Annotated in this window: 56 protein-coding genes (2 of these 56 running past the window's edge); 25 read left to right on the plus strand and 31 right to left on the minus strand. The window is 60.2% G+C overall.

Annotated features, from left to right (window positions below; all coding sequences use genetic code 11):
* Positions 1–54 carry the 5' end (the start) of a methyl-accepting chemotaxis protein gene (locus QO002_RS04545; RefSeq protein WP_307227120.1) on the minus strand. Its footprint begins 1953 nt before the window's first position, so the window shows 54 of its 2007 coding nt (coding positions 1–54); it begins with the start codon at positions 52–54; its stop codon lies beyond the left edge, outside the window.
* A gap of 412 nt (positions 55–466) precedes the next feature.
* On the opposite strand from QO002_RS04545, the gene rpmH reads away from it, so the two are divergent.
* The 6 genes from rpmH to QO002_RS04575 all read left to right on the plus strand — a co-directional run bounded on the left by rpmH (position 467) and on the right by QO002_RS04575 (position 5601).
* Positions 467–604 (plus strand): 50S ribosomal protein L34, encoded by a 138-nt coding sequence (gene rpmH, locus QO002_RS04550; protein ID WP_037104763.1) that lies wholly within the window; start codon positions 467–469, stop codon positions 602–604.
* Between the two features lie 125 nt (positions 605–729).
* Positions 730–1125: a ribonuclease P protein component gene (gene rnpA, locus QO002_RS04555; RefSeq protein WP_307227126.1), complete on the plus strand. Its 396-nt coding sequence runs from the start codon at positions 730–732 to the stop codon at positions 1123–1125.
* Positions 1115–2911, plus strand: coding sequence for a membrane protein insertase YidC (gene yidC, locus QO002_RS04560; RefSeq protein ID WP_307233152.1), 1797 nt, complete (start codon positions 1115–1117; stop codon positions 2909–2911). Before rnpA ends, yidC begins: the two co-directional genes overlap by 11 nt.
* Before the next feature lie 289 nt (positions 2912–3200).
* On the plus strand, positions 3201–4121 hold the full coding sequence (locus tag QO002_RS04565) for a DMT family transporter (RefSeq protein ID WP_307227128.1): 921 nt from the start codon (positions 3201–3203) through the stop codon (positions 4119–4121).
* Between the two features lie 147 nt (positions 4122–4268).
* Positions 4269–4922, plus strand: coding sequence for a ribosome biogenesis GTP-binding protein YihA/YsxC (yihA, locus tag QO002_RS04570; RefSeq protein WP_307227130.1), 654 nt, complete (start codon positions 4269–4271; stop codon positions 4920–4922).
* 133 nt (positions 4923–5055) lie between these two features.
* Positions 5056–5601: a DUF1269 domain-containing protein gene (locus QO002_RS04575; protein ID WP_307227132.1), complete on the plus strand. Its 546-nt coding sequence runs from the start codon at positions 5056–5058 to the stop codon at positions 5599–5601.
* A 38-nt stretch (positions 5602–5639) separates the two neighbouring features.
* On the opposite strand, the gene msrB is transcribed toward QO002_RS04575, so the two are convergent.
* The 4 genes from msrB to QO002_RS04595 form a co-directional block, all read right to left on the minus strand.
* Positions 5640–6128 (minus strand): peptide-methionine (R)-S-oxide reductase MsrB, encoded by a 489-nt coding sequence (gene msrB / locus QO002_RS04580; protein ID WP_307227134.1) that lies wholly within the window; start codon positions 6126–6128, stop codon positions 5640–5642.
* A gap of 251 nt (positions 6129–6379) precedes the next feature.
* Positions 6380–6937, minus strand: a complete 558-nt coding sequence (locus tag QO002_RS04585; RefSeq protein ID WP_307227136.1) for a fasciclin domain-containing protein — start codon at positions 6935–6937, stop codon at positions 6380–6382.
* A gap of 420 nt (positions 6938–7357) precedes the next feature.
* The gene (locus QO002_RS04590; protein ID WP_307227138.1) at positions 7358–8077 is read right to left on the minus strand and encodes an anti-sigma factor; all 720 of its coding nucleotides are present in this window, start codon (positions 8075–8077) and stop codon (positions 7358–7360) included.
* A complete protein-coding gene (locus tag QO002_RS04595; RefSeq protein ID WP_307227140.1) occupies positions 8074–8613 on the minus strand; it encodes a sigma-70 family RNA polymerase sigma factor in 540 nt (179 codons plus the stop codon). Before QO002_RS04595 ends, QO002_RS04590 begins: the two co-directional genes overlap by 4 nt.
* A gap of 182 nt (positions 8614–8795) precedes the next feature.
* On the opposite strand from QO002_RS04595, the gene argB reads away from it, so the two are divergent.
* Positions 8796–9683 (plus strand): acetylglutamate kinase, encoded by an 888-nt coding sequence (gene argB, locus QO002_RS04600; RefSeq protein ID WP_307227142.1) that lies wholly within the window; start codon positions 8796–8798, stop codon positions 9681–9683.
* Between the two features lie 59 nt (positions 9684–9742).
* Here the strand turns inward: argB and QO002_RS04605 are convergent, their stop codons facing one another.
* The 4 genes from QO002_RS04605 to QO002_RS04620 all read right to left on the minus strand — a co-directional run bounded on the left by QO002_RS04605 (position 9743) and on the right by QO002_RS04620 (position 12363).
* Positions 9743–10165 (minus strand): DUF1810 domain-containing protein, encoded by a 423-nt coding sequence (locus QO002_RS04605; protein ID WP_307227144.1) that lies wholly within the window; start codon positions 10163–10165, stop codon positions 9743–9745.
* A gap of 65 nt (positions 10166–10230) precedes the next feature.
* Positions 10231–11217: an aldo/keto reductase gene (locus QO002_RS04610; protein WP_307227147.1), complete on the minus strand. Its 987-nt coding sequence runs from the start codon at positions 11215–11217 to the stop codon at positions 10231–10233.
* An 81-nt stretch (positions 11218–11298) separates the two neighbouring features.
* On the minus strand, positions 11299–11886 hold the full coding sequence (locus QO002_RS04615) for an IMPACT family protein (protein ID WP_307227149.1): 588 nt from the start codon (positions 11884–11886) through the stop codon (positions 11299–11301).
* A 69-nt stretch (positions 11887–11955) separates the two neighbouring features.
* Entirely contained in the window at positions 11956–12363 is a 408-nt protein-coding gene (locus QO002_RS04620; RefSeq protein WP_307227151.1) for a MerR family DNA-binding protein, read from the minus strand.
* Between the two features lie 76 nt (positions 12364–12439).
* On the opposite strand from QO002_RS04620, the gene QO002_RS04625 reads away from it, so the two are divergent.
* A complete protein-coding gene (locus QO002_RS04625; protein WP_307227153.1) occupies positions 12440–13222 on the plus strand; it encodes a MauE/DoxX family redox-associated membrane protein in 783 nt (260 codons plus the stop codon).
* A gap of 189 nt (positions 13223–13411) precedes the next feature.
* Here the strand turns inward: QO002_RS04625 and putA are convergent, their stop codons facing one another.
* The 3 genes from putA to spdA form a co-directional block, all read right to left on the minus strand.
* Positions 13412–17101 carry a trifunctional transcriptional regulator/proline dehydrogenase/L-glutamate gamma-semialdehyde dehydrogenase gene (putA, locus tag QO002_RS04630; protein WP_307227155.1) on the minus strand — a complete coding sequence of 1230 codons (3690 nt, stop codon included), beginning with the start codon at positions 17099–17101 and terminating at the stop codon, positions 13412–13414.
* 152 nt (positions 17102–17253) lie between these two features.
* Positions 17254–17589, minus strand: coding sequence for a YkgJ family cysteine cluster protein (locus QO002_RS04635; protein WP_307227157.1), 336 nt, complete (start codon positions 17587–17589; stop codon positions 17254–17256).
* 57 nt (positions 17590–17646) lie between these two features.
* Positions 17647–18453 (minus strand): 2', 3'cyclic nucleotide phosphodiesterase SpdA, encoded by an 807-nt coding sequence (gene spdA / locus QO002_RS04640; RefSeq protein ID WP_307227159.1) that lies wholly within the window; start codon positions 18451–18453, stop codon positions 17647–17649.
* Between the two features lie 215 nt (positions 18454–18668).
* On the opposite strand from spdA, the gene QO002_RS04645 reads away from it, so the two are divergent.
* Positions 18669–19703 (plus strand): proline racemase family protein, encoded by a 1035-nt coding sequence (locus QO002_RS04645; RefSeq protein ID WP_307227161.1) that lies wholly within the window; start codon positions 18669–18671, stop codon positions 19701–19703.
* 13 nt (positions 19704–19716) lie between these two features.
* On the opposite strand, the gene QO002_RS04650 is transcribed toward QO002_RS04645, so the two are convergent.
* On the minus strand, positions 19717–20628 hold the full coding sequence (locus tag QO002_RS04650; RefSeq protein ID WP_307227164.1) for a tetratricopeptide repeat protein: 912 nt from the start codon (positions 20626–20628) through the stop codon (positions 19717–19719).
* Between the two features lie 168 nt (positions 20629–20796).
* Here QO002_RS04650 and QO002_RS04655 point away from each other — a divergent pair, with 168 nt between their 5' ends.
* Positions 20797–21435: a FecR family protein gene (locus QO002_RS04655; RefSeq protein WP_307227166.1), complete on the plus strand. Its 639-nt coding sequence runs from the start codon at positions 20797–20799 to the stop codon at positions 21433–21435.
* Positions 21436–21446: 11 nt separating this feature from the next.
* On the opposite strand, the gene QO002_RS04660 is transcribed toward QO002_RS04655, so the two are convergent.
* Positions 21447–23291 carry a CHASE2 domain-containing protein gene (locus tag QO002_RS04660; RefSeq protein WP_307233154.1) on the minus strand — a complete coding sequence of 615 codons (1845 nt, stop codon included), beginning with the start codon at positions 23289–23291 and terminating at the stop codon, positions 21447–21449.
* A gap of 12 nt (positions 23292–23303) precedes the next feature.
* A complete protein-coding gene (locus tag QO002_RS04665; RefSeq protein WP_307227168.1) occupies positions 23304–24008 on the minus strand; it encodes a Crp/Fnr family transcriptional regulator in 705 nt (234 codons plus the stop codon).
* A gap of 256 nt (positions 24009–24264) precedes the next feature.
* On the opposite strand from QO002_RS04665, the gene QO002_RS04670 reads away from it, so the two are divergent.
* Positions 24265–24648 (plus strand): DoxX family protein, encoded by a 384-nt coding sequence (locus QO002_RS04670; RefSeq protein WP_307227170.1) that lies wholly within the window; start codon positions 24265–24267, stop codon positions 24646–24648.
* 63 nt (positions 24649–24711) lie between these two features.
* On the opposite strand, the gene QO002_RS04675 is transcribed toward QO002_RS04670, so the two are convergent.
* Positions 24712–25140 carry an RbsD/FucU family protein gene (locus tag QO002_RS04675; RefSeq protein ID WP_307227172.1) on the minus strand — a complete coding sequence of 143 codons (429 nt, stop codon included), beginning with the start codon at positions 25138–25140 and terminating at the stop codon, positions 24712–24714.
* Positions 25140–26372: an ROK family transcriptional regulator gene (locus QO002_RS04680; protein ID WP_307227174.1), complete on the minus strand. Its 1233-nt coding sequence runs from the start codon at positions 26370–26372 to the stop codon at positions 25140–25142. The genes QO002_RS04675 and QO002_RS04680 overlap by 1 nt, the downstream gene beginning before the upstream one ends.
* A 399-nt stretch (positions 26373–26771) precedes the next feature.
* On the opposite strand from QO002_RS04680, the gene QO002_RS04685 reads away from it, so the two are divergent.
* From QO002_RS04685 to pyrC, 5 genes are all read left to right on the plus strand, one after another.
* The gene (locus QO002_RS04685; RefSeq protein ID WP_307227176.1) at positions 26772–27797 is read left to right on the plus strand and encodes a sugar ABC transporter substrate-binding protein; all 1026 of its coding nucleotides are present in this window, start codon (positions 26772–26774) and stop codon (positions 27795–27797) included.
* Between the two features lie 175 nt (positions 27798–27972).
* Positions 27973–29055: an ABC transporter permease gene (locus tag QO002_RS04690; RefSeq protein WP_307227178.1), complete on the plus strand. Its 1083-nt coding sequence runs from the start codon at positions 27973–27975 to the stop codon at positions 29053–29055.
* The gene (locus tag QO002_RS04695; RefSeq protein ID WP_307227181.1) at positions 29055–29834 is read left to right on the plus strand and encodes an ATP-binding cassette domain-containing protein; all 780 of its coding nucleotides are present in this window, start codon (positions 29055–29057) and stop codon (positions 29832–29834) included. The genes QO002_RS04690 and QO002_RS04695 overlap by 1 nt, the downstream gene beginning before the upstream one ends.
* A 16-nt stretch (positions 29835–29850) precedes the next feature.
* Positions 29851–30480 (plus strand): nucleoside triphosphate hydrolase, encoded by a 630-nt coding sequence (locus QO002_RS04700; protein WP_370878539.1) that lies wholly within the window; start codon positions 29851–29853, stop codon positions 30478–30480.
* Between the two features lie 148 nt (positions 30481–30628).
* Complete coding sequence (gene pyrC / locus QO002_RS04705; RefSeq protein WP_307227185.1) at positions 30629–31687, plus strand: dihydroorotase; 1059 nt, start codon at positions 30629–30631, stop codon at positions 31685–31687.
* Here pyrC and QO002_RS04710 read toward each other — a convergent pair.
* Positions 31684–31818, minus strand: a complete 135-nt coding sequence (locus QO002_RS04710; RefSeq protein WP_307227187.1) for a hypothetical protein — start codon at positions 31816–31818, stop codon at positions 31684–31686. The genes pyrC and QO002_RS04710 overlap by 4 nt on opposite strands.
* Positions 31819–31913: 95 nt before the next feature.
* Between QO002_RS04710 and QO002_RS04715 the strand changes: the two genes are divergently transcribed.
* The 4 genes from QO002_RS04715 (at position 31914) to QO002_RS04730 (ending at position 35496) form a co-directional block, all read left to right on the plus strand.
* A complete protein-coding gene (locus tag QO002_RS04715) occupies positions 31914–32492 on the plus strand; it encodes a glyoxalase superfamily protein (RefSeq protein WP_307233156.1) in 579 nt (192 codons plus the stop codon).
* A 103-nt stretch (positions 32493–32595) separates the two neighbouring features.
* Positions 32596–33294: an orotate phosphoribosyltransferase gene (locus QO002_RS04720; protein ID WP_307227189.1), complete on the plus strand. Its 699-nt coding sequence runs from the start codon at positions 32596–32598 to the stop codon at positions 33292–33294.
* A gap of 84 nt (positions 33295–33378) precedes the next feature.
* A complete protein-coding gene (locus tag QO002_RS04725) occupies positions 33379–34305 on the plus strand; it encodes a carbohydrate kinase family protein (protein ID WP_307227191.1) in 927 nt (308 codons plus the stop codon).
* 144 nt (positions 34306–34449) lie between these two features.
* The gene (locus QO002_RS04730) at positions 34450–35496 is read left to right on the plus strand and encodes a glycosyltransferase family 4 protein (RefSeq protein ID WP_307227193.1); all 1047 of its coding nucleotides are present in this window, start codon (positions 34450–34452) and stop codon (positions 35494–35496) included.
* A 167-nt stretch (positions 35497–35663) separates the two neighbouring features.
* Here the strand turns inward: QO002_RS04730 and pgi are convergent, their stop codons facing one another.
* Entirely contained in the window at positions 35664–37289 is a 1626-nt protein-coding gene (gene pgi, locus QO002_RS04735) for a glucose-6-phosphate isomerase (RefSeq protein WP_307227195.1), read from the minus strand.
* 116 nt (positions 37290–37405) lie between these two features.
* Entirely contained in the window at positions 37406–39106 is a 1701-nt protein-coding gene (locus QO002_RS04740; protein ID WP_307227197.1) for a long-chain-fatty-acid--CoA ligase, read from the minus strand.
* Positions 39107–39515: 409 nt separating this feature from the next.
* On the opposite strand from QO002_RS04740, the gene QO002_RS04745 reads away from it, so the two are divergent.
* The 3 genes from QO002_RS04745 to apaG all read left to right on the plus strand — a co-directional run bounded on the left by QO002_RS04745 (position 39516) and on the right by apaG (position 42622).
* Positions 39516–40739 carry an MFS transporter gene (locus QO002_RS04745; protein WP_307227199.1) on the plus strand — a complete coding sequence of 408 codons (1224 nt, stop codon included), beginning with the start codon at positions 39516–39518 and terminating at the stop codon, positions 40737–40739.
* Positions 40740–40928: 189 nt separating this feature from the next.
* Positions 40929–42086, plus strand: coding sequence for an AI-2E family transporter (locus QO002_RS04750; RefSeq protein WP_307227202.1), 1158 nt, complete (start codon positions 40929–40931; stop codon positions 42084–42086).
* Between the two features lie 143 nt (positions 42087–42229).
* Positions 42230–42622: a Co2+/Mg2+ efflux facilitator ApaG/CorD gene (gene apaG, locus QO002_RS04755; RefSeq protein WP_307227204.1), complete on the plus strand. Its 393-nt coding sequence runs from the start codon at positions 42230–42232 to the stop codon at positions 42620–42622.
* 141 nt (positions 42623–42763) lie between these two features.
* Here the strand turns inward: apaG and QO002_RS04760 are convergent, their stop codons facing one another.
* From QO002_RS04760 to QO002_RS04770, 3 genes are all read right to left on the minus strand, one after another.
* Positions 42764–43753 carry an Hsp33 family molecular chaperone gene (locus QO002_RS04760; protein WP_307227205.1) on the minus strand — a complete coding sequence of 330 codons (990 nt, stop codon included), beginning with the start codon at positions 43751–43753 and terminating at the stop codon, positions 42764–42766.
* Positions 43754–44123: 370 nt separating this feature from the next.
* A complete protein-coding gene (argF, locus tag QO002_RS04765; RefSeq protein ID WP_307227207.1) occupies positions 44124–45041 on the minus strand; it encodes an ornithine carbamoyltransferase in 918 nt (305 codons plus the stop codon).
* 46 nt (positions 45042–45087) lie between these two features.
* The gene (locus QO002_RS04770) at positions 45088–46287 is read right to left on the minus strand and encodes an aspartate aminotransferase family protein (protein ID WP_307227210.1); all 1200 of its coding nucleotides are present in this window, start codon (positions 46285–46287) and stop codon (positions 45088–45090) included.
* 412 nt (positions 46288–46699) lie between these two features.
* On the opposite strand from QO002_RS04770, the gene QO002_RS04775 reads away from it, so the two are divergent.
* On the plus strand, positions 46700–47233 hold the full coding sequence (locus QO002_RS04775) for a GcrA family cell cycle regulator (RefSeq protein ID WP_307227212.1): 534 nt from the start codon (positions 46700–46702) through the stop codon (positions 47231–47233).
* Here the strand turns inward: QO002_RS04775 and QO002_RS04780 are convergent.
* Positions 47197–47754, minus strand: coding sequence for a GNAT family N-acetyltransferase (locus tag QO002_RS04780; protein ID WP_307227213.1), 558 nt, complete (start codon positions 47752–47754; stop codon positions 47197–47199). The genes QO002_RS04775 and QO002_RS04780 overlap by 37 nt on opposite strands.
* 3 nt (positions 47755–47757) lie before the next feature.
* Entirely contained in the window at positions 47758–48195 is a 438-nt protein-coding gene (locus tag QO002_RS04785) for a rhodanese-like domain-containing protein (protein WP_307227216.1), read from the minus strand.
* Between the two features lie 58 nt (positions 48196–48253).
* Here QO002_RS04785 and ftrA point away from each other — a divergent pair, with 58 nt between their 5' ends.
* Positions 48254–49285: a transcriptional regulator FtrA gene (gene ftrA, locus QO002_RS04790; RefSeq protein WP_307227218.1), complete on the plus strand. Its 1032-nt coding sequence runs from the start codon at positions 48254–48256 to the stop codon at positions 49283–49285.
* Here ftrA and phoB read toward each other — a convergent pair whose 3' ends face one another.
* The 6 genes from phoB to QO002_RS04820 form a co-directional block, all read right to left on the minus strand.
* The gene (phoB, locus tag QO002_RS04795; protein ID WP_307227220.1) at positions 49286–49969 is read right to left on the minus strand and encodes a phosphate regulon transcriptional regulator PhoB; all 684 of its coding nucleotides are present in this window, start codon (positions 49967–49969) and stop codon (positions 49286–49288) included.
* Positions 49970–50072: 103 nt separating this feature from the next.
* Positions 50073–50786, minus strand: a complete 714-nt coding sequence (phoU, locus tag QO002_RS04800; protein WP_307227222.1) for a phosphate signaling complex protein PhoU — start codon at positions 50784–50786, stop codon at positions 50073–50075.
* Between the two features lie 73 nt (positions 50787–50859).
* Positions 50860–51675 carry a phosphate ABC transporter ATP-binding protein PstB gene (gene pstB / locus QO002_RS04805; RefSeq protein ID WP_307227224.1) on the minus strand — a complete coding sequence of 272 codons (816 nt, stop codon included), beginning with the start codon at positions 51673–51675 and terminating at the stop codon, positions 50860–50862.
* A 12-nt stretch (positions 51676–51687) separates the two neighbouring features.
* Complete coding sequence (gene pstA, locus QO002_RS04810; RefSeq protein ID WP_307227227.1) at positions 51688–53010, minus strand: phosphate ABC transporter permease PstA; 1323 nt, start codon at positions 53008–53010, stop codon at positions 51688–51690.
* A complete protein-coding gene (gene pstC / locus QO002_RS04815; protein ID WP_307227229.1) occupies positions 53007–54491 on the minus strand; it encodes a phosphate ABC transporter permease subunit PstC in 1485 nt (494 codons plus the stop codon). Before pstC ends, pstA begins: the two co-directional genes overlap by 4 nt.
* Positions 54492–54590: 99 nt before the next feature.
* Positions 54591–55220, minus strand: the 3' portion of a protein-coding gene (locus QO002_RS04820) for a substrate-binding domain-containing protein (RefSeq protein WP_307227231.1). Its footprint extends 405 nt past the window's final position; only the last 630 of its 1035 coding nucleotides appear in the window; its start codon lies off the right edge, out of view; its stop codon occupies positions 54591–54593.

A 55220-nucleotide genomic window follows, 5' to 3' on the forward strand; every position in this document is an offset into this window, starting at 1 on the left:
GGTGATCATGCTCATGATGCCGACGATCAAATAAATCTTGCCACGAATTTTCATAATACAGGGTCCTCAATGATGAATGTGACCCTCAAGTTGCTGCTCACGGCTCACACATGACGAGACCCTAGGTCGGCCGTGGTTAACGAACGTTTTCAAGCATATGGGGCATTCTAGGGATTGGTCGTTAATCAAATCTTGACGAGATTCCGATAGCTCATTCAGGATTTTCAATCCAGAATTGCAAAGTGTATTAATACCCGCTCATATTCGGTGGTGGCCTTTCCGCGCCAAAACACCGCGAGACGTGCATTTCCTGCTGTTGCGATTGACTTGCGCGCGGGTTTGCTCTTATAAGCCGCCCACGTCTGGACAAGTCCTCTTGCCCTTGTGGCTAGCCCATGTCCTGACCAAAACGCTCCTTGCTAAGAAGCAAACCCAAGAAGGGCCGCACACCGCGGTATTAAAATAAATGACGAAGCGTACCTATCAACCGTCCAAGCTTGTTCGCAAGCGCCGTCACGGCTTCCGTGCACGTATCGCCACCAAGGGTGGCCGCAAGGTTATCGTTGCCCGTCGGGCACGCGGCCGTAAGCGTCTGTCGGCCTAAGGCCTGCGGCGCATGAGCGTCCTCCGTTTCCTCGGACCGGGATACGCCATGCGCGGCTTTTCGGCAGCCTGTCTCGTCAGCCCTTGCGGGTCAAAGGCGGGCGTCGAATTAAAGAGCGTTGGCGCATGACGTCTAACGACCACAAGACAACTGCCGGGCGGCTGAAAACCCGCCCGCAGTTCCTCAAAGTCCGCGAAGGCGAAAAGCGCAAAGGTCCGCTGTTCCTTCTCGAAGTTCTGGATCGCCAGGAGCCGGAGAGCGCACCGCGCGTCGGTTTTACGGTGACCAAGAAACACGGCAATGCCGTTGAGCGCAACCGGATGCGCCGCCGCCTGAAAGAGGCCGTGCGACTTTCCGCCGGATTTGCAATGAAGCCCGGACACGACTATGTGATTGTCGCCAGACGCGAGCTTTTGACTGCCCCTTTCGAGCGGCTGACGAAGGGGCTCTGCGACCGCATCGAAAGCAAGCAGAATAATTACGGCCGCCGACCGGCTCCAGGAAAGAATGATGGAAAATAACCGCAACTACTTCGTGGCGATCGCCCTATCCGTGGTGATCCTCATCGCCTGGCAATTCCTCTACATCAATCCCAAGATGGAGAAGGAACGGGTCGCCGCCGAGCAGGCCGAGCTGGCCAAGCCCCAGGCAACGACGCCAGCCGCAGGGCAGGGCGCCGCGAACACCGCGCTTCCGGGTGCTAACGGTGCAGCCGTGCCGGGTACGGGCGAAAGCCGCGACCAGTCGCTTGCCAAGTCGGCTCGCGTTACCATTGATACCCCGGCACTCAGCGGTTCCATCAACCTGACGGGCGCGCGTTTCGATGACCTTAAGCTCAAGGATTACCATGAGACGGTCGATGACAAGAGCCCGATCATCACGCTTCTGAGCCCTGCCGAAACCAAGGATGGCTACTTTACGGAAGTTGGCTATGTGGGCAACGATGCCTCCGGCTCAGCGCCCGGTCCGCAGACGGTCTGGACGCTGAAGGAAGGCAAGGAACTCACCCAGTCCACGCCGGTCACGCTTTCCTATACCAATGAAAAGGGCGTCGTTTTCGACCGCACCATCTCGGTCGACGAGCACTATATGTTCCAGGTGGCCGACAAGATCACCAACGGCACGGCAGCACCGGTGTCACTGTCCGGCTATGGTCGCGTCACCCGCTTCTCGAAGCCGGCGACCCCGAGTGTCTACGTTCTGCATGAAGGTTTCATCGGCGTGCTGGGCGAGCACGGCCTGCAGGAAGTCAAATACGCCAAGGTCGAGAACGATGCACCGGTAGAGCCCGGCAAGGCAACCACCGGCTGGCTCGGCATAACCGACAAGTATTGGGCAACCGCAATCGTGCCGCCGCAGGCGACACCGTATGAAGCGCGCTATTCGCACTTCACCGACGGCCGCGAGCGCTTCCAGTCCGACTACAAGCAGGACCCGATCACGGTCGCAGCCGGCCAGAGCGTCGATGTGAAGAACCTCATCTTCGCCGGCGCCAAGCAGGTGCCGCTGATCTCCAGCTACGAGACGTCCTTGAACATTCCGCAATTCGACCTGTTGATCGACTGGGGCTGGTTCTACTTCATCACCAAGCCGATGTTCAAACTGATGGATTTCTTCTTCCATTTCTTTGGTAACTTCGGCGTGGCGATCCTGCTCACCACCATCGTCGTCAAGGCACTCTTCTTCCCGCTCGCCAGCAAGCAGTACGCGTCCATGGCGAACATGAAGAAGGTTCAGCCGAAGATGGAAGAGCTGAAGAAGAAGTTCGGCGATGACCGCATGGGCCTGCAGCAGGCGATGATGCAGCTCTACAAGGACGAGAAGATCAACCCGGTTGCCGGTTGCTGGCCGATCCTGTTCCAGATCCCGGTGTTCTTCGCGCTCTACAAGGTGATCTACGTCACAATCGAAATGCGGCATGCACCGTTCTTCGGCTGGATCCAGGACCTGTCCGCGCCGGATCCGACCTCGCTCTTCAACCTGTTCGGTCTTATCCCGATCGAATTGCCGCACATGCTGATGATCGGCGTATGGCCGCTGATCATGGGTGTTACCATGTTCCTACAGATGCGCATGAACCCGACGCCGCCGGATCCGACCCAGGCGATGCTGTTCACCTGGATGCCGCTGGTCTTCACCTTCATGCTGGCGAGCTTTCCGGCCGGTCTGGTCATCTACTGGGCCTGGAACAACACACTGTCGATCACCCAGCAGGCGATCATCATGAAGCGCCACGGCGTGAAGATCGAACTGTTCGACAATATAAAGGGACTGTTCGGCAAGAAACCGAAACAACCGGCCGAATAGGCCGCTCTCTTGAGAAAAGTTTCAAAGCCCCGGTAACCCCGGGGCTTTTTGCTGTGCGGACGAAATTGCGACGGCTCTATGTCGTCGCCGCCGTCGCCTTGGAGGCAAATGCAGTTTAGAGTTTGTCAGGGAAAAGTGGAAACCGGTTTTCCCGAAAAGACAAACGGAAACAAAAGAATCTAGAGGATGTCTGGTTCAATCTGAACCAGACATCCTCTAAGAAAGATTCTGAGGGAGGACTTGCGCTTTGTGGCGGAGATCGTTGCCCGTATCCAAAGCGGGTAGCACCATGTCATCCACTCCTTTGCAAGCGCCGGCAGAGCCGTCCCTCAGCCAGACCCAGGGCATATTCCTTGTTCTGATGTCCGCGGTCGTCTGGAGCTTCGGCGGTACGCTTGCGCGTTTTCTCGATATTGAGGATGTCTGGACCGTCGTCTTCTGGCGGTCGCTTTTCGCCGCATTGTTTCTCTTAGGGTTTATGCTCACGCGCGACGGGATCGCAGGAACCGGCAGGCTCTTTCGGGGCATGGGGTTGCCGGGCATTGCCGTCGGCGCCTGTTTTGCAACGGCCTCGGTAAGTTTCATCATCGCGCTTGGTTACACCACGGTCGCCAATATCATGCTCCTTCAGGCCGGCGTGCCGTTGATTGCCGCCCTGATCGGCTGGATCGTTTATCGCGAAGGGGTTGCGGTTTCGACATGGATCGCAATTGGTGCAGTCATTTGCGGCGTGTTGATCATGGTCTCGGATTCGCTGACCGGGGCGGTCTCGCCGATCGGCGATGCGCTCGCCCTGCTGATCGCTTTCGCCTTCGCATTTGCAACGGTCATCACCCGAAAATATGCCCATGTGCGCATGACGCCTGCGGTCCTCCTGGGCACGATCATTGCCGGCACGCTTGCGGCATCCCAGACGACGGGGTTTGCCGTCACCCTGCCGCAGCTGGGCATTCTGATCGTGTTCGGCGCCTTCAACTTCGGACTGGGTCTTGCCCTGTTCGTGACCGGCGCACGTTTCGTGCCGTCTGCCCTGGCGGCACTCTTCGGGACGGCGGAAACGGTGCTTGCGCCGCTCTGGGTGGCGCTGATCCATGGTGAAATTCCGAGCCCCAACACCATCATTGGCGGGTCGGTGGTGTTGCTGGCACTCTTGTCCTACCTCACGGTCGAGCTGCTGCGGCAGCAGCGTCTGGCGCGTCGGACCGCCTGAGACTACGGTTCAAGGCTTGCCCGACAGGCGTGAGATGGCCCGTCGGTCTTGACAAGGCCGGCCAAAACCGCAAAGCCGCTAGGATTATGGCAAGCCGTGCCCTGTGCTGGGCATTGATTGTGCCCGCCGCTTCAAAAGGATGACGTTATGACCGACAGAAAAGCCAAGGACGACAAGCCGCTTTTTGGCCGCCCCTGGATTTTCATCCGCGGCGTGCCGTCGATGAATTTCCTTCCCCCGGAAGGGCCGCCGGAGATTGCCTTTGCCGGCCGCTCCAATGTCGGCAAGTCGTCGCTGATCAATGCGCTGGTTGCCCACAAAGGCCTTGCACGCACTTCCAACACGCCCGGCCGTACGCAGGAACTCAACTACTTCGTGCCGGATGGCTTCTCCGGAGAGGCCGACGACCTGCCGCCGATGGCACTGGTCGATATGCCCGGCTACGGCTATGCGCAGGCTCCGAAGGAGAATGTAGACGCCTGGACGAAGCTGGTCTTCGACTATCTGCGGGGCCGCGCGACCCTGAAACGCGTCTATGTGCTGATCGATAGCCGCCACGGCATCAAGAAGAATGATGATGAAGTGCTGTCGCTGCTCGACAAGGCGGCGATCTCCTACCAGATCGTGCTGACCAAGACCGACAAGATCAAGGACCCTGCGGTTCCCAAGCTCATGGCCGAGACGCTGGAGAAGATCAAGAAGCATCCGGCGGCTTTCCCGGAAGTGCTCGCAACCTCTTCTGAAAAGGCATCCGGCCTGGACGAACTCCGCCGCGCCATTGAGGTTGCAATCACACAGTAGGAAACTTGACGCGCTGCCGTGGCAAATTTACGCTCTCTGGCCGCTGTCACTACCCTGACATGAAATCTGCCCTAGTTACCCGTTGCTGCATGGCGAGCAAGTCCTGCAGACACCGAGGGATAAGGAGAACATCATGTCGGACTTGATCGTCATTGGTTTCGATAGCACCGAGGAGGCGGACCGCGTCCTTCTCAAGCTGCACAGCCTGAAGAAGGAATATCTGATAGACCTCGAGGACGCAGTTGTCGTCGTGCGCGATGAGGCCGGCAAGGTCCATCTGAAGCAGAGCCTCAATCTGACGGCGGTTGGCGCCACGTCCGGCCTTCTTTCCGGCTCGCTTTGGGGCGGCCTCGTCGGGTTACTGTTCCTCAATCCGCTGGCAGGCTTTGCCATCGGCGGTGCAATCGGGGCAGGGGCGGGTGCGCTGTCCGGTTCGCTTGCCGACTACGGCATCGACGACAACTTCATCAAGTCTCTGGGTGAGACGATCCCGAACAATTCCTCCGCCCTTTTCGTTCTGGTCCGCAAGGTGCAGCCGGAAAAGGTCATGGCCGAATTCGAGGGCCTGAAGGGACGCGTGCTGAAGACATCGCTTTCACCCGATCAGGAACAGAAGCTTCAGGCGGCCCTTTCGGGTGCTGCCCCAGCCGCTACCACTCCTCAGCCGGGCGCGCTCTGATCTCTTCAAGATCACGCCCATCTTCGCTTGCCGGTGCCTTACGATGAGGTGCCGGCGGCAAAGGTCATGGAAAGCCCGTTGATGCAATGGCGCTTGCCGGTCGGCGGCGGGCCATCGTCGAACACGTGGCCGAGATGGCCGCCGCAGCGGCGGCAGTGACATTCCGTCCGTACCATGCCGAATGTCGTATCTTCGCGAAGCCCGACGGCATTTGGCATAGCTTCCCAGAAGCTGGGCCAGCCCGTGCCGCTGTCATATTTGGTTTCGGATGAATAGAGCGGCAGTTCGCAGCCGGCGCAATGAAACGTTCCCTTGCGCTTCTCGGTGTTCAGGGTGCTGGTGAACGGGCGTTCCGTGTCCTCGTGCCTGAGGATCTGATATTGCTCGTCAGTCAGCATAGCCTTCCATTCGGCGTCCGTATGCGTGACTTCAAACGGTTCTTCGGCCGACCAGGCTGGTGGCGACCTGAATGCCGCCAATGCAACGGCGCCAACACTTGAAAGAAGGAAAATACGGCGGCTGGGCATCAGTTCTCTCCCCATGGATCATGACCTCATATTAGCGCCGGGCCAACGTCTCGGCAAAGCACATGGTCGTCAATGGCGCGTGATGCCGCCGGCCTGTCCGGAGATAAAATGCGCATGGCCCCAACCTTTTCGGGTTGAAGCCATGCGCGGGTCGGCAAGGAGCCCGACCCTGAACCCTTTAGAGATTTTTTTGGTTGCGTTTGTCTTTTCGGGAAAACCGGTTCTCACTTTTCCCTGACAAACTCTAAGGCTTAGCTCTTCGGCAGAAGAACCTTGTCGATGACATGGATGACACCGTTCGACTGCTTGACGTCGGCGATGGTGACTGTCGCGACACCGCCGGTCTCATCGGTCAGCGTGATCTTGCCGCCCTCGGATTTGGCTTTCAGAATGCAGCCGCCCACGGTCTTGACGTCATGAGTGCCGCCATCGTCCATCACCATCTTGTCGATGGCATCAGACATGGCGTTGGCCGCAACGACGTGGCAGGTCAGAACCTTGGTCAGCTGATCCTTGTTTTCAGGCTTCAACAGCGTATCGACCGTACCGGCCGGAAGTGCCTCGAAGGCTTCGTTGGTCGGTGCAAAGACTGTGAACGGACCGGCGCCGGAAAGTGTGTCGACAAGGCCTGCGGCCTTGACGGCTGCGACCAGCGTCGTGTGGTCCTTGGAATTGACAGCGTTCTCGACGATCGTCTTGTTCTCATACATCGGAGCGCCGCCAACCATCGGGTTTTCGGCATGGGCAGCAAGCGCGCTGACAGCGAGGATCGAAGCAACCGCGGTCGTACGCAGCAGGGACTTAAACATTGGCATTCTCTCCATTGATCTCTTTAGGCCAATAACGGCCTTCTCCCGTTTCAAGGTTGTCGTTCTCTGCGCAGAGGACAAAGGATGTACGGGAGGGAGTGGGAAAGAGTTTCAGGGTCTGATGAAGGAAATGTGGCGGGATTGGCGGTTGTGCTTGTGGAAGGCGGGAAATGTTAGCCGCGAACTCCCTCTTCTCCCCAGCGGGAAGAAGTGCCGAGCGGATGCGAGGTGATTAGGGGGTGTCTCCGCTTGTTCAGAGCCAGCCGCCCCCCCTCCATCCGGCGCTACGCGCCACCTTCTCCCCGCTGGGGAGCAGAGGGAGCCAGCCACACCTTCTCGACAAATACTTTCGCTCGCGGAGAAGGCGCGCGTGACGATTTTCGCCGCCTTTGCTAGATGCAGATTGTACGGACTCTCCGATTAGCGAAGATGCGTCTTCCCGGCTGCAACGACCGCGCCTGTCGGGGCGCCTGTCGCCGAGCCGCCAACGGGTTCCAGGCTGACCGCGAGCGTTACGCCGGCACCCAGCTTTTGGGCCATCTCCGGCGCGATGGAAATCTCGCCCTCGCCGGACTGCGGCAGGACGCCGAGCGACTTTGGTGCGCTGCCATCCTCGATCATCCAGACTTCGAGCGAGCGAGGCTCCGGCTGGTTGGCGGCAACAGGGGTTATCGTCAGCTTCCCATGGGTAGGGTCATAACTTGCGAAGAGGGCGACGGCGTTACCCTCGCTGGAAAGTTCCGCAAGGATCGGGGCTGCAGTGGGGGGCTGTGGCGCGGTAAAGGTAACGCTTTCCAGCACCGCGATCGCGGCAAGCCCTGCAAGCGCGAGACCCGTCAGCACCCGCCAGAAGGCGAGCGAATTCCAGAGCCCGCTGGTCTCCGTCGGGGCCGGTTGATCGAAGAGGCGACGCTCGATGGTCGCATAGACCTTGGGCCGCGGCGTTACCGCTTCATAGGCGTTGTCGAAGGAGGAGAGGTTGGTCTGCCAGCGATTAACCATGGCGGCAAAGTTGCTGTCGAGCACTATGCGCGCTTCAACCTTCCTGCGATCATCGGTCGACAGGACGCCGAGCACATACTCGCCCGCGATGACTTCGTCACGTTGTGAATCACCACGCTTCGGGGTCTGTGTGCTCATCTCTCCATGCACTCTTTCAGTTTCAAGAGGCTGCGGCGCAGCCACGTTCGCATCGTGTTCAGCGGAATATTGAACTGTTCCGCCAGTTCCTGGTAGCTGTGGCCGTCGATATAGGCCTTGCGCACGGCATCGGCTCTGTCTGTCTCCAGCTCGCGCATGCAATTGTCGATCCGCCTGCCTTCTCCACTCATCATCGCCGAGTGTTCTGGATCAGGTGATGGATCGGCCAGATCATAAGCATCATCGATCGTGTTGGCCACTGGCTTTCGCGCCCTGAGGACATCGATTGCATGGTTACGGGCAATTGCGGCGAGCCAGCCTGCAGGGTGGGTTTCGGTTGCGGCATAATTCCCGGCCTTCTGCCAGATCTTGATGTAGACGTCCTGCAATGCCTCTTCCGCTTCTGCCCTATCGCGCAAGATACGAAGGCAGATGCCAAAGAGTTTCGAGCTTGTGCCACGGTAGAGCGCCGAAAACGCCTGACGATCCCTCAGCGAAACACGTTGAAGCAGGGTAGCCGTGTCGTCTGTAGCCATCAACAGTTCACCTTGCCTCCCGAAATGCGTCGAATCATGCCAAGCAGGGACATGGAGAACGCTGAACCAGCTTGCCCTGTTTCTTGCCGGCCGTCACTACGGCGTTATCTTCGCGACGGATCATTCCCTCGGCGAAAAACTTGCGCTACACAGCATCCGGCATTTTTTGAAGGTTCCTCCCCATGACCGCATCCGAAAGCGAAACCCAGGCACGTCTTCTTGCGCAGGCGCTGCCCTATATGCAGCGTTATGAAAACAAGACGATCGTCGTGAAATATGGTGGCCATGCCATGGGCGATCCCGAGCTCGGCAAGGCATTTGCCGCTGATATCGCGCTTTTGAAGCAATCAGGGGTCAACCCGATCGTCGTGCATGGCGGCGGCCCGCAGATCGGCGCGATGCTGACCAAGATGGGGATAGAATCGAAATTCGAAGGTGGCCTGCGCGTCACCGACGCCAAGACCGTCGAGATCGTCGAAATGGTTCTGGCCGGCTCCATCAACAAGGAGATCGTCGCGCTCATCAACCAGACCGGCGAATGGGCAATTGGGCTCTGCGGCAAGGACGGCAACATGGTCTTCGCCGAAAAGGCCAAGAAGACCATTGTCGATCCCGACAGCAATATCGAGCGTGTGCTCGATCTCGGCTTCGTCGGCGAAGTGGTCGAAGTCGACCGCACGCTGCTCGATCTCCTGGCCCGCTCGGAGATGATCCCGGTCATCGCTCCGGTTGCTCCGGGCCGCGACGGCGCGACCTACAATATCAATGCCGATACCTTCGCCGGCGCGATCGCCGGTGCGCTGAATGCCACGCGTCTCCTGTTCCTGACGGATGTTCCCGGCGTTCTCAACAAGCAGGGCGAACTGATCAAGGAGCTTTCGGTGGCCGAAGCTCGCGCCTTGATCAAGGATGGCACGATCTCCGGCGGCATGATCCCCAAGGTGGAAACCTGCATCGAGGCGATTGATGCCGGTGTGCAGGGCGTCGTCATCCTGAACGGCAAGACCGCCCATTCCGTGCTGCTCGAAATCTTCACCGAGCACGGCGCCGGCACGCTGATCGTTCCCTGATACGAGCCTGCCCGGTGACAAGTGATCGCCGGGCACGCCTCTCTCGCTACGGCATTTTCTCAGCGTTCTGCTGCAAGCCGATCAAGCGTCGCCGAGTCTTCGCTGTCGAAGAAGCGTTCGATGGCGGTGCCAAAAATACTCTCTTGCGGCGCGGCGATTGCAAAAAGTGTCATGGACGAGCGAAACTTCATATCATCTGGCGAACCAAAGATCTCATGTGCCGAGCGGCCGCTGGTGGCGCAGACCGCCTCTGTGCATTCCCTCAGCCGTTGGCCGAGCAACGGATGAGACAGGTAGGCTTTGGCCTCCTCCAGGCCCGAGATCGCGTAACGTTGTGCCATCGATGAATGGCCGAGGCCGGCGATCTGCGGGAAGATGAACCACATCCAGTGCGTTGTCTTGTGGCCGGCGCGCAGCTCGCCCAGTGCGGCATCGTAGACCGGCGCCTGGGCATCGACGAAGCATTGAAGATTGTCCTGCATGGTCTCCTCCTGCCGCGCTGACACCGATCGTCAACGCAGCAGAAGGCGATCGGTTCAGCTCGATATTACCACTTCTGGTGAACGTGTGCCTTGATCAGGCGCTGGTAAACATCGGCAAGCGCCTGCATGGTTTCCGGCGGAAGAGCGGCGATGTCGCTGGCGGCGGCATTGCCCCTGGCCTGAGTCTCGTTGCGCGCACCGGGGATGACGGCGGAGACGGCCTTGCTCTGCAAGATCCAGGCAAGTGCGAACTGCGCCATGGTTACGCCTTCCTGCACCAGCGGGCGGACCTGCTCGACGGCTTCGAGCGCGAGATCGAACGGCACGCCGGCAAAGGTCTCGCCGACATCGAAGAACTCACCATGACGGTTAAACTTGCGGTGGTCGTCATCCGCGAACTTGGTCTCGGAAGTGATCTTGCCCGAAAGCAGTCCGGAGGCGAGCGGCACGCGCACGATGACGCCGACATTCTTCTTGATGGCTTCTTCGAAGAAAAGGTCCTGCGGCCGCTGGCGGAAGATGTTGTAGATGATCTGGATCGTCGCGACACCCGGATATTCGACGGCCTTCAGCGCTTCCTCGACACGCTCGACGGAAACGCCATAGGCGCGGATCTTGCCCTTGGTGACGAGATCATCCAGCGCGCCGAACATTTCAGGGCGGTAGTAGACATCGGTCGGCGGGCAGTGGAGTTGCACCAGATCGAGTGTCTCGACATCGAGATTGCTGAGGCTTCGATCGATGAAAGCTTCGATGTTGGCGCCGGTATAGCCATCCGCTACATGCGGGTTCAGCCGGCGGCCGGCCTTGGTGGCAACGAAAGGCTTGTCTCCGCTGCGCTCCTTCAGCACTGAGGCAATGATCTTTTCCGAGCGGCCGTCGCCATAGACGTCAGCGGTATCGATGAGGGTGACGCCGGCATCGAGAGCGGCGTTGAGCGCCCGCTTGCCGTCTTCCTCGGAAACATCACCCCAGGCGCCGCCGATCTGCCAGGCACCGAAGCCGATTTCGGAAATGGTCGCGCCCGTGCGGCCAAGCGTTCTTGTTTTCATGATGGGGTCCTCGCCTATGCTGTTGAAATATCGCTTCTCTTTAGCCGGCGTTTCTAAGCCGATTATGACAGAGGCGAAAGCCTATTCGTCGTCGAAACGCATCGTGGCGCGACCGCGGGTGAGATCGCGCACCAAGGTTCGGGCCACCTCCCGCAATGGCTTCGGCATCTGCACCTCAAGGATTGCGCCAGTGCCGGTGAAATTCTCTTCGAAAATCGTCACGCTGTTTGAAAACAGCCGTGCCTTGACGATCGCGAGGTCGGAGAAATCGCAGGTGATCTTCGCGCCGTCAGTCTCGATGACCTCGGTTTTTTCGGCAGCGCGCAGGCCCATGGCCGCGGTGCCGCCATAGGCGCGGATAAGCCCGCCGCTTCCCAGAAGTATGCCGCCGAACCAGCGGATGACGACGACGGCGACATGATCCAGTCCCTGGCCGTCGATGGCCTGCAGAATTGGCTTGCCGGCGGTGCCGCTCGGCTCGCCGTCATCATTGAAACGATAGATCTGGCCGATGCGGTAGGCCCAGCAATTGTGGTTGGCGGCCGGGTCGGAATGGGCGGCGATGAAGTCCTTCGCCTCCTGTTCATCGGCCACAGGGCCATAGATCGCAATGAAGCGGCTCTTTTTGATGTCCTGGCTGAAGGTCTCGGTGGTGCGAAGGGTAAACATGCTAGATTGGGATTTCCGTGTTGCGCCCGGTGTAGCCGATCACGAGCTGGTATGCCACGGCAATCGCCATCAGCCGCCGTCGAAAGCCGTCAGGATCGGGCAGGGTCCAGATGTGCCGGCGCCGCAATCATGGGCAAGCCGATGCAGAGACTTTCGCGCGGCCTGCAACTCGGCAATCTTCTGATCCAGCGCCTCAATGCGCTGGTTGGCGAGTTGGCGGGCGCGTGCCCTGTCCTCGCTGGCATCAAGTTCGATAAGCTCACCGATCTGTTCCAGGGTAAAACCTGCGGCCTGAGCCGAGCGGATGAAGCGCAGGCGGCGTACATCGTCCTCGCCATAACGGCGAACGTTGCCGCGCAGCCCACCGCCGGCTCCGCGCTCCGGCAGTCCGATAAGACCGCGTCGCTGATAGTAACGCACCGTTTCGACACCCACGCCGCCCTCGCGCGCAAGCCCGGCAATTGTTATGTCCGACATCCTTGACTCCGTACTATGGTACGGAACCTATATAGGGTGCAGTCACGCCATACCCAACCCACTGAAAGATTGCATCATGTCGAATGCCGTAAGCCGCCAGAGTTCAAGTCGCAAGGCCGTTCTCTACCGCATGGTGATGTCAACTCACATCTGCCCCTATGGGCTGAAGGCGAAGGATCTTCTGGAGCGCGAGGGCTACGAGGTCGAGGACCGTTGGCTGAAGACGCGCGAGGAAACCGATGCCTTCAAGGCGGAGCATGACGTCAAGACGACGCCGCAGACCTTTATCGACGGCAAGCGCATTGGTGGCTACGACGATACCAGGCGCTTTTTAGGTAAGACCGTTCGCGATCCGAAAGCCGTAACTTACCGTCCCGTTCTTGCTGTTTTCGCTATAGCGGCGTTGATGGCGCTGGCAGCAAGTTATGCGAACTTTGGAACGGTGCTGACGATCCGGTCCGGCGAGTGGTTCATTGCCTTCAGCATGGCAATCCTCGCGATGCTGAAGCTGCAGGATATCGAAAGCTTCTCGACGATGTTCCTGAACTACGACCTGCTGGCCAAGCGCTTCGTCCGCTACGGTTACATCTATCCTTTCGCGGAGGCCGGCGCCGGCATCCTGATGATTGCAGGTGCACTGAACTGGATTTCGATCCCCGTCGCGCTGTTCATCGGCACGATCGGGGCCATCTCGGTGTTCAAGGCTGTTTACATCGACAAGCGCGAATTGAAATGCGCCTGTGTCGGTGGCGGCAGCAACGTGCCGCTCGGTTTTGTGTCGTTGACGGAAAACCTGATGATGATCGCCATGGCGATCTGGATGCTGTTCATGTCCGCATCCATGGGACACATGGGTTAACTGGCCAAATGGCGCCCCACTCTCTGTCATCATCCTCGGCATTGAGCCGGAGATCCATGGTATTCTCGTCGAATGGTGAGGCTGATGGATGGCCGGGTCAAAGCCCGACCATGACGGAGGGGAGTCTCGTGGGCGTAGGGATGCTCTGAAGACGCCGCGCCTTGGGTGCGGCGTCTTCGCTTCAAGTCATTAGCCGATCGACATCAGGCTCGCATTGCCGCCGGCGGCAGCCGTGTTGATGCTGGTGGAGACCTCTTCCAGCAGCCAGTTGAGGCAGTAGGCGTCCGGGTTCTTGTCCAGCTCGGCCGAGGTTGCGGCCTGCACCAGAACCAGCGGGCCGGGAAGCCCTGCGATCTCCTTGTTGACGGCAACGATGCGCTCCGCATCGCCTTCGACCAGAGCGCCGGCAAACGGACCATCCGCCTTCCACTCTTTCGACCAGGATACGCGAGCGGAAACCGACGCCGGCAGGCCGGATAGCTTTTCCTGAAGGCCGGAAGCCGCATCGACCACGACCGTGTTGCCGGTCGCAAGCGCGGCGGCCAGTTGGCGATACAGACCCGTCTCTGTCTGCGGCACCGAAAGGATGCGGCCGCGCGGGTGGAGTGCGTAGAGATTGCTTTCCCCGACCGGGCCGGCAAGCTCGCTGGCAAGCCCAAGCGCCGAGATGCTGCCGGTTTCGCGGGTCGCCGAAGCCTCGTTCTTCAGGCTCTTGCCATCCAACCACTTGGCGAAGTCGAGCAGTGCCGGATCCTTGTGCACGGAGCTATGCTGCGGCGGCACCGGCGGGGTCTGGACAAGGCGGCCGAGATAGAGTGGGCCGCCCGCCTTCGGGCCGGTGCCGGAAAGGCCGCGGCCGCCGAAGGGCTGTACGCCGACGACGGCGCCGATGATGTTGCGGTTGACGTAGAGATTGCCGGCCTTCACCCGAGACGTGACATGGGCGATCGTCTCATCGAGGCGCGTGTGCAGGCCGAAGGTCAGGCCGTAGCCGGTGGCGTTGACGTCATCGATCAGCCGGTCGAGGTCGTCGCGCTGGTAGCGCAGCACATGCAGGACCGGGCCGAAGACTTCGCGCTTCAGGTCGGAGAGCTGCTTGAGCTCGATGATCGTCGGGGCAACGAAGGTGCCCTTGTCTGCGGTTTCGCCGGGGGCGATCCGCTCGATCTTCGCGCCGATGCCGCGCATCGTCTCGACATGCTTTTCGATGATGCCCTGGGCTTCGGATGTGATGACCGGGCCGACATCGACGGACAGGCGATCGGTGCGGCCAATCTCCAGCTCGTGCAGCGCGCCCTTAAGCATGGCCAGCACGCGGTCGGCGACGTCTTCCTGCAGGCAGAGCACGCGCAGAGCCGAGCAGCGCTGGCCGGCGCTGTCGAAGGCCGACGCGATGACATCGCCGACGACCTGTTCGGCCAGCGCCGAGCTGTCGACGATCATGGCGTTCTGGCCGCCGGTTTCGGCAATCAGCGGGATCGGCTTGCCGATCTTGGACAAGCGGCCGGCAAGCTGCGCCTGGATGAGCCGCGCGACCTCGGTTGAGCCGGTGAACATCACGCCGGCAATGCCGTCGGAGCCGACAAGCGCCGCGCCGATGCGGCCGTCGCCTGGCAGAAGCTGCAGCACATCGCCGGGAATACCGGCTTCATGGAGGATGCGCACGCCTTCGGCGGCGATCAGTGGCGTTTCCTCGGCCGGCTTTGCCAGCACGGGATTGCCGGCAACCAATGCCGCCGCAATCTGGCCGGCGAAGATGGCGAGCGGGAAGTTCCACGGGCTGATGCAGACGATCGGGCCGAGCGGCGCGTGGGCAGGACCGAGCGTGCGGCTTGCCTGTTCGGCGTAGTAGCGCAGGAAGTCGATGGCTTCGCGCACTTCAGCGATGGCGTTTGGCAGAGACTTGCCGGCTTCGCGGATGATGAGGCCGAGAAGCGAGGGCATGCGCTCCTGCATCAGGTCGGCGGCGCGCGCGAGGCGGCTGGCCCGCTCCGCAGGGGAGACCTTGGCCCATTCGTTGGCGGCGGCCGTCGCAACCGAGACTGCCTTGCCGACATCCACCTCGCGGGTTTCCGCGACGGTGCCGACACGATCACCGAGATCGCCGGGGTTCAGCACCGGCCGGCTGTCGCCGTCCATCGCCTTGCCGCCGATGAGCGGTGCCGCCTGCCAGTCGATCTTCGTCGTGGCCGCCAGCGCGTCGTCGAGCATCGCAAGCGTGGTTTCGTTCGAGAGGTCGAAACCTCCAGAGTTCGGCCGCCCGGCATAAAGCGCTTCAGGCAGCTTGATCTTGTCGTGCTGGGCGCCGGGAACGGGCATGGCACGAACGATGTCAACCGGGTCGGCGATGAGCTCGTCGATCGAGACGGCCGCATCGGCGATGCGGTTGACGAAGGAGGAGTTTGCGCCGTTTTCGAGCAGGCGGCGAACCAGATAGGCAAGCAGCGTCTCGTGGGTGCCGACCGGGGCATAGATGCGGGCCGGGCGGTCGAGCTTGTCCTTGCCGACGACCTCGTCATAGAGCGGCTCGCCCATGCCATGAAGGCACTGGAACTCGTAGTCGCCGACTTTGAATTCGGGGCCGGCCAGTTCATAGATCGTGGCCAGCGACTGGGCGTTGTGGGTGGCGAACTGCGGGAAGATCACGTCGCGGGCGGCAAGCAGCTTCCTGGCGCAGGCGATGTAGGAGACGTCCGTATAGATCTTGCGGGTGTAGACCGGGAAACCTTCGAGGCCGTCGAGCTGGGCGCGCTTGATCTCGGCATCCCAATAGGCGCCCTTCACAAGGCGCACCATCATGCGGTGGCCGGAGCGGCGGGCGAGATCGATGATGAAATCGAGCACGAAGGGGCAGCGCTTACCGTAGGCCTGTACGACGAAGCCGACACCGTTCCAGCCAGACAGATCGGGATCGAGGCGCAGCGCTTCGAGCAGGTCGAGCGACAGCTCCAGCCGGTCAGCTTCCTCGGCGTCGATGTTGAGGCCGATGTCGTAGCCCTTGGCGATCAGCGCCAGCGCCTTCACCTTCGGCAAGAGTTCGCCCATGACGCGAGCGACTTGTGCGCGGGTGTAGCGGGGATGCAGCGCCGAAAGCTTGATGGAGATGCCGGGGCCTTCATAGATGCCACGGCCGGCCGAGGCCTTGCCGATGGCATGGATGGCGTTCTCGTAATCGGCATAGTAGCGCTTGGCGTCTGCTGCCGTGGTCGCGGCCTCACCGAGCATGTCGTAGGAATAACGGAAGCCGCGGGCTTCGAGCGGGCGAGAGCGCTTCAGTGCTTCCTCGATGGTTTCGCCGGTGACGAACTGCTCGCCCATCATGCGCATCGCCATATCGACGCCGCGGCGGATGACAGGTTCGCCGGCGCGGGCGATGAGGCGGGTCAGCGCGGCCGAAAGGCTGCGGTCGTTGACGGTGGAAGTGAGCTTGCCGGTAACGACGAGGCCCCAGGTCGCGGCATTGACGAACAGCGACTTGCCGCCGCCGATATGGGACTTCCAGTCACCTTCAGAGATCTTGTCGCGGATAAGGGCGTCGCGCGTGGCGGTGTCGGGGATGCGCAGCAGCGCCTCGGCAAGGCACATCAGCGCCACACCTTCCTGGCTCGACAGCGAATATTCCTGCACGAGCCCCTCGACACCCGTGCCCTTGTGCTTGCCCCGCAACGCCGTGATCAGGGCGCGGGCGGTGTTCTTGGCGCGGTTGCGGATATCGTCCGGCAGCGTGGCCTGATCGAGCAGAGCAGGTACGGCTTCGGTCTCGGGGAGGCGGTAAGCGGCGGTAATTGCCTGACGCAGTGGCGTCGGTGCCGAGATCGGCGGCGCGAAATTGGCAAAGGGGTGTACGATTTCGTTTGCGATCGGTTGCGGCTGGCTCATCGGTCATCCCCTTCAAGGCGCTCTGCGGCATCTTTGTTATCAGGCGCGAAAATACGACTGCTTCTTCCGTATATCCATACGGTCAAATCAATGAGATGTAGATATTATCACTATTTCGTTTCACGATATCCGCATTTCATGCGGCGTATCGATTATGGCGCCGAAGAATGATGGAAGGCGCCAGCAGCCAGAATATCGCGGTGCCGGTGGCGAGCCATAAGACATTCGTCATCGCCGGGCATGCAGGTTCGACAGACAATCGGGCGAACGGTATAGATGCGACAGCCGACATGGATGCCGAGCTTTCCCTCCAAAGCCTCGCAGCGATCGTTCGAACAGCGCATGCCGCCGAGATCTTCGGAGACATATTCCGTCGGGATACGTTCGATTTCCGCATCTGTTTCCAGCGAAAAGCGTGGCCAATCGGCGGAATAGGCGCAACACGCGCCGCAGCTCTGGCAGTCAAAGGTTTCTGATAATGTAGTCATGCGCCAAGGCTACCATGATCGCATGCCGGGAGAAACCACCTGCACAGACGGAGTGGCTCAAGCCACTTCCGCTTCGTGCTTGGCGATCTCGTAGTCCTCGGTATGAACAAGGATGCCGGTATCGGTCATGACCGCAATGCCATAGGCGGCGGGTTCGTCCACGGAAAGAGAGGCATCCGGCGCCTCGAAAGGCATAGGCTGCTGGTGGCAGGGGCTTTTGAACACCGAGAATGGAATACCTCGACTGGAGCCGGAGATGGTGCGATGCACATGGCCGGCGAAGATGTGCAGTACATTACCGTACCGCTTTACCAGATCGTAGAACTCGACCTCGTTGGTGAGGCGGATCAGGTCCATGCCGGTAAAGCCCGTCGCATGCGGCGGATGGTGCATGAAAAGCAGCACGGGCTTGTCGCCAGCCGTTTCCAGCTGCGTTTCCAGCCACGCCATCCGCTTCTCGCAGAGCAGGCCCGCATGGCTGTTGGGATAATCGTAGGGCGGGGCAAACAGCGTATCGAGCAGCACGGCGCGACAGTCGTCGAAATCGATGACACGCTGCACGAAACCGTTTTCATCGGTCACTGCATTGGTGAAGACTTCGAGGAAAATTTCGCGCCGGTCGTGATTGCCGATGGTGATGGCAAGCGGCGGTACGAGCTTGTCCAACTCCGCCTTCAACCGCACATAGGAAGACTTGTCCGCCCAATGAGCAAGATCACCCATGACGATCACCCGGTCGGCATCCGCGTGATAGCGATTGACATGTGCGATGCCTGCGGAAAGGCGCTTTGCGGGATCAAGCCCGATGATGGTCTCGCCTTCGGGAACCATGTGCAAGTCTGTGAAAAGGATGAGCTTTGTCATGGCGGGAACCTCGAATGCGTGGATAATCGGAAAGGACGCCACGGCAGCGGACGGGTCAAGAACAATAATTGGGGTGAAGTCACAGGCTTGGAGAGAGGGGCTTTTGCGCAACAGGAAATCCTGGGGCGCACCCGTAGGCAAGCCCGTTTTCCTGCGATATCACCAGTGCCGACACGGATTCGGCTGTTGCCGACGAAAGCATCAGGAGTATCGCCATGAGATGGAAACGCACGATCCAGCTGATGGATGTTCATGCCGAGGGAGAAATCGGCAAGGTGGCGATCGGCGGCGTGCCAAAAATCCCCGGCAACACCATCGCCGAGCAGCTCAACTACATCAACACGGTCGATGACAGCCTGCGCCGCTTTCTCTGCCTTGAGCCGCGGGCAAGCTCGATTGGCTCCGTCAACCTGCTGGTCCCACCGAAGCGGCCGGAAGCAGATGCCGGCTTCATTATCCTGCAGGCCGATCAGGCCCATGCGATGTCCGGTTCCAACTCGATCTGCGTGACGACGGCCCTGCTCGAATCCGGCATGATCGAGATGAAGGAACCCGAGACCATCGTCATGCTCGATACGGCCGCCGGTCTCGTCAAGGCGACGGCGACCTGCAAGGACGGACGTTGCGAGCGGGTGACGCTGACCATGACGCCGTCCTTCGTGCAGGAACTTGATGTCGAGCTGGATACCCCGGACTGGGGCCGTATCAAGCTCGATCTCTGCTATGGCGGCATCTTCTATGCACTGGTCGACGTTGGCCAGATCGGCACGACGATTGACAAGGCCAATGCCCGCACGCTGGTCGAGGCCGGCATGAAAATCAAGGAAATGGTCAATCGCACTATGTCCGTTGTGCATCCGGAAATTCCCGAGATCAGCGGTGTTGCCTATGTCATGTTCCGCGATACGGAGGCCGATGGCGTGGTGCGCACCTGCACGACCATGTGGCCGGGACGCGTCGATCGCTCGCCCTGCGGCACGGGCAGCTCGGCGAACCTTGCGACCTTGCATGCCCGAGGGCTCGCCAAGGTGGGCGACGTCTTCACGTCGCGCTCGATCATCGGTTCGGAATTCAAGGTCGGCCTGCAGGCGGTGACAGAGGTTGCCGGCCGGCCGGCGATCATCCCGACCATCTCCGGCCGCGGCTGGACCTTCGGCCTGCATCAGGTGGCGCTCGATCCCTTCGATCCGCTTGCCGAAGGTTTTGCGCTGACCGACACCTGGGGTCCGGAAGCCGGCAACATCCGCTAAGCGACGAGAGCGCTTACTTCAGGCGAGCGGTCTTTTGCAGGACTGGAGCCGAGGCCCCATCGGCTGCAATGGCTGATGTAACGGTGTCGTCGATCATGGCGACATCCGTTGTATCGGCGGGCTGGGCTTGAAGCGAAGCAACTGCAAATTCATCGCCGGCAATCGCTGCCTTGGTCAGCAATTCGCGTGCTGCCGACAGGTCGCGCTGCACACCTTCGCCGGTTCGCAGCATCAGCGCCAGATTGACCATGGCGTCGATATTGCCGCGGTCGGCGGCGATACGATAAAGTTTTGCGGCCTTGGCGTTGTCCTCCCGCACCAGCTTGCCCTCATCCAGCATGACGGCGAGATTGAACGCCGCAATATCGTCCTTTGCCAGAGATGCACGCTCGAACCACTGGATTGCCATGGGGGCATCAACCTTCGTGCCCACCCCGTCGCGATAGGCAACGCCGAGATTATAGGCTGCAAGGATATTGCCCGTGGCGGCCGCTTTTTCGAACAGGGTGAAAGCGGCTTCATGGTTGCCATTCTCGTCCAGCATTACGCCATAGTTCACCATTGCGATCGCATGTCCTTCTTCGGACGCCGCTTTGAGCATCGCCATGGCCTGGCTGCGCTGTCCGGCTTTGTAAAGCACGCGGGCAAGCTGGAAGGTCTGCCTCGGTTCGGCGCCTTGCTTGTAAGCTTCGCGGCATGCGGAAAGCGCGACGCCGATGCGGATATCTTCAGTCGCAACGGGCCGAAAGCTGAAGTTGCGTTGCAGGTCGTATTCGCTGCCCGCCTCTGCGTCGCACTGTTCTGCAGGCAGCATTGCTGCTGCCCGCGCAGACGGGACGGTGATCGCGGCAAGCGAAAGCGCGCTGACGAGGCCGAGCAGCAGCGCATTGATAAGAGAAATGTGTTTTTTGGAAACCTTTTTCATGGCGCTCTCCCTTGAGTTCGTGGCACCTTAGGCCGCCACGGTCCCTGCACCTGTTACGCCGGAAACAGCCACAAGCGCCGCGAAAGAGGACAAGCAACGGAGACCGGACGTCGCCTTCGGCATGAAAGCCGATGGGGAAATATCCCTCAACGCATGAAGGAGTTGAGAATGACGGGGATTCATCGCAGCCACTGGCCGATCGGCCGCCGCACCTTCATCGCCGGTTGCGCCATTGCAGCAGGCGGATTGTTCGCCCTTCCAACGCGCGCCGGAACGGTGATCGGAACTGCATCCGACATTCGTGGCGTGGTAAAGCGCAAGCGCCAGCAGTCAAACGAGGGTTTGGCCACCGGTGCCGAGATCATGGAAAAAGATCTGGTGGCAACAGGCGCAGATGGCTTTGCTGACCTGAAGCTTGAAGGCGACACGCGCATTCTTCTCGGAAACCAGAGCGAGTTGCTTCTCGACAGCTTCATCGCCAATCAAGGCGGAACACTGGAGTTGGGCATGGGGCAGATGGTCTTCGACAGGCCAGAAGGTCTGCCGAAAGTCGATCTCGCTCTTCGTACGACCTTCGGCATGATCGGCGTGCGCGGCACCAAGTTCTTCTGCGGCCCAAGTCGTGGCGTTTTCGGGGTTTTCGTGGAGCATGGGCAGGTCGCCGTCGAAGGCGGCGGCGTCACCCAATTGGTTGGGCCGGGCGAGGGCGTGGAGATCGCGCATCCAGGCGAAGCGCCAAACAAGCCGGTGCTCTGGAAAGAGCCCCGCATTGTGGAAGCCTACGCAAGCGTTGGGCTCAAGAGGTAAGTATTGACTTACTAATTGGTGGTGAAGAGCTCCATTTCGCCGAAACCACGGATTTCATGCATGCCGAGTGAGCGGAGCGGCCGGCCGCTCTCGGCGCAAGCCTGCGGGCCGATGCAGATCGCCGTGCCGAGAAACTTGTTGGCCTCCTGAAGACGGGCCGCAAGGTTGATGGCGTCGCCATGGGCCGTATAGTCCAGTTTTCCGCCGGCTCCCACTTCCCCGAGTACCGCGATGCCGGTTTCGATGCCGATGCGGGTGCGGCCGAAGTCGTATTCGACAAATCCGGCACGGGTTCGCATCTCTTCGGTCAGCACATGAATGGCCTCGGCGCAGTCGATCGCCTTGTTGACGTGGTCCTCCAGATCTTCCGGCGCATTGAAAAAGGCATGCACCGCATCGCCGACGACCTTGTCCACCATGCCGCCATGGATGGCGACCATCGCATTGACCTCGGCGTAATAGGTATCCAGCAGGGTGACGAGATCGCGCGGCGAGAGCTTGTGGGTCAGGGTCGAGAAGCCCTCGATATCGGTGAAGAGTGCCGTGACCGGCCGCTCTTCGCTGGCGGCGGGGTTGTCGTCGGGATTGTCGATATAGCGCTCCACCACCGACTGGGGGAGGTACTGGGAAAACTTGGCGCGCGCGGTCGATTCCGAACGCCGCACGCGGGCAAACTGCAGGGTGCTCGTAACCGCAAGCACGACAAGAAGGGCAAGGCTGACGCCCGGCGCGTCGAAGAGCAGGGCATCGAGGCGGTAGAGCAGCGTGGCCGCGGCGATCGTCGACATGACGGCCAGCAGGCCGAGGATTGCGGCAGTGACCGGTCTCAGCCGGGTGGCGATCAGGGCGATGAGAAGGCCGCCGAAGAGCGCGATGGCGGCCTCAAGCAGCGGCAACCGCGCATCGCGGTGGGGAATGAAGCCGGTCAGCGCGGCATTGGCAATATCGGCATGGATCTGCACGGATGGTTCCAGCGGCATCGATGCCGTGGATCGCAGGCCACCGAGATTGGGAAGACCACTTCCAATCAGCACGATCTTGCCCGCAAGCCGCTCCTCGCCGACGCTTCCGCTCAGCACGTCGCCGGCAGAAACAGTGCGCTCCCCGATACGCGCTGCGGAGGCGGCGGCAAAGCGCATCGAGCCGTTGTCATCAAATTGAAGCAGCTTCGTTTCGAGGCGCAGCCAGGGCGGGTCTCCGCCCAGGATCGGCATGTCGTTGCCGATGCCGAGGCGTGCGGCCTCGAGTCCGAAGGCCGGATAGGCATCGTTGCCGAGGATTGAATAGGCCTGCACCCGGCGAATACGGGCGTCCGCATCGCCGACAAGAAATGCGGCGGCGGCGGAGCGGGCCGACGCCTGGAGAAAGCCGCAGGACGTTTCCGCACCATCAATGAACCAGAACTCGGGAATCGCGATCGGTCGGCGCACCGCAACGGGTGGGACAGGAGAGGGGCGTTCCCTCATGCTGTCGGCAATGAGAAAGCCGAGGATCGTCGGGACCTTGGCGATCGCTTCCGCCAGGGCCTTGTTGGCCGGGTCATCCGCCACGCAGTCGCCGCTGAAAACGAAATCGACACCAACCACCTTCGCCTTCGCTTCAGCAGCCTTGGCGATGAGACGGGCCGTATCCGCCCGGCTCCAGGACTTGTCATCCGTGGCCAGTTGCGACTTCCGATCGACATCGATGACAACGATATCGCTGGAAGCCGGGCCGGAGACCCATTGGGTGACGCCGTCGAAGAATTGTTCGCGCTGGGTTATCAAGAGATCGCGGCCGAAGGAAAAAAGCAGGGCGGCGGAAAGCACGCTCGCGGCGATGCCGGCATAGACGGGCTTTATCCGGGAGAGCCGCATGCTTTTCAAGGATTATTCCTCATCGGGTTCGGCAATCCGTTGCAGGCGATCCACATGGCATTCGATGACGCCCTCATGCCGTTTGATGGCGTGGCTCTCCTCAAGCGCAAGAATAGCCCTGTTCACCTTAGGCCGGCTGGCGCCGAGAATACCGGCAATATCCGACTGGCTGAGCGTCAGGCGCAGATTGGCGATTTCCGGCAGCTCGTTGCCATGGATCTGGCGCAGTGTGGCGAGGAAGAAGCGGGCGACGCGTGCGTTGAGATCGTAGAGCGCAATGGTTTCCAGCCGCTCCGTGGTGTCGCGCAGCAGCGTGCAGAGGTACCGCATGATGGCCTCGGCGGCCGCCGGACGATGGGTGATGAACTCCATGAAGGCCTTCTTGCTGATGACATAGCCTTCCGTCGCAGTGATCGCCGTCGCGTCCGCCGAGCGCGGCTGGTCGTCCAGAACAGCCATTTCCCCGAAAAGCGCGCCGCCTTCAATATGCCGCAGCAGCAGCTCGCGACCCTGCGGTGTGATCAGGGAAAGCTTGATGCGACCGGAAACGACAGCAATCATATAGTTGCCCTCGTCACCGCGCTGGAAGATCACGGTGCCCGCCAGCCATTTTCGATGTGCGGCAAGTAAAGCCAGCGATGCGATCGTATCCTTGTCGAATTCCTCGAAGATCGGAAAGGAACGCCAGAAGGCGGGGCTCTTGTTGATCTCACTCATGCAAATTCCTCGTGCGGGCGACCGTTGACTTTACAATATTTTCCATAGTCTTTTCCCGTTGCAACAGGAAATGAAGGAAAGCAAGCTTTCAGGTCACGCTATGGGCCGTCGTTCTCCAAGTACACCAATTCACGTTGACAACCTCGGTCAATCGTTTTCAATTCGTGAACAATCTGTCTTCGGGCAGCCGGCTGGAAGAATTTGGGATTGCTGATAAATCTAGCGTCACAACGAACCCCACCGGAGACATGACCCAATGCAGCAGAGCCCAATTGTCCTCGTCGGACGCATCCTTCTTTCGATCATCTTCATCCTCGCCGGCTTCGGCAAGATCACCGCACTCGGCGGCACCGCCGGCTATTTCGCCAGCATGGGTCTTCCTGCGCCGATGATCACGACGGTCGTCGTCGCCCTTGTTGAGCTTCTCGGCGGCATCGCCATCCTCGTCGGCTTCCAGACCCGCATCGCTGCCTACATCCTGGCGCTGTTCTGTGTTGCGACCGCTTTCATCGCTCACTTCAACTTTGCAGACCAGATGCAGCTGATCAACTTCCAGAAGAACCTCGCAATGGCTGGCGGTTTCCTGGTTCTGGCAGCTTTCGGCGCCGGTTCGCTGTCGATCGACGCCCGCCGCGCCTGATCCAAAGCCGATGAAAACCATAAATCCCGCTGAGCAATCGGCGGGATTTATGTTTGTATTTTCTTACGGATAAATCACGCCTTTGCGCAAAATGACATTGCCGTAAAGCCGCGCTTCGCTCGTTTGCACCACGGTATGGGCGGCGCGAACGCGGGGGTAAAAATCAGTGCCGAGAAGCGGCGTCACCTTCTGACCCGGCTCGTGGCGGGCGCAGCAGGCAACGATCTCCTGATGGACGGGATTGAGGGCCTCGAGATCCTGCTTGACGGTCGCCCGGAAAATGGCGGCAGGCACGAAGTCATCGATCGGCAGCACGCTCAGGATCGCGTCAAGAACCGGGATCAGCGGATGGCCGTCAAGCCGGATGAGGCGGCGGCCATGTTCTTCGCCCGGGTAGTTCCCATCCACCAGCGCGATTTCGTCGCCGTGGCCCATGGCCCTCAAAGTGGCCAGAAGCTGTGGGCTCAAAAGCGGGTTCAGTCCCTTGAGCATCAGGCGGTCTCCTTGAAAAGCACATTGGTGTCGGTGAGATAACGCGCAAAGAGTGGCAAGCTGGCGCCGCCGATAGCGCGGGCGTGAGGACCGACGGCGCCTTCGATGATCTCCGGCAGGAACACGCCTTCGAGGTCAAGGTCCTGCGCAGCCTTGCGCGTAGCGGCAACAAGGCGTTCGCGGACCCAGCCGGGAAATCCGCCGTCGATCACGGCGGCTCCGAAATCGACGATCGAGACAGCCGAGACGATCGCCTGCGCCAGAGCGGCGGCCGTCTGCTGTATCCAGCTTTCCAGCGGTTCACCGAAATCGATCCACTCGTCGGCCGCATACCACAGAGGTTTAGGATCGATGCCAGCATCTCGAAGCATGTTCTCAAGCACGAAGATCGAGGCGATCTTCAAAAGCTGCTGCGGCTTGCCGTTCCTGTCGGAGACCTGAAGCGGGCCGACAGCGCCCGCGGTGCCTGTCCTGCCGGAAAACAGCGAGGAATTGAGAACAATGCCGCCGCCGATGAAGGAACCGATGTAGAAATAGACGAAATCCGGATAGCTCGAACCGACACCGAAGACGAGTTCGGCGCCGCAGGCGCTGGTGGCGTCGTTTTGCATGAAAACAGGGTGGTGGGTACGTGCAGCGACTTGCTTTTGCAGATCGTAGCCGCGCCAGGCGTCCATTTTCTCCTTCGGGGCGCCGGTTTCTTCAGCCCAGTTCCAGAGTTGGAACGGGGTGGCGATGCCGACGCCTGCAATGCGCTGACGCTGCTCATCCGTCAGCATTTTTTCCAGTTTCTGCATGCCCTCCGTGATGGAGGTCAGCAAATCATTTGGCATGGGATAGGCATATGCCCGATGCAAATGCAGACGGATATTGCCGACGAAATCCATCAGGACCAGGTCCGCGCTGCGTCTGCCGATCTTGACGCCATAGGAGTAAACAGCCTCGGGATTGAGACGCATCGGGATGGATGGCTGGCCGACGCGCCCGCGCACGGGTTCGCCACGAATGAGAAGGCCTTCCTTCTCTAAAGCGCGCATGATCACCGTTACCGTCTGGGCAGAAAGGCCGGATCGTCTTGCAATATCGGCCTTCGACAGACTGCCGTGCAGACGCACGAGTGACATCACGAGACGTTCATTATAGGCGCGGACTCGTGTCAGGTTTGCCCCGCCGCCGGGGTCTATGACCTCGGGCGCCGGCACTGCAGCGCCCGCTTCGGCTGGTAATGTCATGCCCTTGTCTCCTCCGTCGGCATTGTTCGTCCCCGCTCTTTGGGCGGGTTCATGCTCCTGCGACGTGCTGCGACTATATCGGTGCCGCAAGCGCGTGCGATCCCGTAGGTCGGTATAACCGCTACGTATGCCCAGGAAAATTTGACATCCGGCATTCGCCGGCCCTGGCCCTTCCTCCCTGTCCAGCCAACTGCATCAAATGCGAGCCGAATGCACAATTTTCGCGCAGAGAATGGCACATATTTTTAATAATTCAATTTGATTTATTTATTGACAGGGTCGAAAATTAGATGTTTCTTGCTCGCCGGGAGCGTCGTTGGAGGGCAGAGGAGTGCCGTTCTCGATGCGGCCTGACGTGCCGGCTTGCCGGGACTGTTTTTCATCCTTGGGAGGATATTCATGAAGAAGACTATTGTTTCCGCCGCTCTCGGCGCGCTGGCGCTTGGCGTCGTATTTTCTGCCCCTGCGCAGGCAGCCGACGTTTCGGCCTGCCTGATCACCAAGACGGAGTCCAACCCGTTCTTCGTCAAGATGAAGGAAGGCGCGACTGCAAAGGCCCAGGAACTGGGTGTTACGCTCAAGGCCTATGCCGGCAAGGCGGAAGGCGACAATGAAAGCCAGGTCGCGGCGATCGAAACCTGCATTGCCGATGGCGCAAAGGGCATCCTGCTCGTTGCCACCGATACCAAGGCCATCGTTCCGACAGTAAAGAAGGCAAGAGACGCCGGGCTTGTCGTCATTGCCCTGGACACGCAGCTCGACCCGCCGGAATCCGCGGATGCGACATTCGCGACCGACAATTTTCTGGCCGGTACCTTGATCGGCAAATGGGCGGCCGGGACACTCGGCGACAAGGCGAAGGATGCCAAAATCGGGCTTCTCGACATCAATGCGTCGCAGCCATCCGTGGACGTCCAGCGTGACCAGGGCTTCCTTACAGGCTTCGGCATTGATGTGAAGGACGTCAAGAAGAACGGCGATGAGGATGATCCACGCATCGTCGGCAATGAATATTCCAACGCCAGCGAAGAAGGCGCCCGAACTGCCGTTGAAAACCTGCTTCAGAAGGATTCCGATCTGAACGTGGTCTACACCATCAACGAACCTGCCGCAGCAGGTGCCTATGAAGCCTTGAAGGCCGTTGGCAAGGAAAAGGACGTGCTGATCGTCTCCGTCGACGGCGGCTGCCCCGGTGTTAAAAACGTGGCTGAAGGCGTCATTGGCGCGACATCGCAGCAGTATCCGCTGATGATGGCCGCTCTCGGCGTCGAGGCGATCAAGAAGTTCGCCGACACAGGTGAATTGCCCAAGCCGACCGAAGGTAAGAACTTTTTCGATACCGGCGTTTCATTGGTGACCGACAAGCCTGTGGCTGGTGTTGAATCGATCGATACCAAAACCGGCACGGATAAGTGCTGGGGCTGATGCGATAGAGATGTCCGATTGGACGGATTGGGAAAGGCGGCAAACTGCCGCCTTTCTATGCAGTGGCAACATCATGTCGTACTGTGCTGAAAACAGTCCTCTTTAAGGGACGGGATCAATCCAGCACGTGTACGGCACGCCAACTGCCAGCATTGGATAAAGGGGAGGACGTTTCATGAGCAAACAAAGTACCACCGTTAAGCTATCCTCGGACTTCGAGACGGTCCTTGCGGATAGTTCCAGCCAAGTGGCTTCATTCGATACGAATGAAAAATCATTGATGATGAAATTCCAGCATTTTCTGCATTCCAGTCCGGCGATGGTGCCGTTGATCGTGCTGATAATGTCCATCATCTTCTTCGGTGCTTTGGTTGGCGGCAAATTTTTCTCCGCTTTCGCTCTGACCCTCATTTTGCAGCAGGTCGCGATTACCGGGATTGTCGGGCTGGCGCAGACTTTGGTGGTCCTGACGGCCGGCATCGATCTGTCCGTTGGAGCGATCATGGTGCTGTCATCGGTCATCATGGGTCAGTTCACGATGCGATACGGGATCCCGGCCCCCGTTTCCATTTTGTGCGGCATAGGGTTCGGCGGTTTGATGGGAGCGCTGAACGGCTTCCTCGTCGCAAAAATCAAGCTGCCGCCCTTCATCGTCACGCTCGGAACGTGGCAGATCTATTCCGCAACGGTTTATATCTACGGCAACAACGAAACAATTCGCAGCCAGGACATCGAGGCTGCATCGCCGCTGTTTCAGCTTCTCGGCCATTCCTTCAGGATCGGCAGTGCTGTGTTTACCTACGGCGTTGTCCTGCTGCTGATCATGGCAGCCGTGCTATGGTACATTCTTTCGAAAACGGCATGGGGTCGGCATGTCTACGCGGTGGGCGACGATCCTGAAGCCGCGAAGCTCGCCGGCGTCAGCGTCACCAAGATGCTTATCAGTGTCTATCTCTTCGCCGGGGTCATTTGCGGGATTGCCGGATGGGCTCTCATCGGGCGTGTCGGCTCCATCAGCCCGCAGTCGGGACAGTTTGCCAACATCGAATCCATCACCGCCGTGGTGATCGGCGGAACGTCGCTTTTCGGCGGGCGCGGATCGATCCTCGGCACGATTTTCGGTGCCATGACGGTCGGCGTATTCGCCCTTGGACTGCGGTTGTGGGGGACTGATCCGCAATGGACCTTCCTGACTGTCGGCGTGCTCATCATCTCGGCTGTCGCGGTCGATCAGTGGATCAGAAAGGTAGCGGGTTAATGGCAAACGAACCCATCATCTCAGCGCGTGGTCTGGTCAAGCGCTACGGGCGGGTCACCGCCCTCGATAACGCGGATTTCGATCTCTACAAGGGCGAAATTCTGGCGGTTATCGGTGACAACGGTGCCGGAAAATCCTCGCTCATCAAGGCGATCTCCGGAGCCATACACCCCGACGAAGGAGAGATCAGGCTCGACGGTCAGATCGTCAACTTCCGCTCGCCGATCGAAGCCCGGAAGGCAGGGATCGAAACCGTCTATCAAAACCTGGCGCTGTCGCCGGCACTGTCGATTTCCGACAATATGTTTCTTGGACGGGAAATCCGCAAACCGGGTCCGCTGGGCAGCATCTTTCGGATGCTCGATCATGCGGCGATGGACAAGATTTCCCGCGACAAGCTGTCCGAACTCGGCCTGATGACCATTCAAAACATCAATCAGGCGGTGGAAACGCTTTCCGGCGGTCAACGTCAGGGGGTGGCGGTGGCGCGTGCCGCAGCCTTTGGCTCGAAGGTCATCATCCTGGACGAACCAACGGCAGCGCTCGGCGTCAAGGAATCGCGAAAGGTTCTGGAACTGATCCTCGACGTGCGCCGACGTGGCCTGCCGATCGTGCTTATTTCGCACAACATGCCGCATGTGTTCGAGGTTGCCGATCGCATCCATATCCACCGGCTCGGCAAGCGGCTCTGCGTCATCAATCCGAAGGACTACACAATGTCGGATGCCGTCGCCTTCATGACGGGCGCCAAGGTGCCACCGGAGGCTATGGCTGCATGAGGGTTGCCGCATGAGCATGACGCCGGCTGGCATCGCCGATCGCATTCTTGAAGAGGCAGGCGATGCCAGCCGTTTGCTCGTCGCCATTGCCGGCCCTCCCGGGGCCGGCAAGTCCACGCTTGCCGATGCGCTCGATGCCGAGCTTCTGCGGCGGGGTGAACGCTCCGTGGTCCTGCCGATGGACGGCTTCCATATGGACAACGGCATTCTCGAAGCGCGTGGTCTGCTGCCGCGCAAGGGCGCCCCGGAAACGTTTGATGTCCGGGCCTTCGACGATATCCTGCGCGCCGTCCGCAAGGGTGGGGAAGAGGTGCTGGTGCCGGTTTTCGACCGGGATCGCGAACTGGCAATCGCGTCGGCTCGCGCCATTGCGGTGGAAACCCGGATCATCCTTGTCGAGGGCAATTATCTGCTGCTCGATGAAACGCCTTGGTCGCGACTTGCGGATATCTTCGATCTCTCGATCTTCGTCGGGCCTTCCGCCGATGTACTGGAAGAGCGATTACGCGCCCGGTGGGTCCATTATGGTCTCGATGAAGCGGCCATTCACTGGAAGCTTCATGGCAACGACCTGCCGAATGGCAGGCGGATCATCGAGAACTCCCGCAAGGCCGATATTTCCCTGGAAATATTCGAGACCGGCTGAAAGCCACATTCTGCGATTGTTTTCCGCCGCGTTATGATGGTATCGGAACCTCCGGCCAGAGACGGCTTGCCGCCTCTGGATTGCTGCAGCAATTTTAGTGAGCAATGTCCCTTATGGACGTATTGCTTCAAGCGCCCGGAGAAGCCTCATGAATGCGTCCCGCCTGACGATCCGCCGCCCCGATGACTGGCATCTGCATCTGCGCGACGGCGGCATGCTGAAGGGCGTGATCGGCGATACGGCCCGCGACTTCGCCCGTGCGATCATCATGCCAAATCTCGTCCCGCCGGTTGTGACGACCGCCGAGGCGAGGGCTTACCGCGAGCGTATCATGGACGCGCTTGCCCCCGGCGATCGCTTCGAGCCGCTGATGACGCTCTATCTGACCGAAGGCACGAACCCCGACGACGTCGAAGAGGGCAAGACGTCCGGCCTGATCACCGCCGTCAAGTTTTACCCGGCTGGTGCCACGACCAACTCCCATGGCGGTGTGCGCGATATCGACAAGGCCATGCCTGTACTGGAGCGCATGGCGAAGATCGGCCTGCCTCTTTGCGTCCATGGCGAGGTGACGACGCCGGAGGTCGATATCTTCGACCGTGAAGCCGTCTTTATCGAAACCGTGCTCGATCCCTTGCGCAAGCGCCTGCCGGAGCTGAAGGTGACGATGGAGCACGTCACCACCAGCGACGGCATCGACTATATCAAGGCGTCGAAGGCGAACCTTGCCGGCTCGATCACCACCCATCACCTGATCATCAACCGCAACGCCATCCTCGTTGGCGGCATCCGGCCGCATTACTACTGCCTGCCGGTCGCCAAGCGCGAAAGCCACCGGCTGGCGTTGCGTGCGGCTGCCACCTCGGGCGACAGCCGTTTCTTCCTCGGAACAGACAGCGCTCCGCATGTCGATCCGCTGAAGGAATGCGCCTGCGGCTGCGCCGGCATCTATACCTCGATCAACACCATGAGCTGCCTTGCCCATGTGTTCGAACAAGAGGACGCACTGGACAGACTGGAGGCCTTCACCTCGCTGAATGGTCCGGCCTGGTATGGCCTCGCGCCGAACGAAGAGACGATGACCCTGGAGAAGAAGGCGGAGGTCGTCAGTTTCCCGGCCAAGATCGAGACGGAGGCGGGTACGGTTACCGTCTTTGATCCGATGTTCCCGCTGCATTGGGATGTCGTTCGCGATGGTGCGAACTAGGAGTTTTGGGGTGCGATGATCCACATTGCCGGGACCGCTTGATCGCCACAAAAATTTCGCCTAACACTGGCGTTGGCCGGATGCGGCCAGCCGCCCCGCAGCGCCTTGGCGCGAATGGTGAATGCATCCATGTCTACCCTCCTCATCCTTGCCTTTGGCGTAGATGGCGAACGGGTCAGCAGAGCGGGCACTGATCTTCCTGTTTGCCACTATCGGAGGATGAATGATGCGCGATTTTCGCGATGCGAAACTGATGGCCAAGGTGCTGAAGCAGGCCTTTGCCGACCGCAATACACCCCTTTCCCACAGCGAAGCCCTCGAGATCGTTGCCGATCAGTTCGGCTGCGAGCAGTGGAATATTCTGGCTGCGAAAATAGAGTCGGGCGACAAGCCGGCCGCTGTCGGGAGCGAGGGGATCGGCATCCTGCCGCCGATTCCGATCTTCCGCATTTTTGACGTCGACAAGGCGATGGAGTTCTACTGCGGTTTCCTCGGTTTCGAGGTCGATTGGGAGCACCGCTTCGGCGATAATTTTCCGCTCTATTGCCAGGTTTCCCGGGAAGACATGCTTTTGCACCTGAGCGAACATGCGGGCGATGCGACGCCCGGCGCACGCTGCTTCGTGCGGGTCGAAAATGCTGCCAAACTACAGGCCGAGCTTGCCGCCAAGAACTATCGTTATATGAAGCCGGGACTTGAAAAACAGCCCTGCGGCTTTGAGGTCGGGGTGATCGATCCATTTAACAACCGGCTCACCTTCTGCCAGCAGCAGGGCCAGAATCAGGAAGACAATCAAACGAGGTAAAAATGCCGGCGCGGCAACCCTCGCAGCGCCACTTTTTCTGGCGTTGAAAGCCCTGACCTGCTATGCGCGGATAACGAAAAGCCGAAGCTGCAGGAGCCCGCCGATGATCCAGACATCCTTCACCGACAAGGCCGTGATGGCCGAACTCGTCGCCAAGATGCTGTGGGAAATCAAGGCGGTGCATTTCCGCGCCGACCAGCCGTACAAGCTTGCCTCGGGCATGGCGAGCCCTGTCTATATCGATTGCCGCAAGCTGATTTCATATCCGCGCATTCGCTCCACCGTCATGGACTTCGCCGCCGCCACCATCCTTCGCGATGCCGGCTTCGAGCAGTTCGATGTTGTCGCGGGTGGAGAGACCGCAGGTATCCCCTTTGCCGCCATGCTTGCCGAGCGCCTTGCCCTGCCGATGATCTATGTGCGCAAGGCGCCGAAGGGCCACGGCCGCAACGCGCAGATCGAAGGCCTTATGCCGGAAGGCGCGCGCGTGCTGGTCATCGAGGATCTGACGACTGCCGGCGGCTCGATGTTCAAGTTCATCGATGCGATCCGCCTGGCCGGTGGCATTGTCGATCATGGTATCGCGCTCTTCTACTACGACATCTTCCCGGAAGCCCGTGGCCAGATGAAGGACAAGGGCGTGACGCTGCACAATATCGCCACCTGGCGCAACGTGCTGGCAGTGGCGAAGGAGCAGAAGCTTTTCGATGAGAAGACGCTGTCTGAGGTCGAAGCCTTCCTCAACGCACCGCTCGAATGGTCCGGCCGCAATGGCGGCGTCAGTGCGATAGCGACGGCTTAAAAAGCGAGGGCTCAAAAGGCTCTGGCCTTTTCACAAGGCTTACATTAAATCGATTGAAATATTGGTGTGGGAGGAAGTGCTGCCATGATCGTTTGCTGCGGAGAAGCCCTGATCGATATGCTGCCGCGCCAGACGCAGGCGGGTGAGGCGGCCTTTGCCCCCTATGCCGGTGGCGCGATCTTCAACACAGCGATTGCGCTTGGACGTCTCGGCATTTCGACCGGCTTCTTCACTGGTCTTTCCGACGACATGTTCGGTGATATCCTGCGCGATACGCTCAAAGGCAGCAATGTCGATTTTGGCCCCTGCGCTACGCTCTCGCTGCACACGACACTCGCCTTCGTCAAGCTCGTCAACGGCTCGGCGACCTACGCCTTTTTCGACGAGAATACCGCCGGTCGCATGATCACGCATGAGCACCTGCCGGCGCTTGGCGATTTCTGCGAAGCCCTGCATTTCGGCGCGATCAGCCTCATTCCCGAGCCTTGCGGCTCGACCTATGAAGCGCTGATGGCGCGCGAGCACGCAAAACGCGTCATCTCCTTCGACCCCAACATCCGCCCCGGATTTATCAAGGATGCTGAGGCCCACAAGGCGCGCATGCTGCGCATGGCGGCGATGTCGGACATCATCAAGTTCTCTGACGAGGACCTCGATTGGTTCGGCGAGACGGGTAGTCATGACGAACTGGTTGCGAAGTGGCTGACACGTGGACCGAAACTGGTGGTCATAACCAAGGGCAAGGACGGCGCCGATGGTTTTACCGTCCGCGGCAAGGTTTCCGTGCCGGGTGAAAGCGTCACCGTCGTCGATACGGTCGGCGCTGGCGACACATTTGATGCCGGCATCCTCGCCTCGCTGAAGCTCAACGGCCTCCTGACCAAGCAAGCCGTCGCCTCGCTCAGCCAGGACGCCGTTCGCGACGCCCTCACGCTTGGGGCGAAGGCCGCGGCCGTGACCGTGTCGCGCGCGGGCGCCAATCCGCCCTGGGCACACGAAATCGGCATGTAATTGCCGGCCTGGTTATCCCGCCGCCTTTCATCCGCATGTCATCGTCGCGTGTTCAAAGACGCTCAGGACAGCCCGCGCTGCCTGATTCATCAAATCCATAGGCACCGGGCTGCGATATCGCGTCTTCTGGCGTCGGAGGTGGATGTGGATACGAAGATTCTGGTGGTGAGCGATGCCTGGCATCCCCAGGTCAATGGTGTCGTCAGGACGCTGGATGAACTGTCGCGCACGGTGGCGGAACAGGGTGGCACGATCCACTTCCTGACGCCGGATCGCTTTGCGACTATTCCCCTGCCGTTTTATCCCGACATCCGCCTTGCCTTGCCGACCCGGCGGCAGGTGGCTGACGAAATCGACGCAATCGAACCCGACTACATCCACATTGCGACTGAAGGTCCGCTCGGCCTTGTCGCTCGCCGCATCTGCCTGCAGCGCGGCCTGCCGTTCACGACCAGTTATCACACCCGCTTCCCTGAATTCGTTAGTGCTCGCTTACCTATACCGGAAAGCTGGAGTTACTGGTGGCTGCGCCAGTTCCACAATTCCGGCAATGGCATGATGGTGGCGACCGCGACGCTCGGGACGGAAATGGCGGCGCGGGGTTTCCGCAATATCAAGCGCTGGACGCGCGGCATTGACACTAATCTTTTCAACCCGTCGCGTCGCCGCGAGGATTGGTTGCCAAGGCCGATCTTCCTGAATGTCGGCCGTGTCGCGGTCGAAAAGAACCTGCCGGCTTTTCTCGATCTCAATCTTCCCGGCAGCAAGGTCATCGTCGGCGATGGACCCGATTTGGCGAGACTCAAGCAGAAGTATCCGGACGTGCATTTTCTCGGCAAGCAGATGGGTGTGGACCTCGCAACGATATACGCCTCGGCGGATGTCTTCGTCTTCCCCAGTCGCGTCGATACCTTCGGCAACGTCATTCTCGAGGCGTTGGCGAGCGGATGTCCTGTTGCCGCCTTTCCGGTGACGGGACCGCGCGACATTCTGGGAGATGGCAGTGGAGCGCTTTCCACAGACCTGGGGCAGGCCGCGCTCGAGGCGTTGGACATGTCGCGGGAGAAGGCACGGGAAAAGGCGTTGACCTACAGCTGGGCCGAATGCGGACGCCAGTTCCTGTCAAACCTGACCCGCGTGCCGAAAAACGCTTTCCCCAAACGGAGCCGCCGATTGGGTTCTTATTCTTGATCCTATCCGAAGTATTTCTGAAAACGAAAGGCCGACTTGGTTCGCCCAAGCCGGCCTTTTGAATAATGCCCTGCGGCCCGCTCCCTCTTCTCCCGCCCGGGAGAAGAGGCAATCTGGCATCGCTCTCGAACTACAGGCGAACCTTCGGGAGCCGAGGGCGCAACACCTTACTTCGCAGCCTTCAACAGCGCTGCAACAAGGCCTTCCGTCGAGCTGTCGTGACCTGCAGCGCTTTCCTTGCCTTCAACGACGGGCAAAAGCCCGGTTGCCAGTTCCTTGCCAAGCTCCACACCCCACTGGTCGAACGAGTTGATGTCGAACAGCGCACCTTCCACGAACACGCGATGTTCGTAGATCGCGACCAGGCGGCCGAAGGCGAAGGGGGTCATCTTGTCATAGACGAAGGTCAGCGACGGGCGGTTGCCGGTGAAGACGCGGTGGGGGGCGATCTTGTCGATCGAAGCGGCATCCATGCCCTTTGACGCCATCTGCGCCTTGGCTTCCTCAAGCGTGCGGCCCTTCATCAGCGCTTCGGACTGGGCAAGGCAATTGGCCATCAACAGCTGGTGCTGGTGGCGCAGTTCCGGTTCATGGCCGTTGGCGGCAATCATGAATTCGGCAGGGATGACGCTCGTGCCCTGGTGGATCAGCTGGTAGAAGGCGTGCTGGCCGTTGGTGCCGGGCTCACCCCATACAACGGGACCGGAATTGCCATCGACCGGCTTGCCGTCGAGGGTCACGCCCTTGCCGTTCGATTCCATGTCGAGCTGCTGCAGATAGGCCGGGAAGCGCGACAGGCGCTGGTCATAGGGCAGGATCGCGCGGGTGGCGTAGCCGAGCACATTGCGATGGTAATAGCCGAGAAGGCCGAGCAGCATCGGGATGTTCTGACGCAGTGGCGCCGACTTGAAGTGCTCGTCGATGGCGTGGGCGCCGGCCAGGAACTCGCCGAATTTCTCCTTGCCGATGGCGATCATCAGGGGCAGGCCGATGGCCGACCAGATCGAATAACGGCCGCCAACCCAATCCCAGAAGCCGAACACACGCTCGGCACCGATGCCGAAGGCGGCAACCTTGTCGAGGGCGGTGGAGACGGCGCAGAAATGGTTCGCGACAGCGGCGTCGCCCAGCGCATCCGCGATGAATTTGCGCGCGGTCGCGGCATTGGTCATCGTCTCGATCGTCGTGAAGGTTTTCGAGGCGACGATGAACAGCGAGGTCTCGGCATTGAGCAGCTTCAGCGTATCGGCGATATGGGCGCCGTCGATGTTGGAAACAAAATGCAGGCGCGGGCCATCATGGTCGGGGGCCAGCGCCAGCGTCGCCATGACCGGGCCAAGGTCCGAGCCGCCGATGCCAATATTGATGACGTCGGTGATCTTCTTGCCAGTCGCGCCCTTCAGCGTGCCGGAACGAATGCCGTCGGAAAAGGCGCCCATGGCGGCGAGCACCGCATTGACATCCGGCATCACATCCTTGCCGTCAACGAGAACCGGCGTGTTGGCGAGGTTGCGGAGCGCGGTGTGCAGAACGGCGCGGCCCTCGGTGAAGTTGATCGGCTCACCCGCAAACATCGCATCGCGCTTCTTGGCAACACCGGCCTCGGTTGCAAGCGCTTCGAGGCCATGAAGGATGCGCTCGTTGACGGCACATTTTGAATAGTCGAACAGAATATCGTCGAGCGTGACGCTGTATTTGGAAAAGCGGGCGGGATCGGCTGCAAAGGCCGCCCTGATATCAGTGGCCTTGGTCTCGGAAACTGTTGATTTCAGCTGTTCGACACGCGCGTTCATGGGAGCTCCTTGCGTCGCATAGGGATGCGCTAGCTAGTCGCTTTAGCCCATCCAAATCAAGCCCGCAGGCGCGTCAGGCGCAAAAATCCGATGAGGCAAGGGCGGATCTGAAGAGTTCAGCTTCGCAGGTTCTTGCGCAGGATCTTGCCGACGTTGGATTTGGGTAATTCGTCACGGAACTCGACGAATTTCGGGCGCTTGTAGTTGGTGAGAAGCTGCGCGCAGAAAGCCTTTACATCTGCTTCGGTCAGCGCCGGATCGCGACGAACCACAAAAAGCTTTACCGCCTCGCCGGAATGGCTGTCGGGAACACCGATGGCGGCGCATTCGAGGATGCCCGGCATGGTCATCGCCATTTCCTCGACTTCGTTCGGGAAGACGTTGAAGCCGGAAACGAGGATCATGTCCTTCTTACGGTCGACAATCTTGATCAGGCCTTCCGGGCTCATGAAGCCGATATCGCCGGTGCGGAAAAAGCCGTCGCTCGAAATCGCCTTTGTGGTTTCGTCCGGCCGGTTCCAATAACCCTGCATGACCTGCGGCCCGCGAATGCAGATTTCGCCGATCTCTCCGAGCGACAGTGTATTGCCATCATCATCGCGGATTTCCACGTCAGTCGAGGGCAGGGGCATGCCGATCGTGCCTGTGAAGGCTTCCGTGTCCAGGCGATTGGCGGTTGCGACGGGGGAGGTTTCCGAAAGGCCGTAGCCTTCCGCAATCGGGCAGCCCGTCATCTGCTGCCAGCGCTCGGCAACCGGCCGCTGTACGGCCATGCCACCGCCGAAGGTCAGGGCCAGAGACGAGAAATCCAGCTTCTGGAAGTCGGCATTGTTCATCAGCGCGTTGAACAGCGTGTTGAGGCCTGGGAAGATATTGATCTTGTACCTGGCGATTTCCTTGACGAAAGCCGGGATGTCGCGCGGGTTGGGGATCAGGATGTTTTCGCCACCGGTGCTGAGGCCCATCAGCCCGTTCACGGTCAGTGCGAAGATATGGTAGAGCGGCAGGGCACACAGGAACACAAGGCGTTCCGGGCGCTGCCTGCGCAGGAAGGCGGTCTCAAGCCACAGACCCATCTGTGCCATGTTGGCGAGCAAGTTGGCATGCGTCAGCGTCGCGCCCTTGGAAACACCAGTGGTGCCGCCAGTATACTGCAGGAAGGCCACATCGCTCTGTTTTACGCCGGGGTCGCGGAGGCGCTTTCCGCTCCCGCTGGCGAGAACCGTCTTGAAGGAGAGGTGTCCCGGCAACGACCATGCAGGAACCAGCTTCTTGATGCGGCGCACCACGAGGTTCACAATCACGCCCTTGAGGCCAAGCAAATCCCCCATCGTCGTGACGACGACGTGGCGGAGCGGCGTGCGCGCCGCAACCTGCTCGACTGTGTGGGCGAAGTTTTCGAGAACAAAGATTGCCTTGGCGCCGGCGTCGTTCAGCTGGTGCTCAAGTTCGCGCGGCGTATAGAGCGGGTTGACGTTGACGACGGTGAAGCCGGCTCGCAGGATCGCGAAGGTGATCACCGGGTTCTGCAGGACGTTCGGCATCATGACAGCGACGCGATCACCCTTTTCGAGGTCGGTCGACTGCAACCATGCAGCAACTTTGCGGCTTTCCGCTTCAAGCTGTGTGAAGCTCAGCGTTTTTCCCATGCAGGTGAAGGCGGGGCGCCCGGCATATTTTGCACAGGATTGCTCAAAGATCTCGCCGATCGAATTGTTCGTGGAAGGGGCGATCTCTGCCGGCATGCCGGGCGGATAGGACGCGAGCCAAGGCCTCTCGGTTACGTGGCCCTGATTCTGGGTCTGAATATCCGGCATCCTGTCTCTCTCCCGCGCATGGTCTCTGTATGGCTTGAGGCGGTCTGCTGCGTCCATCAGATAAGCTTCACCATCAGGTGAAATAACTGCGAACTGCTGTCGCCGCCCTGTCGTGAAAACACCTCCCGTGTCCTTCACCAGTGCAGCATGCCGTTTTTGCTGCGGCTCCTCAAGCGCATTCCCGAATTATATAACCCTAACGTAAACGTCAACGGAACCGCTACACAATGCGGTGATCTGGTTAGATTTAGCGGGTTGTGTTGCGTCGCAGCGTCTTTGCGCCAGGTGGTAATGCAGCTATATTGCATTGCAGCAACCGGGTGCGAATCCCAAGCGCAGCCGGATTGCTCCCTCGAATATTTCCGTCGCACTCTATTTCTGGCGCGCTGACGCCTCCCAGGTCTTTGCCATGTCCGATAATGCTCTTTCGCAGGCCCCCGCCCGGGCCGCTCTGCCGGCTGCCCGTATTGGTGGATACTCCATCGCAGAGCTGGCGCTGGCGGTTGGCAGCTTTGGCATCGGCACGGGTGAATTCGCCATCATGGGCCTTCTGCCGCAGGTCGCAGATTCTTTTGCGGTTTCGGTGCCGGATGCGGGCGTCGTGATCAGTTCCTACGCCATCGGCGTGGTTGTTGGAGCACCATTGATTGCCGTGATGGCTGCGCGTTACTCGCGGCGCACCGTGCTGCTGGCCTTGATGACGTTGTTTGCGCTGGGCAATCTCGCAAGTGCAATCGCCGGCAGTTTCGGTCTTCTTATTGCTGCCCGTTTTCTCGCGGGTCTTCCCCACGGCGCCTATTTCGGGGTCGCAGCGCTCGTGGCCGCCGGCATGGCGCCGGCAAACCAGCAGGCGCGGGCGATCGGCCGGGTGATGATGGGCTTAACGGTTGCAACCCTGCTTGGAACGCCGCTTGCGGCCTGGTTCGGTCAGGCGCTGGGTTGGCGGGCTGCCTTCGCCATCGTCGGCGCCATCAGCATGCTGACGGTGGCCCTCGTCTACACCCATGTGCCGAAGGACAAGGCCAATCCGCTGGCAACGCCGCTCAAGGAGTTGGCTGCCCTTGGACGTATCCAGGTCTGGCTCACGCTCGGCATCTGCGCGATCGGCTGCGGCGGCATGTTCGTGGTCTTCACCTACATCACCCCGGCGCTGACGGAATCGGCCGGCGTGCCGCTCGCCAGCGTGCCGATGATGCTCTCGGTCTTCGGGGCAGGCATGATCCTTGGCAATATCGTCGGCTCAAGGCTTGCCGACTGGGCGCTGATGCCGGCGATCGGCATCGCGCTGGTGTTCAACCTTGTGGCCTTCGTCCTGTTTTATTTCACGATGTCCTCGCCATGGCTGGCGGTGATCAACGTTCTTCTGATTGGCGGCGGCTTTACCGTGGTTCCCGGCATCCAGATGCGGCTCATCAAGGTATCCGGCGATGCGCAGACGCTGGCCGCAGCGCTCAGCCACTCGGCGTTCAACATCGCCAATGCGATTGGTGCCTGGCTTGGCGGCGTGTCGATTGCCGCGGGTTACGGCTGGACATCGACCGGCGTCGTCGGCGCCATCATGGGCGTTGCGGGCATTGCGATCTTCCTGACGTCCTACATGCTCGACAGAGCCCAGGCAAAGTCCCCGGCCTGATGAAGAAAGCATGACAAAGCGCCGCATTCTGCCTCTTGCCCAACAAAATGCGGCCTTCGTCCCTTGTCATCCTCCCATTGACATCATTACTTGTGCCGGCATGTGCTATAGGCCCGCCAGCGGCAGTAAAGCTGCTGGCGATGTCGCGGCTTTGCTGTCATTCTGAAGGTCCGATGAGGAGGAAGTTTCGTGCCGCTTGGCCAACTTGAACGGGAGAACCTGCCACAGCAGGAGCCGCGGCTTTTCGGGCGACCAGCCCATGAGCGGTCGGCACTTGTCGGTCCGATTACGGCTGCGCGGTGGTTGCTCGTCTTCGTTCTGCTCGCGGGCGTTTATTTCTTTCACGGTTTTCTCGTGCCGGTGCTTGCTGCACTGGTCATCGGTTTTGCCACCTGGCCGATCTATAGTCGCCTGCTGACAGCAATCGGCGGCAATCGCACGCTGGGCGCAACGATCGCCATCCTGAGCGTCGTTGCCTTCATCGTTGTACCCATCACCGTGGCAGCCATGTATGCCGTCGATGAATTGCGCGGTTGGCTGCTCTGGTCAATCGAGACCAACAAGTTCGGCGCGCCTGTGCCTCTGTGGCTCGCCGACATTCCGGGTGTAGGCCCTTGGCTTGGCACCCAATGGACGAAATATGTCGGCCATCCGGGCGCACTGGGTGAACTGAGCCATTTGATCAGCGGCTCCAATATCGGCAGTATCTATCGGGGCGTCCTGGTTGTCGGCAGTTCGGCGTTCCAGTCGCTGCTGACACTTCTGTTTATGCTGATCTCGCTGTTCTTCGTCTATCGCGAGGGCGAGTCCTTCGTTGCTCAGATCGATAAACTTGGAGAGCGCATCCTGCCGATGCGCTGGGAGCGCGTTTCCCGTATCGTGCCGCTGACGATCAGCTCCACCGTGACGGGCATGGGGATCATTGCCATCGGTGAAGGCATTGTGCTGGGCATTGCCTATTGGCTCGCGGGCGTACCCTCGCCCGTCACGTTGGGTATCATCACCGGCATGATGGCGTTGGTTCCCGGCGGTGCGCCGCTTTCGTTCACGCTGGTCGCTGTCTATCTGGTTGCCAGCGGCTCGCTCGTAGAGGGCGTCGCGCTTTTTACCTGGGGTGCGGTCGAGCTCTTCATCGTCGACAAGACCCTTCGTCCGAAGCTTGTCGGCGGACCAATCAAACTGCCGTTCCTGCCGACCTTCTTCGGACTTGTCGGTGGCGTGAAGACGATGGGCTTTCTTGGTCTCTTTGTCGGACCCGTTCTGATGGCCCTCCTGGTCGCCATCTGGCGGGAGTGGCTGCACGAGGTTACGTCGCAGCCCGTCCCAGGCGCAATTATCCGCGAATAAAGCCTGCCTTGCAGCCGCTTTCCCGTGGACGTCAGAGCCGCCTGTCGGCGGCAACGTGCCTTATCCTTACAGTTACCTTTCGCGTTATTCTTCGCGAAACCAACTTGTTGTAAGCTATGCGGGAACATGAATGAGGGTTTGCAATGTATCGCGCTCTGACCCGCGACATAGAGGTAACGGTCGAACCATATTATCTGGAAGAGCAATCTGACCCGGATGACAGCCGCTATGTGTGGGGTTATCGGATACTGATCTCCAACAAGTCCGGAAAGACAGTTCGATTGATGTCGCGATACTGGAACATCACCGACGAAAACGGTCAGGTTGATGAAGTCAACGGACCCGGAGTGATCGGCGAGCAACCTGTTCTCAATCCGGGTGAAACCTACGAGTATTCCTCGGGTTGCCCGCTGGATACACCGTCCGGCGTGATGTACGGCCATTATTCCATGGAGACCAACGAAGGCGAGAGCTTCAAGGTCGACATCCCCGCCTTCTCGCTGGACAGCCCGGGGCAGGTTCGCACGCTCAATTAGAGGATGTCCGGTTCAGATTGAACCAGACATCCTCCAGCTTCTTTTGTTTCCGTTTGTCTTTTCGGGAAAACCGGTTTCCACTTTTCCCTGACAAACTCCAAGAAAACCGCCCCGCGCGAACGCAGGGCGGCTTGTCGCTCTCTACTGTGGGCGAACTTCGGTTGCTTCGAAGCGATACGTCGTCGAACAGAACTCGCACGTCACGCTGACATGCCCTTCCTCGACCGTATGATCGATTTCCTCCTGGCTGAAGCTTGCCAGTACGTCGCGGATCTTTTCGCGCGAACAGTTGCAGCGGTCGTAGACTGCCTGCGGTGGATAGACCCGGACACCCCGTTCGTGAAACAGCCGGTAGAGCAGCCGTTCCGTGCCGACGGTGGGATCGGTCAGTTCATCTGCATCGATGGTCTGGACCATGACCACAGCTTCGTCCCACAGGTCATCCCGTTCGAAATCGTCGCTCGGATCCGTTCCATCCCCGCCGGGTAGATCGGCCTGACGCATCCTCTCGGGGGCTTCGGGCAGAAACTGCGCAACCATGCCGCCGGCACGCCAGCGATGGCGCGGCTTGCCGTTCTCGTCCCGGTCCAGAAGCTCGGCCACGCCAAGGCGCACCTTGGTTGGGATCTGTTCCGACTGGCGGAAATATACACCGGCGATTTCTTCCAGCGAGGCGCCGTCAAGCGGCACGATGCCTTGGTAGCGCTGGGTGTGAGCGCCCTGGTCGATGGTGAAGGCGAGAATACCTTCACCCAGCAGTTCCTGGGGTTGCGTAGCGCCGTTCTTTTCCGCTTCTGCCAGTGCCTCGGCATTATAGCGCGCATAGGCGCGTACGCGATCCGGCGTCGAGAAGTCGGCGACAACGAGATCGACAGGGCCGTTGCTCTTCGTTTGTACGATGAGCTTGCCCTCGAATTTCAGAGAGGTGCCAAGCAGCACCGTCAGCACCACGGTCTCCGCGACCAGCCGAGCGACGGGCAGGGGATAATTGTGGCGCTCAAGGATCGTATCCAGCATCGGCCCAAGCTGCACGGCGCGGCCACGCACATCAAGCCCTTCCACCTGGAAGGGGACGACATGGTCATCGCCGGCAAAATCGAACTGGCCGAGGCCGGGTAGGGTATCCGTCATCGTGTTGCTCCTTAGAGTTTGTCAGGGAAAAGTGGAAACCGGTTTTCCCGAAAAGACAAACGGAAACAAAAGAATCTAGAGGATGTCTGGTTCAATCTGAACCAGACATCCTCTAGCATGCGATGGTTCACACGACACGCGGTAGCGTGCAGGCAAGAACGTGCGCTATGCTCTATTGATCCGATGTCCGCGACCATTGTCCAGATGGATATGGCTTGCAGCGGCGCATCGGCGGGCCTTTGCGGTGTGAGCGCTCGGGCCGGATGGGTTTACAATTACAATCCACCGGATCGCCCCTGAGGGCGCCGGCATCCTGAACGCTTAGATTGGGTCACGCAGGCTGAATTTCAATAAGCGGATGTCTGGCCCGTTACAGTGCGCCGAGGCACCATGCGAGCACCGACTTCTGGGCATGCAGGCGATTTTCCGCCTCGTCGAAAACGACCGACTGCTTGCCGTCGATAACGCCGTCGGTCACTTCTTCGCCGCGGTGCGCCGGCAGGCAGTGCATGAACAGGGCGTCCTTGGCAGCCTTCTCCATCAGGGCTTCATTGACCTGGAAGGGCTGGAAGACATTGTGCCCGCGAGCGCGATGTTCCTGGTTCATCGAAATCCAGGTGTCGGTCACAACGCAATCGACGTTTTTCACAGCCTGGTCGGCATCATGGCAGAGCATGATATCGCCGCCATTGTTGCGCGCCCAGTTGAGGATCTTGTCGTCCGGCTCGGAGCCGAGCGGCACGGCCATGTTGAGGCGGTAGCCGAAGCGGGCCGAGCCCTCGACGAACGAATGCAGCACATTGTTGCCGTCACCGCTCCAGGCGATGGTCTTGCCCTTCACGGGACCGCTATGCTCCTCGAAGGTCATGATATCAGCCATGATCTGGCAGGGATGGGTGGTATCCGTCAGGCCGTTGATGACGGGCACGGTTGCATGCTCGGCGAGTTCCATCAGGCGTGAATGATCGGTCGTGCGGATCATGATGGCGTCAACGTAACGCGACAGCACCTTGGCCGTATCGCCGATCGTCTCGGCGCGGCCGAGCTGCATTTCAGTGCCGGACAGGAACAGCGTCTCGCCACCCAGCTGGCGCATGCCGACATCGAAGGAAACGCGGGTACGGGTCGATGGCTTCTCGAAGATCATCGCCAGCATCTTGCCGGCAAGCGGCTTTTGCGCGGTTCCGGCCTTGGTGGCCGCCTTTCGCACGCGGGCATCCTCGATGATCGTGCGAAGATCGGCCGCCGTCATGGCGGAGAGGTCGAGAAAGTGTCTGGTACCGGCCATTCTGTTGAAGTCCTGCTGTTGTGCGGCGCTGCAGCGCCTGGGCGTTTTAGGCGCTCGCCTTCAAGTTTTCAGCTCTGACCCGTTCAGCGGCACGCTCAAGACGCGCCATGCCTTCGCGGGCTTCTTCCGCCGTCACGGTCAGTGGCGGCAGAAGTCGAATGACATTCTCGCCAGCCGGAACGGCCAGCATGTGCTCTGCACGGATCGCCTGCAGCAGTTCGGCAGACGGTACCTTTGCCTTGAGACCGAGCATCAGGCCATCACCGCGCACGCTTTCGATGACATCGGGGAAGCGATCGGCGATCGAGGCCAGGCCCTGACGGAAAACCAGCGAGACATTGCGGACATGATCGAGGAACCCGTCTTCCATGACCACGTCGAGCACGGCATTGCCGACCGCCATGGCGAGCGGATTGCCGCCATAGGTCGAGCCGTGCGTGCCGGCGATCATGCCGGAAGCGGCGTCCGCCGTTGCAAGGCAGGCACCGAGCGGGAAACCGCCGCCGATACCCTTGGCAACGGCCATGATGTCGGGAGCAATACCGCTCCACTCATAGGCAAAGAGCTTGCCCGTTCTGCCAATGCCGCACTGAACCTCGTCAAAAATCAGCAGAAGGCCGTATTCGTCGCAAAGCGCACGCAGTTCCTCCAGAAATTCCTTCGGCACGACGCGAATGCCGCCTTCGCCCTGGATCGGCTCGATCAGGATTGCAGCCGTTTCGTCGTTGATGGCGTCCTTGAGTGCTGGCATGTCGCCAAAGGGCACCTGATAGAAGCCGGGCGCCTTTGGGCCGAAACCTTCGAGGTACTTTTCCTGACCCCCGGCTGCGATGGTTGCAAGCGTACGGCCATGAAAGGCGCCTTCGAAGGTTATAATGTGGAACTTCTCCGGATGGCCCTTGGAGAACTGGTAGCGCCGCGCTGTCTTGATCGCGCATTCCAGCGCTTCGGCGCCGGAATTGGTGAAGAACACCTTGTCAGCGAAAGTGGCCTGGGTCAGCCGCGTGGCCAGCGTTTCCTGGCCTGGAACTTCATAGAGGTTCGACAGGTGCCATACCTTCTCTGCCTGATCCTTCAGGGCCTGGACGAGGTGAGGGTGGGCGTGGCCGAGCGAGTTGACGGCAACACCGGCAGCGAAGTCGAGATAACGTCGGCCATCCTCAGCAATCAGCCAGACGCCTTCCCCGCGCTCGAACCGTAACGGTGCGCGCATGTAAGTGTCATAGAGCGGCTTGGCTTCGGCCATGACGCGGATCTCCTTCGCTACCTACCCGATATCGTTGCCAGAACCGGGTCCGAGAAATTAAAAATGCCGCCTTGCGGCGGCAGCGGCACTATCGACATTTCGCACTGCGATGTCAACAAAAGGCCCGGCTTTGCGGCAATTTGCGCGGTCTTGGCGCTTGTGATTTTTTTAAGCGCCAACTCTTGCAAAAATGCCACGCCTCAGCAGCAAGTTGGGGAAAACTTAAAAATCGATTCGCTCGGATTCCGGTGACTCTTGTCACGGAGTCGCCCTGTCTCTACGTTAATAAGCAATTACTAGACGCATGCGGCGGACCTAGTCACCAAAAGTATTATCGCGTTTCAGCTTCGGCGCATGGCCGGGGCGTGGTGATGGATTCTGTCCTTACCGACGCTGACACGGAGGCGAGACGATGAACTGGACAGACGAGCGCGTAGAAAAACTGAAGAAGTTGTGGTCGGAAGGTCTGAGTGCAAGCCAGATCGCCGCGCAGCTTGGTGGCGTGAGCCGGAACGCTGTTATCGGCAAGGTTCACAGGCTGTCGCTTCCCGGCCGCGCGAAGGCGGGTGGAACGGCTGCCACGCCAACCCGCGCCAAGCGCCCGACATCGCCACCCCGAGCACCGAACTATGCGGCTGCCCGTCCTGCAGCGCCGACCCGCACCGTCGCCCGTCCGGCTGGTGCGACAGTCCTGAAGGAAGAGGTCGATCTGGATGTAATGGAGCAGGCGGAGATCCAGTCTGTCGGCAGCAATGTCGTCGTTCCGATGTCGCGCCGCCTCGGCCTTACCCAGCTGACCGACCGCACCTGCAAGTGGCCGATCGGCGATCCGATGAAGGAAGAATTCCACTTCTGTGGCAATGACTCTCCGGATACGTCGCCCTATTGCACATTCCATGCCAAGCTGGCCTACCAGCCTTCGGCGGAGCGTCGTCGCGCCCGCTGAGCCACGAATTTCATTCGAAAAGCCGCCCATCCTTCCGGTTGGGCGGCTTTTTCATTTTCATGACATCCTGACAAGCCACGGCCGCCAGACCGTATCGGGCTTGCCGCCCTGATGTTCGTAGAAGCGCATGGCGGCTCGTTTCCATCAAGCACGGTCCAGGCGATTTTGGATGCCCCGATCTCCCCGGCATAGACGGCCAGCCGTTGGAAAAGGGCTTTTCCGGCGCCAAGGCCCCTTGCTTCTGCCGCAACGAAAAGTTCCTTTAACACCACCACCGGCTTGAGATCGTAGGTCCAGGGGATCTCGTAGTGGACGGCGATGCCGACAACCTTGTCGGCGAGGGTTGCTACGAAGACGCCGAAGCGCGGTGAGGTGCCAAGACCGTGCTCGATAACATCTGCCGCCGTGACCCGGAAATCGTCAATATATCCTTCGAAGACTGCGAGGCTGCGCATCAGATCGAGCACCTCCTCCACATCCCGATGCTCGAAAGGTCGGATTTCCAGGTCATTGTTTGTCATTTTCTACTCCGCTGCGATGGGAAGCGCGTTGATGTCGCCGGGCTCAGACCCTGCTGCGAAGGGAAGACCTTCGTCGGCCCAGCCGGTGATGCCGCCAATCATGATCTTAACAGGCCGGCCGAGCCGCGCCAGCTTGAGAGCTGCTTGATCGGCGCCGTTGCAATGGGGACCGGCGCAATAGACGACGAAGATCGTTTCCATTGGCCACGCTGCCATGCGCCCGGCGCTGATCTCGCGATGGGGCAGGTGGAGCGCGCCGGGTACGTGGCGGCGGGCATAGGCTTCCGGGGACCCGACGGAGTGAAGAAGCGCGAAATCCGGCTCGCCGGTGCGAAGAACGGCGGATACGTCGGCGCAATCGGTCTCGACGGAAAGTCTCTGCAGGAAATGAGCGATGGTAACCTCCGCGGATGCGGGCGGTATTTCGGTGACGAAGCTCATGATTGTCTCCTTGGTTGCTGTCATCATCTGGATACGCCGGCGTCCGTGGGATTGGCAGATGGCAGTTTTGCCATATAGTGTGAAGATCATGCCAGATTTGAACCGACACCCGAAACCGCCAAGCCCGCTCGTCGTAGCACTCGCCTACGATGGTCTCTGCACCTTCGAATTCGGTGTTGCGGTCGAGGCTTTTGGGCTTCCGCGGCCGGAAATGGGGGCGGACTGGTATCGCTTTGCCGTGGCCGGGGTCGATCCCGGCGAGATGCGAGCGGCCGGTGGTGTGCGCATTGTCGCCGACGGCGGTCTCGATTTGCTGGCGGAAGCCGGGACAATCATCGTGCCCGGCTGGCGCGGCGTCGATGCGCCCGTGCCGGATGCGCTGTGCGAAGCCTTGGCGGCGGCGCATGGACGTGGAGCGCGCATTCTCTCGATCTGCTCGGGCGTCTTCGCGCTGGCGGCGGCAGGCCTGCTGGCGGGGCGACGTGCCACAACCCACTGGCGTTATACGGATGCGCTGAAACAGCGTTATCCGGATATTCACGTGCAGCCTGATGTTCTCTACGTCGATGAAGGCACGGTCCTGACTTCAGCCGGGAGCGCTGCCGGCATCGATCTCTGCCTGCACCTCATTCGTCGTGACTACGGAATGGTCGCGGCCAATATGGTGGCCCGACGTCTTGTCGTCCCGCCGCACAGGGATGGTGGACAGGCGCAGTATATCGAGCGTGCTGTGCCGTTACCTCACGAAAGCGCGCGCCTGGGACCGCTTCTCGATCATATCCGCAACAATCTCGGTGCCGATCACAGCGTCGCGTCGCTTGCGAATATCTCCGGCATGAGCACTCGCACCTTCCTTCGGCGCTTCGAGGCGGCGACGGGAACGACGCCGGCGCAATGGGTTCTGCTGGAGCGCCTGACGCGGGCACGCGACCTATTGGAAAATTCCGCGACCCCGATCGACAGGATCGCCGAGCTGGCGGGTTTTGGTGCCGCTGCCACCTTGCGCCATCATTTTCGGCGACACTATGCGACAACACCGACAGCCTATCGCGAGACCTTTGCTGGCCCCGCGATTGCCGAGGCAGGATAGTCAGCTTTCCAGGGAATAGCCGGCGCCGCGCACCGTGCGGATGACGTCCTGCATGTTCGAAAAGTTCAACGCCTTGCGCAGACGACCGACATGGACGTCAACGGTGCGTTCATCCACGTAGATGTCGTGGCCCCACACCCCGTCCAGCAGCTGCGAGCGCGAGAAAACACGGCCGGGAGAGGCCATGAAGAATTCCAGAAGGCGGAATTCTGTCGGGCCGAGGCGGACTTCGCGGGTCTTGCGGTGAACCCGGTGCGTTTCGCGGTCAAGCTCGATATCGCCGCATTTGAGGAGCGTGGAAAGTACCTCCGGCCTTGCACGGCGCAGCATCGCCTTGACCCGCGCCATCAGCTCCGGCGTCGAGAAAGGCTTGACCACATAATCGTCCGCGCCGGTGGCAAGGCCACGTACCCGCTCGCTTTCCTCGCCACGCGCCGTCAGCATGATGATGGGTAGGCGCTCGGTCTCGGCCCGCTGGCGCAGACGACGGCATAGCTCGATGCCGGAAACGCCGGGCAGCATCCAGTCGAGAATGAGCAGGTCCGGTAAGCGCTCCTGCAGGCGCATTTCGGCTTCGTCGCCGCGATTGATGGTATCGACGTCGAAACCTTCGGCTTCCAGATTGTAGCGGAGAAGAACGCTGAGGGCTTCCTCATCTTCCACAACGGCAATTCTTGGCTGCATGATCAACTCCTTGGGCGCTTTCGCAAAGGAAGAGCGCTCGCCGGACCTTCCCTGGTCCGGCGTTCAATCTAGGTCATTTTCAACATTTGCCGCGCCGCCGCGGTCAGTTGCCGATTGCGCCCACGGTATTGGCCGTGTCGTCCTTCGGCCGTTCGCCAACCGGCTGCGCGCCCGTCGCCATGTAATAGATGGTCTCGGCGATGTTGGTTGCGTGATCGCCGATACGCTCGATGTTCTTGGCGCAGAAAAGAAGATGCGTGCAGGGCGTGATGTTGCGCGGATCTTCCATCATGTAGGTCAAGAGTTCGCGAAAAAGCGACGTGTAGATCGCGTCGATCTCGCCGTCGCGTTCCCGGATGCTGTTGGCCTTTTCCGGCGAGCGGGATGCATAGACATCCAGCACTTCCTTGAGCTGCACCAGGGCAAGCTCGGCAAGGTGCTCGAGGCCACGGGCAAGCTGACGCGGCAGGCTGGCGTTGGCGACGGCAATAACGCGCTTGGCGGTGTTCTTGCCGAGGTCGCCGACGCGTTCCAGATCGGCAGCGATGCGGATCGATCCCATGATTTCGCGCAGGTCGGCCGCCATCGGCTGGCGCTTGGCGATGGTGATGATCGCCTTTTCACCGATCTGACGTTCTGCCTCGTCCAGCACGACGTCATCGGAGATGACCTTTTGGGCAAGGGCGAGATCGGCGTTGACGAGGGCGCGGACAGAATCGCCGACCATCTGCTCGGCCAGGCCGCCCATCTCGGAAATCCGGCGTGAAAGATATTTCAGGTCTTCGTCATAGACGGAAACAATATGTGTAGAGCTCATCGTCGTTCCTTCGGATCATGGTCAGTTTCCAGGTGTCCGCCGCTTGGCCAGTGGCTGGCGGCAGACCGCATCGTCAGCCGAAACGGCCCATGATGTAGTCCTGGGTGCGCTGGTCGTCCGGGTTGGTGAACATCTTGTCGGTATCGTTCTCCTCGACGAGATTGCCGAGGTGGAACATGGCGGTGCGCTGCGAAACGCGGGCTGCCTGCTGCATCGAGTGCGTGACGATGACGATCGTGAAGTTGGCGCGCAGTTCGTGGATCAGTTCCTCGACCTTTGCGGTTGCGATAGGGTCGAGAGCCGAGCAGGGCTCGTCCATCAGGATTACTTCCGGGCTGACCGCAACGGCGCGTGCAATGCACAGACGCTGCTGCTGACCACCCGAGAGGCCGGTGCCCGGCTCATGCAGGCGATCCTTCACCTCGTTCCAGAGGCCGGCTTTCTGCAGGCTCTGCTCGACCACCTGGTCGAACTCCGCCTTCGAGCGGGCGAGACCGTGGATACGCGGGCCGTAGGAGACGTTCTCATAGATCGACTTGGGGAACGGGTTCGGCTTCTGGAACACCATGCCGACGCGGGCACGCAGTTCCACGACGTCGATCGTCGGATCGTAGATATCGTCTTCGTCGAGCGTGATCTTGCCGGTCACGCGGCAGCCGTCGATCGTGTCGTTCATGCGGTTCAGCGTGCGCAGGAATGTCGACTTGCCGCAGCCCGAAGGGCCGATCAAAGCGGTGACGGTGTTTTCGCGGACGTTGAGGTTCACATCGAAAAGAGCGCGCTTCTCGCCGTAATAGACGGAAACATCCTTGCCGATCATCTTGTAGGGTATGGTATTCATTTTCTGCTCGAGAGCCTTTTCGACTGCTGCTTCGGACATCATGTTCATGTTTCTACCTCACTACCAGCGACGCTCAAAGCGACGCCGCAACAGGATTGCGCCAAGGTTCATGACGACGAGGAATACCAGGAGGATGATGATCGCTCCCGACGTCCGTTCGACGAATGCACGTTCTGCTTCATTGGCCCACATGTAGATCTGCACGGGCAGGGCAGTGGAGGGCTCCATCGGCGAGCCAGGATAATCGACGACGAAGGCGACCATGCCGATGAGCAGCAGCGGGGCGGTTTCGCCAAGCGCATGGGCAAGGCCGATGATCGTTCCGGTCAGAACGCCCGGCATGGCGAGCGGCAGGACATGATGGAAGATGGTCTGCATCTTCGAGGCGCCGAGACCCAGAGCCGCAGAGCGGATCGAAGGCGGCACGGCCTTCAGCGCCGCGCGGGTCGCGATGATGATCGTCGGAAGCGTCATCAGCGTCAGGACGAGACCGCCAACGAGAGCAGCCGAGCGGGGCATGCCGGCGAAGTTGATGAACACCGCTAGGCCAAGCAGACCGTAGACAATCGACGGAACGGCCGCGAGGTTGTTGATGTTCACCTCGATCAGGTCGGTCAAGCGGTTCTTCGGCGCGAACTCTTCCAGGTAGATCGATGCACAAACACCGATCGGCAGGGCAAGAACGAGCACGATCAACATCATGTAGAGGGAGCCGAGCGCCGCGACGCCGATGCCGGCTGCTTCCGGACGGCTCGATGCGCCGAAGGTGAAGAGGCCGGTGTTGAAGGACTTCGTGAGCGAACCGCTCTCGGTGAGCGTCTTCATCCACTCGATCTGCTGGTCCTTCACCTTGCGGTTGGCTTCCGGCACGGCGAGATCGATCTGGCCCTTGTTGGCGCTGTCGATATTGCCTTCGGCCAGCAGAGAAACGTTCTGCGTCGTGCCGATGGCGGACTGGTTGTTGACGACAATGTTACGCAGCTGGACGCGGGCGCTGGCCGAAACCATGTCGGTCGCCTGCTTGACCAGCGCACGGTTCGACGGATCGATGTTCAACGCCTTCACCAGAGCATCGCGGACGAGCAGCGGATAATTCGCCGTCATCAGCTTTGCGGGATTGTCGGCGCGTTCGTTCTTCGGATCGATGACCTTCTCGGAGAACTCGATCGGCAGGGTGATCGTCGTCTGCAGGAAGGCGGTGTAACCGTTGGAGACGACCGTCCAAAGCAGCACGAACAGGAAGAACAGGCCGGTCAGGATCGCCGCCACGCCATAGGCCCGGAAGCGTCTTTCGGCGCGGTAGCGTTTCTTGATGCCGATGTCGCGGCGTGCCTGGGCGGGACGGACGAAGGCGGAGGGTGCGGAAGCGGAGATCTCGGTCATTCGTACTGCTCCCGGTATTTGCGCACGATGTAGAGCGCGTAGATGTTGAGGCAAAGCGTGATCGCAAACAGGGTGATGCCGAGTGCAAAGGCCACAAGGGTCTGTGGCGAGTTGAACTCGAGGTCGCCTGTCAGCTGATTGACGATCTTGACCGTGACGGTCGTCATCGCTTCGAAGGGATTGAACTGCATGCGGGCGGCAACGCCGGCGGCAAGCACGACGATCATGGTTTCACCGACAGCACGCGAGGCCGTCAGCAGGAGAGCGCCGACGATGCCCGGAAGGGCAGCGGGGAGCACGACCTTCTTGATTGTTTCCGACCGGGTTGCACCAAGGCCGAGCGAGCCGTCACGCAGCGAGCGCGGAACCTGGGTGATGATGTCGTCGGAGAGCGAGGAAACGAAGGGGATCAGCATGATGCCCATGACGATACCGGCCGTCAGAACGCTCTGCGCCTGAATGAAGTTCACGTAGTTGCCGGTGATGAGCCCGTTGAGCTGGGCCGACACGTCGCGCAGGAACGGACCGACCGTGATCAGGGCGAAGAAGCCGTAGACGATGGTCGGGATGCCCGCGAGAATTTCGAGGAGTGGCTTGGCGATGCCGCGAACGGCAGGACGAGCGTACTCCGCCATGTAGATCGCTGCAAAAAGGCCAACGGGTACGGCAAACAGCATGGCGACGAAGGCGATGTAGAGCGTGCCTGCAAGAAGCGGCAGGAGGCCGAACTGTCCTTCCGTGCCGCCGCTGCCGGCCGCCGAAAAGCGCGGATCCCAGACCGTTCCAAAAAAGAAGGTGCTGGGCGAAACCGACTGGAAGAAGCGGATGGCTTCCGAAAGCATCGAGCCGATGATGCCAACCGTCGTCAGAATGGCGATGGACGACGCCAGCAGCAGCCCCCCCAGCATGACGCGCTCGACACGGTTGCGGGCGCGGAACGGAGCGGAGATGCCGCGAAGCGCAAAAACCGCGCCCGCGATCGAAAGGATGATCACGACAGCCGCCATGGTGAGCTGGCTGCCATCCTTCGCGGAGTTGTACGCCTCGGCGGAGGTGAGCAGATAGGGCTCTCCGTCGCTTGCCATGGGAATGCCTTTGGCGGCCAGCGTTTCGCGCAGATTGGCGCTACGGTTGGTCACCGTGGCAAGCTCGTCGTCGCTGAGCAGCCGCAGGCCGTTGGCCACGGAAATAACCTGACCCAGCGCCAGTTCGGTCGGTGCTGCGCCCTGGCTGGTCACGCCTTCGGGAAGAGAATTACGGATGGTCTTTTCTATCACCATCGGACTGGCGACAAGCCAGACGCCGAGCACGACGAGTGCCGGAAGGGTCGCCCAGATCGCCGCGTAGGTGCCGTGATAGCCGGGAAGGGAATGAAGTATGGAAAGCTTGCCGTTCGCACTGGCGACGGCCCGCGATCTCGCAACGAAATAGGCGCCAAGGCCTATTATCAAAACAATCAAAAAAATCAGAGAGGTGTTCATCAATAGGTCCCCCCGGCCCTGTCAATCATTGAAAGCCGGCATTGCGAACGAGGGATACGGCACGGCAGAAAATGCCGTGCCGCTGGTCTGATGTTTATATCAGAGCATGTTGCCGGCAGAGAAGGCCTTGCGGACTTCTTCGCGTTCTGCGTCCGGAGCCGGAACCAGGCCGTAAGCTGCGAGCGGGCTGTCAGCGCCGATCATCTGGTCGTCAAGGAAGAACTCGACATATTCCTTGAGGCCCGGGATAACGCCGAGGTGTGCCTTCTTGACATAGAAGAACAGCGGGCGGGAAACCGGATATTCGCCGGAAGCGACGGTCTCAGCCGAAGGAGCGATGCCGCTGACGGTAGCGACCTTCAGCTTGTCGGCGTTGTTTTCGTAGAAGGACAGGCCGAAGACGCCGATGCCGTTCTTGTTGGAGGCGATACGAGCAAGCGTTTCGGTGTAGTCGCCATCGATGTCGATCGCCAGACCGTCCTTACGAACGGCGATGCACTTCTTGGCAGCTTCTTTCTCGTCCGCAATCAGGCCCTTGATGACGTCGGTAGCGCCGACTTCCTTGCAGCCTGCAGCGAGAACTTTCTCGTCGAAGACTTCGCGGGTGCCGTGCTTTTCGCCCGGGATGTAAGCGGCGATTTCAACGTCCGGCAGGTCCTTGTTGACTTCCGACCACTTCTTGTAGGGGTTGGCAACGAGCTTGCCGTCAACGACGACTTCAGCGGCCAG

It is taken from the genome of Pararhizobium capsulatum DSM 1112, from assembly GCF_030814475.1.
Lineage (GTDB): Bacteria > Pseudomonadota > Alphaproteobacteria > Rhizobiales > Rhizobiaceae > Pararhizobium > Pararhizobium capsulatum.

Excerpts from the sequence above, each read along its gene's own strand:
- spdA (WP_307227159.1), bottom strand. The coding sequence starts at position 18,453 with ATGACAAAGCTCATCCTTTTCACAGACTTGCACATGGTTCCCGAAGGC.
- QO002_RS04760 (WP_307227205.1), bottom strand. The coding sequence starts at position 43,753 with ATGACGGATACCCTACCCGGCCTCGGCCAGTTCGATTTTGCCGGCGAT.
- QO002_RS04655 (WP_307227166.1), top strand. The coding sequence starts at position 20,797 with ATGACGGGGATTCATCGCAGCCACTGGCCGATCGGCCGCCGCACCTTC.
- QO002_RS04785 (WP_307227216.1), bottom strand. The coding sequence starts at position 48,195 with ATGAGCTTCGTCACCGAAATACCGCCCGCATCCGCGGAGGTTACCATC.
- argB (WP_307227142.1), top strand. The coding sequence starts at position 8,796 with ATGACCGCATCCGAAAGCGAAACCCAGGCACGTCTTCTTGCGCAGGCG.
- QO002_RS04645 (WP_307227161.1), top strand. The coding sequence starts at position 18,669 with ATGAGATGGAAACGCACGATCCAGCTGATGGATGTTCATGCCGAGGGA.
- yihA (WP_307227130.1), top strand. The coding sequence starts at position 4,269 with ATGACCGACAGAAAAGCCAAGGACGACAAGCCGCTTTTTGGCCGCCCC.
- argF (WP_307227207.1), bottom strand. The coding sequence starts at position 45,041 with ATGGCCGGTACCAGACACTTTCTCGACCTCTCCGCCATGACGGCGGCC.
- QO002_RS04670 (WP_307227170.1), top strand. The coding sequence starts at position 24,265 with ATGCAGCAGAGCCCAATTGTCCTCGTCGGACGCATCCTTCTTTCGATC.
- phoU (WP_307227222.1), bottom strand. The coding sequence starts at position 50,786 with ATGAGCTCTACACATATTGTTTCCGTCTATGACGAAGACCTGAAATAT.
- QO002_RS04635 (WP_307227157.1), bottom strand. The coding sequence starts at position 17,589 with ATGACTACATTATCAGAAACCTTTGACTGCCAGAGCTGCGGCGCGTGT.
- QO002_RS04565 (WP_307227128.1), top strand. The coding sequence starts at position 3,201 with ATGTCATCCACTCCTTTGCAAGCGCCGGCAGAGCCGTCCCTCAGCCAG.
- QO002_RS04660 (WP_307233154.1), bottom strand. The coding sequence starts at position 23,291 with ATGCGGCTCTCCCGGATAAAGCCCGTCTATGCCGGCATCGCCGCGAGC.
- QO002_RS04595 (WP_307227140.1), bottom strand. The coding sequence starts at position 8,613 with ATGGCTACAGACGACACGGCTACCCTGCTTCAACGTGTTTCGCTGAGG.
- QO002_RS04625 (WP_307227153.1), top strand. The coding sequence starts at position 12,440 with ATGTCGAATGCCGTAAGCCGCCAGAGTTCAAGTCGCAAGGCCGTTCTC.
- QO002_RS04590 (WP_307227138.1), bottom strand. The coding sequence starts at position 8,077 with ATGAGCACACAGACCCCGAAGCGTGGTGATTCACAACGTGACGAAGTC.
- msrB (WP_307227134.1), bottom strand. The coding sequence starts at position 6,128 with ATGCCCAGCCGCCGTATTTTCCTTCTTTCAAGTGTTGGCGCCGTTGCA.
- QO002_RS04770 (WP_307227210.1), bottom strand. The coding sequence starts at position 46,287 with ATGGCCGAAGCCAAGCCGCTCTATGACACTTACATGCGCGCACCGTTA.
- pstB (WP_307227224.1), bottom strand. The coding sequence starts at position 51,675 with ATGAACATGATGTCCGAAGCAGCAGTCGAAAAGGCTCTCGAGCAGAAA.
- QO002_RS04665 (WP_307227168.1), bottom strand. The coding sequence starts at position 24,008 with ATGAGTGAGATCAACAAGAGCCCCGCCTTCTGGCGTTCCTTTCCGATC.
- QO002_RS04690 (WP_307227178.1), top strand. The coding sequence starts at position 27,973 with ATGAGCAAACAAAGTACCACCGTTAAGCTATCCTCGGACTTCGAGACG.
- QO002_RS04650 (WP_307227164.1), bottom strand. The coding sequence starts at position 20,628 with ATGAAAAAGGTTTCCAAAAAACACATTTCTCTTATCAATGCGCTGCTG.
- pyrC (WP_307227185.1), top strand. The coding sequence starts at position 30,629 with ATGAATGCGTCCCGCCTGACGATCCGCCGCCCCGATGACTGGCATCTG.
- pstA (WP_307227227.1), bottom strand. The coding sequence starts at position 53,010 with ATGACCGAGATCTCCGCTTCCGCACCCTCCGCCTTCGTCCGTCCCGCC.
- putA (WP_307227155.1), bottom strand. The coding sequence starts at position 17,101 with ATGAGCCAGCCGCAACCGATCGCAAACGAAATCGTACACCCCTTTGCC.
- QO002_RS04745 (WP_307227199.1), top strand. The coding sequence starts at position 39,516 with ATGTCCGATAATGCTCTTTCGCAGGCCCCCGCCCGGGCCGCTCTGCCG.
- rpmH (WP_037104763.1), top strand. The coding sequence starts at position 467 with ATGACGAAGCGTACCTATCAACCGTCCAAGCTTGTTCGCAAGCGCCGT.
- QO002_RS04710 (WP_307227187.1), bottom strand. The coding sequence starts at position 31,818 with ATGGATGCATTCACCATTCGCGCCAAGGCGCTGCGGGGCGGCTGGCCG.
- QO002_RS04775 (WP_307227212.1), top strand. The coding sequence starts at position 46,700 with ATGAACTGGACAGACGAGCGCGTAGAAAAACTGAAGAAGTTGTGGTCG.
- rnpA (WP_307227126.1), top strand. The coding sequence starts at position 730 with ATGACGTCTAACGACCACAAGACAACTGCCGGGCGGCTGAAAACCCGC.
- QO002_RS04675 (WP_307227172.1), bottom strand. The coding sequence starts at position 25,140 with ATGCTCAAGGGACTGAACCCGCTTTTGAGCCCACAGCTTCTGGCCACT.
- QO002_RS04680 (WP_307227174.1), bottom strand. The coding sequence starts at position 26,372 with ATGACATTACCAGCCGAAGCGGGCGCTGCAGTGCCGGCGCCCGAGGTC.
- QO002_RS04610 (WP_307227147.1), bottom strand. The coding sequence starts at position 11,217 with ATGAAAACAAGAACGCTTGGCCGCACGGGCGCGACCATTTCCGAAATC.
- yidC (WP_307233152.1), top strand. The coding sequence starts at position 1,115 with ATGGAAAATAACCGCAACTACTTCGTGGCGATCGCCCTATCCGTGGTG.
- QO002_RS04615 (WP_307227149.1), bottom strand. The coding sequence starts at position 11,886 with ATGTTTACCCTTCGCACCACCGAGACCTTCAGCCAGGACATCAAAAAG.
- QO002_RS04695 (WP_307227181.1), top strand. The coding sequence starts at position 29,055 with ATGGCAAACGAACCCATCATCTCAGCGCGTGGTCTGGTCAAGCGCTAC.
- QO002_RS04605 (WP_307227144.1), bottom strand. The coding sequence starts at position 10,165 with ATGCAGGACAATCTTCAATGCTTCGTCGATGCCCAGGCGCCGGTCTAC.
- pstC (WP_307227229.1), bottom strand. The coding sequence starts at position 54,491 with ATGAACACCTCTCTGATTTTTTTGATTGTTTTGATAATAGGCCTTGGC.
- QO002_RS04575 (WP_307227132.1), top strand. The coding sequence starts at position 5,056 with ATGTCGGACTTGATCGTCATTGGTTTCGATAGCACCGAGGAGGCGGAC.
- apaG (WP_307227204.1), top strand. The coding sequence starts at position 42,230 with ATGTATCGCGCTCTGACCCGCGACATAGAGGTAACGGTCGAACCATAT.
- QO002_RS04780 (WP_307227213.1), bottom strand. The coding sequence starts at position 47,754 with ATGACAAACAATGACCTGGAAATCCGACCTTTCGAGCATCGGGATGTG.
- phoB (WP_307227220.1), bottom strand. The coding sequence starts at position 49,969 with ATGCAGCCAAGAATTGCCGTTGTGGAAGATGAGGAAGCCCTCAGCGTT.
- QO002_RS04725 (WP_307227191.1), top strand. The coding sequence starts at position 33,379 with ATGATCGTTTGCTGCGGAGAAGCCCTGATCGATATGCTGCCGCGCCAG.
- pgi (WP_307227195.1), bottom strand. The coding sequence starts at position 37,289 with ATGAACGCGCGTGTCGAACAGCTGAAATCAACAGTTTCCGAGACCAAG.
- QO002_RS04700 (WP_370878539.1), top strand. The coding sequence starts at position 29,851 with ATGACGCCGGCTGGCATCGCCGATCGCATTCTTGAAGAGGCAGGCGAT.
- QO002_RS04715 (WP_307233156.1), top strand. The coding sequence starts at position 31,914 with ATGCGCGATTTTCGCGATGCGAAACTGATGGCCAAGGTGCTGAAGCAG.
- QO002_RS04685 (WP_307227176.1), top strand. The coding sequence starts at position 26,772 with ATGAAGAAGACTATTGTTTCCGCCGCTCTCGGCGCGCTGGCGCTTGGC.
- QO002_RS04720 (WP_307227189.1), top strand. The coding sequence starts at position 32,596 with ATGATCCAGACATCCTTCACCGACAAGGCCGTGATGGCCGAACTCGTC.
- QO002_RS04620 (WP_307227151.1), bottom strand. The coding sequence starts at position 12,363 with ATGTCGGACATAACAATTGCCGGGCTTGCGCGCGAGGGCGGCGTGGGT.
- ftrA (WP_307227218.1), top strand. The coding sequence starts at position 48,254 with ATGGCAGTTTTGCCATATAGTGTGAAGATCATGCCAGATTTGAACCGA.
- QO002_RS04740 (WP_307227197.1), bottom strand. The coding sequence starts at position 39,106 with ATGCCGGATATTCAGACCCAGAATCAGGGCCACGTAACCGAGAGGCCT.
- QO002_RS04585 (WP_307227136.1), bottom strand. The coding sequence starts at position 6,937 with ATGTTTAAGTCCCTGCTGCGTACGACCGCGGTTGCTTCGATCCTCGCT.